58 protein-coding genes (2 of these 58 cut by a window edge) are annotated in these 55596 nt (G+C 69.5%); 42 read left to right on the forward strand and 16 right to left on the reverse strand.

Features of this window, described 5'->3' with window-relative positions; translation table 11 throughout:
• Positions 1–1303 carry the final stretch of a bifunctional RecB family nuclease/DEAD/DEAH box helicase gene (locus CBF90_RS09540; protein WP_088380511.1) on the forward strand. It extends 2216 nt beyond the left edge of the window, so only the last 1303 of its 3519 coding nucleotides appear in the window; its start codon lies off the left edge, out of view; the stop codon is at positions 1301–1303.
• 17 nt (positions 1304–1320) lie between these two features.
• On the opposite strand, the gene upp is transcribed toward CBF90_RS09540, so the two are convergent.
• Positions 1321–1956 (reverse strand): uracil phosphoribosyltransferase, encoded by a 636-nt coding sequence (gene upp / locus CBF90_RS09545; protein WP_023952235.1) that lies wholly within the window; start codon positions 1954–1956, stop codon positions 1321–1323.
• Between the two features lie 87 nt (positions 1957–2043).
• Here upp and CBF90_RS09550 point away from each other — a divergent pair, with 87 nt between their 5' ends.
• Entirely contained in the window at positions 2044–2475 is a 432-nt protein-coding gene (locus CBF90_RS09550; RefSeq protein WP_036305091.1) for a nucleoside deaminase, read from the forward strand.
• 33 nt (positions 2476–2508) lie between these two features.
• Here CBF90_RS09550 and CBF90_RS09555 read toward each other — a convergent pair whose 3' ends face one another.
• Complete coding sequence (locus CBF90_RS09555; RefSeq protein WP_023952233.1) at positions 2509–3627, reverse strand: alpha/beta fold hydrolase; 1119 nt, start codon at positions 3625–3627, stop codon at positions 2509–2511.
• A gap of 114 nt (positions 3628–3741) precedes the next feature.
• On the opposite strand from CBF90_RS09555, the gene proC reads away from it, so the two are divergent.
• Positions 3742–4584: a pyrroline-5-carboxylate reductase gene (gene proC / locus CBF90_RS09560; protein WP_064956101.1), complete on the forward strand. Its 843-nt coding sequence runs from the start codon at positions 3742–3744 to the stop codon at positions 4582–4584.
• A 103-nt stretch (positions 4585–4687) separates the two neighbouring features.
• On the opposite strand, the gene CBF90_RS09565 is transcribed toward proC, so the two are convergent.
• On the reverse strand, positions 4688–5359 hold the full coding sequence (locus CBF90_RS09565; RefSeq protein WP_023952231.1) for a TrkA family potassium uptake protein: 672 nt from the start codon (positions 5357–5359) through the stop codon (positions 4688–4690).
• Positions 5352–6794 (reverse strand): TrkH family potassium uptake protein, encoded by a 1443-nt coding sequence (locus CBF90_RS09570; protein ID WP_023952230.1) that lies wholly within the window; start codon positions 6792–6794, stop codon positions 5352–5354. The genes CBF90_RS09565 and CBF90_RS09570 overlap by 8 nt, the downstream gene beginning before the upstream one ends.
• A 100-nt stretch (positions 6795–6894) precedes the next feature.
• Here CBF90_RS09570 and CBF90_RS09575 point away from each other — a divergent pair, with 100 nt between their 5' ends.
• The 6 genes from CBF90_RS09575 to CBF90_RS09600 all read left to right on the forward strand — a co-directional run bounded on the left by CBF90_RS09575 (position 6895) and on the right by CBF90_RS09600 (position 8777).
• Positions 6895–7302 carry a helix-turn-helix transcriptional regulator gene (locus CBF90_RS09575; protein WP_023952229.1) on the forward strand — a complete coding sequence of 136 codons (408 nt, stop codon included), beginning with the start codon at positions 6895–6897 and terminating at the stop codon, positions 7300–7302.
• A gap of 99 nt (positions 7303–7401) precedes the next feature.
• Entirely contained in the window at positions 7402–7593 is a 192-nt protein-coding gene (locus CBF90_RS09580) for a helix-turn-helix domain-containing protein (protein WP_023952227.1), read from the forward strand.
• An 83-nt stretch (positions 7594–7676) separates the two neighbouring features.
• Positions 7677–7775 (forward strand): AURKAIP1/COX24 domain-containing protein, encoded by a 99-nt coding sequence (locus CBF90_RS09585; RefSeq protein ID WP_003792170.1) that lies wholly within the window; start codon positions 7677–7679, stop codon positions 7773–7775.
• Between the two features lie 114 nt (positions 7776–7889).
• On the forward strand, positions 7890–8183 hold the full coding sequence (locus CBF90_RS09590; RefSeq protein WP_023952225.1) for a rhodanese-like domain-containing protein: 294 nt from the start codon (positions 7890–7892) through the stop codon (positions 8181–8183).
• A 16-nt stretch (positions 8184–8199) separates the two neighbouring features.
• The gene (locus CBF90_RS09595; protein WP_023952223.1) at positions 8200–8478 is read left to right on the forward strand and encodes a glutaredoxin family protein; all 279 of its coding nucleotides are present in this window, start codon (positions 8200–8202) and stop codon (positions 8476–8478) included.
• Entirely contained in the window at positions 8475–8777 is a 303-nt protein-coding gene (locus tag CBF90_RS09600) for a Dabb family protein (protein WP_023952221.1), read from the forward strand. The genes CBF90_RS09595 and CBF90_RS09600 overlap by 4 nt, the downstream gene beginning before the upstream one ends.
• 33 nt (positions 8778–8810) lie before the next feature.
• Here the strand turns inward: CBF90_RS09600 and CBF90_RS09605 are convergent, their stop codons facing one another.
• Positions 8811–10004 carry a mechanosensitive ion channel family protein gene (locus CBF90_RS09605; protein WP_023952219.1) on the reverse strand — a complete coding sequence of 398 codons (1194 nt, stop codon included), beginning with the start codon at positions 10002–10004 and terminating at the stop codon, positions 8811–8813.
• 89 nt (positions 10005–10093) lie between these two features.
• Positions 10094–11434 (reverse strand): aspartate--tRNA(Asn) ligase, encoded by a 1341-nt coding sequence (gene aspS, locus CBF90_RS09610; protein ID WP_088380460.1) that lies wholly within the window; start codon positions 11432–11434, stop codon positions 10094–10096.
• A gap of 99 nt (positions 11435–11533) precedes the next feature.
• On the opposite strand from aspS, the gene CBF90_RS09615 reads away from it, so the two are divergent.
• The 6 genes from CBF90_RS09615 (at position 11534) to ccsB (ending at position 17196) form a co-directional block, all read left to right on the forward strand.
• On the forward strand, positions 11534–12256 hold the full coding sequence (locus CBF90_RS09615) for a DedA family protein (protein WP_023952214.1): 723 nt from the start codon (positions 11534–11536) through the stop codon (positions 12254–12256).
• 25 nt (positions 12257–12281) lie between these two features.
• Positions 12282–12923 carry a histidine phosphatase family protein gene (locus tag CBF90_RS09620; protein ID WP_023952212.1) on the forward strand — a complete coding sequence of 214 codons (642 nt, stop codon included), beginning with the start codon at positions 12282–12284 and terminating at the stop codon, positions 12921–12923.
• Entirely contained in the window at positions 12923–13537 is a 615-nt protein-coding gene (locus CBF90_RS09625) for a TlpA disulfide reductase family protein (RefSeq protein ID WP_023952210.1), read from the forward strand. The genes CBF90_RS09620 and CBF90_RS09625 overlap by 1 nt, the downstream gene beginning before the upstream one ends.
• Complete coding sequence (locus CBF90_RS09630; RefSeq protein WP_088380461.1) at positions 13534–14373, forward strand: cytochrome c biogenesis CcdA family protein; 840 nt, start codon at positions 13534–13536, stop codon at positions 14371–14373. The genes CBF90_RS09625 and CBF90_RS09630 overlap by 4 nt, the downstream gene beginning before the upstream one ends.
• A gap of 64 nt (positions 14374–14437) precedes the next feature.
• Complete coding sequence (locus CBF90_RS09635) at positions 14438–16129, forward strand: cytochrome c biogenesis protein ResB (protein WP_242435647.1); 1692 nt, start codon at positions 14438–14440, stop codon at positions 16127–16129.
• A gap of 5 nt (positions 16130–16134) precedes the next feature.
• A complete protein-coding gene (gene ccsB / locus CBF90_RS09640; protein ID WP_071918448.1) occupies positions 16135–17196 on the forward strand; it encodes a c-type cytochrome biogenesis protein CcsB in 1062 nt (353 codons plus the stop codon).
• A gap of 547 nt (positions 17197–17743) precedes the next feature.
• Here ccsB and CBF90_RS09645 read toward each other — a convergent pair.
• Together CBF90_RS09645 and CBF90_RS09650 are read right to left on the reverse strand one after the other, a co-directional pair.
• Positions 17744–19795, reverse strand: coding sequence for a YhgE/Pip family protein (locus tag CBF90_RS09645; protein ID WP_064956097.1), 2052 nt, complete (start codon positions 19793–19795; stop codon positions 17744–17746).
• Entirely contained in the window at positions 19792–22617 is a 2826-nt protein-coding gene (locus CBF90_RS09650; RefSeq protein ID WP_088380463.1) for an MMPL family transporter, read from the reverse strand. Before CBF90_RS09650 ends, CBF90_RS09645 begins: the two co-directional genes overlap by 4 nt.
• Before the next feature lie 124 nt (positions 22618–22741).
• Here CBF90_RS09650 and CBF90_RS09655 point away from each other — a divergent pair, with 124 nt between their 5' ends.
• Positions 22742–23359: a TetR/AcrR family transcriptional regulator gene (locus tag CBF90_RS09655; RefSeq protein WP_023952201.1), complete on the forward strand. Its 618-nt coding sequence runs from the start codon at positions 22742–22744 to the stop codon at positions 23357–23359.
• An 18-nt stretch (positions 23360–23377) separates the two neighbouring features.
• On the opposite strand, the gene CBF90_RS09660 is transcribed toward CBF90_RS09655, so the two are convergent.
• Entirely contained in the window at positions 23378–24379 is a 1002-nt protein-coding gene (locus CBF90_RS09660) for an o-succinylbenzoate synthase (RefSeq protein WP_242435648.1), read from the reverse strand.
• Positions 24380–24414: 35 nt separating this feature from the next.
• On the opposite strand from CBF90_RS09660, the gene CBF90_RS09665 reads away from it, so the two are divergent.
• From CBF90_RS09665 to CBF90_RS09675, 3 genes are read left to right on the forward strand one after another with little or no spacing between them, the layout of a single operon-like run.
• The gene (locus CBF90_RS09665) at positions 24415–25314 is read left to right on the forward strand and encodes a 1,4-dihydroxy-2-naphthoyl-CoA synthase (RefSeq protein ID WP_023952197.1); all 900 of its coding nucleotides are present in this window, start codon (positions 24415–24417) and stop codon (positions 25312–25314) included.
• A gap of 17 nt (positions 25315–25331) precedes the next feature.
• The gene (locus CBF90_RS09670; RefSeq protein ID WP_088380465.1) at positions 25332–26492 is read left to right on the forward strand and encodes an AMP-binding protein; all 1161 of its coding nucleotides are present in this window, start codon (positions 25332–25334) and stop codon (positions 26490–26492) included.
• Positions 26493–26503: 11 nt separating this feature from the next.
• Positions 26504–27472, forward strand: a complete 969-nt coding sequence (locus CBF90_RS09675) for a 1,4-dihydroxy-2-naphthoate polyprenyltransferase (protein ID WP_064956091.1) — start codon at positions 26504–26506, stop codon at positions 27470–27472.
• An 18-nt stretch (positions 27473–27490) separates the two neighbouring features.
• On the opposite strand, the gene CBF90_RS09680 is transcribed toward CBF90_RS09675, so the two are convergent.
• On the reverse strand, positions 27491–27751 hold the full coding sequence (locus CBF90_RS09680; protein WP_023952191.1) for a DUF4229 domain-containing protein: 261 nt from the start codon (positions 27749–27751) through the stop codon (positions 27491–27493).
• A 53-nt stretch (positions 27752–27804) separates the two neighbouring features.
• Here CBF90_RS09680 and CBF90_RS09685 point away from each other — a divergent pair, with 53 nt between their 5' ends.
• Together CBF90_RS09685 and menD are read left to right on the forward strand one after the other, a co-directional pair.
• The gene (locus tag CBF90_RS09685; RefSeq protein WP_088380466.1) at positions 27805–28209 is read left to right on the forward strand and encodes a PLD nuclease N-terminal domain-containing protein; all 405 of its coding nucleotides are present in this window, start codon (positions 27805–27807) and stop codon (positions 28207–28209) included.
• Between the two features lies 1 nt (position 28210).
• Positions 28211–30022: a 2-succinyl-5-enolpyruvyl-6-hydroxy-3-cyclohexene-1-carboxylic-acid synthase gene (gene menD, locus CBF90_RS09690; protein ID WP_088380467.1), complete on the forward strand. Its 1812-nt coding sequence runs from the start codon at positions 28211–28213 to the stop codon at positions 30020–30022.
• Between the two features lie 36 nt (positions 30023–30058).
• Here menD and CBF90_RS09695 read toward each other — a convergent pair whose 3' ends face one another.
• Positions 30059–31351, reverse strand: coding sequence for an isochorismate synthase MenF (locus CBF90_RS09695; protein WP_088380468.1), 1293 nt, complete (start codon positions 31349–31351; stop codon positions 30059–30061).
• Positions 31352–31376: 25 nt separating this feature from the next.
• Here CBF90_RS09695 and CBF90_RS09700 point away from each other — a divergent pair, with 25 nt between their 5' ends.
• From CBF90_RS09700 to CBF90_RS09745, 10 genes are all read left to right on the forward strand, one after another.
• Positions 31377–31919: a DUF402 domain-containing protein gene (locus tag CBF90_RS09700; RefSeq protein WP_306460403.1), complete on the forward strand. Its 543-nt coding sequence runs from the start codon at positions 31377–31379 to the stop codon at positions 31917–31919.
• 117 nt (positions 31920–32036) lie between these two features.
• A complete protein-coding gene (ubiE, locus tag CBF90_RS09705; RefSeq protein WP_023952181.1) occupies positions 32037–32774 on the forward strand; it encodes a bifunctional demethylmenaquinone methyltransferase/2-methoxy-6-polyprenyl-1,4-benzoquinol methylase UbiE in 738 nt (245 codons plus the stop codon).
• A 48-nt stretch (positions 32775–32822) separates the two neighbouring features.
• Positions 32823–33878, forward strand: a complete 1056-nt coding sequence (locus CBF90_RS09710; protein ID WP_036304658.1) for a polyprenyl synthetase family protein — start codon at positions 32823–32825, stop codon at positions 33876–33878.
• Positions 33879–33930: 52 nt separating this feature from the next.
• A complete protein-coding gene (locus tag CBF90_RS09715; RefSeq protein WP_088380470.1) occupies positions 33931–35316 on the forward strand; it encodes an FAD-dependent oxidoreductase in 1386 nt (461 codons plus the stop codon).
• A complete protein-coding gene (locus tag CBF90_RS09720) occupies positions 35313–35678 on the forward strand; it encodes a hypothetical protein (protein ID WP_023952175.1) in 366 nt (121 codons plus the stop codon). The genes CBF90_RS09715 and CBF90_RS09720 overlap by 4 nt, the downstream gene beginning before the upstream one ends.
• A gap of 141 nt (positions 35679–35819) precedes the next feature.
• On the forward strand, positions 35820–37082 hold the full coding sequence (locus tag CBF90_RS09725) for an extracellular solute-binding protein (protein WP_023952173.1): 1263 nt from the start codon (positions 35820–35822) through the stop codon (positions 37080–37082).
• On the forward strand, positions 37079–38014 hold the full coding sequence (locus CBF90_RS09730) for a carbohydrate ABC transporter permease (protein ID WP_036304657.1): 936 nt from the start codon (positions 37079–37081) through the stop codon (positions 38012–38014). Before CBF90_RS09725 ends, CBF90_RS09730 begins: the two co-directional genes overlap by 4 nt.
• Positions 38014–38862, forward strand: coding sequence for a carbohydrate ABC transporter permease (locus tag CBF90_RS09735; RefSeq protein WP_023952170.1), 849 nt, complete (start codon positions 38014–38016; stop codon positions 38860–38862). Before CBF90_RS09730 ends, CBF90_RS09735 begins: the two co-directional genes overlap by 1 nt.
• 43 nt (positions 38863–38905) lie before the next feature.
• Positions 38906–40207 carry an ABC transporter ATP-binding protein gene (locus CBF90_RS09740; RefSeq protein ID WP_088380471.1) on the forward strand — a complete coding sequence of 434 codons (1302 nt, stop codon included), beginning with the start codon at positions 38906–38908 and terminating at the stop codon, positions 40205–40207.
• A 40-nt stretch (positions 40208–40247) separates the two neighbouring features.
• Entirely contained in the window at positions 40248–41225 is a 978-nt protein-coding gene (locus CBF90_RS09745; protein WP_088380472.1) for an alpha/beta hydrolase, read from the forward strand.
• A gap of 4 nt (positions 41226–41229) precedes the next feature.
• Here CBF90_RS09745 and CBF90_RS09750 read toward each other — a convergent pair whose 3' ends face one another.
• Positions 41230–42546 (reverse strand): Nramp family divalent metal transporter, encoded by a 1317-nt coding sequence (locus CBF90_RS09750; RefSeq protein ID WP_083990600.1) that lies wholly within the window; start codon positions 42544–42546, stop codon positions 41230–41232.
• Positions 42547–42678: 132 nt separating this feature from the next.
• A complete protein-coding gene (locus tag CBF90_RS09755; protein WP_088380473.1) occupies positions 42679–43614 on the reverse strand; it encodes a dihydrodipicolinate synthase family protein in 936 nt (311 codons plus the stop codon).
• 193 nt (positions 43615–43807) lie between these two features.
• Between CBF90_RS09755 and CBF90_RS09760 the strand changes: the two genes are divergently transcribed.
• On the forward strand, positions 43808–44827 hold the full coding sequence (locus CBF90_RS09760) for a LacI family DNA-binding transcriptional regulator (RefSeq protein ID WP_023952165.1): 1020 nt from the start codon (positions 43808–43810) through the stop codon (positions 44825–44827).
• Positions 44828–45043: 216 nt separating this feature from the next.
• The gene (locus CBF90_RS09765; protein WP_088380474.1) at positions 45044–45970 is read left to right on the forward strand and encodes a hypothetical protein; all 927 of its coding nucleotides are present in this window, start codon (positions 45044–45046) and stop codon (positions 45968–45970) included.
• 4 nt (positions 45971–45974) lie between these two features.
• Here the strand turns inward: CBF90_RS09765 and CBF90_RS09770 are convergent, their stop codons facing one another.
• Complete coding sequence (locus CBF90_RS09770) at positions 45975–46418, reverse strand: hypothetical protein (protein ID WP_088380475.1); 444 nt, start codon at positions 46416–46418, stop codon at positions 45975–45977.
• Positions 46419–46697: 279 nt separating this feature from the next.
• Here CBF90_RS09770 and CBF90_RS09775 point away from each other — a divergent pair, with 279 nt between their 5' ends.
• The 4 genes from CBF90_RS09775 to CBF90_RS09785 all read left to right on the forward strand — a co-directional run bounded on the left by CBF90_RS09775 (position 46698) and on the right by CBF90_RS09785 (position 50058).
• Positions 46698–47405, forward strand: coding sequence for a DUF3800 domain-containing protein (locus tag CBF90_RS09775; RefSeq protein ID WP_088380476.1), 708 nt, complete (start codon positions 46698–46700; stop codon positions 47403–47405).
• A 96-nt stretch (positions 47406–47501) separates the two neighbouring features.
• Entirely contained in the window at positions 47502–48170 is a 669-nt protein-coding gene (locus CBF90_RS18200) for a hypothetical protein (protein WP_141097144.1), read from the forward strand.
• On the forward strand, positions 48167–48919 hold the full coding sequence (locus tag CBF90_RS18205; RefSeq protein WP_141097145.1) for a hypothetical protein: 753 nt from the start codon (positions 48167–48169) through the stop codon (positions 48917–48919). The genes CBF90_RS18200 and CBF90_RS18205 overlap by 4 nt, the downstream gene beginning before the upstream one ends.
• 131 nt (positions 48920–49050) lie before the next feature.
• The gene (locus CBF90_RS09785; RefSeq protein ID WP_088380478.1) at positions 49051–50058 is read left to right on the forward strand and encodes a hypothetical protein; all 1008 of its coding nucleotides are present in this window, start codon (positions 49051–49053) and stop codon (positions 50056–50058) included.
• Between the two features lie 28 nt (positions 50059–50086).
• Here CBF90_RS09785 and CBF90_RS09790 read toward each other — a convergent pair whose 3' ends face one another.
• Positions 50087–51466: a hypothetical protein gene (locus CBF90_RS09790; protein ID WP_088380479.1), complete on the reverse strand. Its 1380-nt coding sequence runs from the start codon at positions 51464–51466 to the stop codon at positions 50087–50089.
• Positions 51467–51905: 439 nt separating this feature from the next.
• Between CBF90_RS09790 and CBF90_RS09795 the strand changes: the two genes are divergently transcribed.
• Positions 51906–52817 carry a site-specific integrase gene (locus CBF90_RS09795; RefSeq protein ID WP_197690574.1) on the forward strand — a complete coding sequence of 304 codons (912 nt, stop codon included), beginning with the start codon at positions 51906–51908 and terminating at the stop codon, positions 52815–52817.
• A gap of 2 nt (positions 52818–52819) precedes the next feature.
• Here the strand turns inward: CBF90_RS09795 and CBF90_RS09800 are convergent, their stop codons facing one another.
• Complete coding sequence (locus CBF90_RS09800; protein ID WP_071918434.1) at positions 52820–53308, reverse strand: YajQ family cyclic di-GMP-binding protein; 489 nt, start codon at positions 53306–53308, stop codon at positions 52820–52822.
• 68 nt (positions 53309–53376) lie between these two features.
• On the opposite strand from CBF90_RS09800, the gene CBF90_RS09805 reads away from it, so the two are divergent.
• The 4 genes from CBF90_RS09805 to CBF90_RS09820 all read left to right on the forward strand — a co-directional run.
• Positions 53377–53871 (forward strand): GNAT family N-acetyltransferase, encoded by a 495-nt coding sequence (locus CBF90_RS09805; protein ID WP_172407814.1) that lies wholly within the window; start codon positions 53377–53379, stop codon positions 53869–53871.
• A 48-nt stretch (positions 53872–53919) separates the two neighbouring features.
• Positions 53920–54243: a hypothetical protein gene (locus CBF90_RS09810; RefSeq protein ID WP_088380482.1), complete on the forward strand. Its 324-nt coding sequence runs from the start codon at positions 53920–53922 to the stop codon at positions 54241–54243.
• A 123-nt stretch (positions 54244–54366) separates the two neighbouring features.
• Positions 54367–55506 carry a DUF2510 domain-containing protein gene (locus CBF90_RS18575; protein WP_242435649.1) on the forward strand — a complete coding sequence of 380 codons (1140 nt, stop codon included), beginning with the start codon at positions 54367–54369 and terminating at the stop codon, positions 55504–55506.
• On the forward strand, positions 55503–55596 hold the 5' portion of the coding sequence (locus CBF90_RS09820; protein WP_064956012.1) for a hypothetical protein. 1289 nt of this gene lie beyond the right edge of the window; the window shows 94 of its 1383 coding nt (coding positions 1–94); it begins with the start codon at positions 55503–55505; its stop codon lies off the right edge, out of view. Before CBF90_RS18575 ends, CBF90_RS09820 begins: the two co-directional genes overlap by 4 nt.

A 55596-nucleotide genomic window follows, 5' to 3' on the forward strand; every position in this document is an offset into this window, starting at 1 on the left:
GGCAGACGGGGTGATCCATACCGCGCCCGAGCTTCCCGCCGATCCCGCAACCGACCTGCTGCTGCGCCGCCCGCCGCGAACGTTCTCCGGCGGTTTACCGGGCGACGGGTCCGACCCCGTCGCGGACATCTCGCGCGCCATCCTCGACCTCGACCGCAGCTATCTCGCCGTCCAGGGCCCTCCCGGAACGGGCAAGACCTATGTGGGGTCGCACGTCGTGGCGCGTCTGGTCAGCGAGCGCGGATTCCGCGTCGGTGTCGTCGCGCAGTCGCACGCCGTCGTCGAGAACATGCTCGATCGCATCGCGGCGGCGGGCGTGCCCCGCGAGAAGATCGCCAAGGCGGTGAAGGGCGAGCCGAGCGGTGACGAGGCCTTCACCGTCATCCCGAAGAACGGCGTCGCCGAATTCACCGCGACACGTCCCGACGGCTACGTCATCGGCGGCACCGCGTGGGATCTCACTCACGCGGGCCGCATCCCGCGCGGCAGCCTCGACCTGCTCGTGATCGACGAGGCGGGCCAGTTCTCGCTCGCCTCGACGATCGCGGTGTCCGTCGCGGCATCACGGCTCCTCCTGCTGGGCGACCCGCAGCAGCTGCCGCAGGTCAGCCAGGGCGCACACCCCGAGCCGGTCGACACATCCGCTCTCGGCTGGATCATGGACGGCGCTCACGTCATTCCCGCCGACCGCGGGTTCTTCCTGGCCGAGACCCGGCGCATGCGGCCGGAGGTCGCCGAGCCGGTCTCGGTGCTGGCCTATGACGAACGTCTCGCCGCGCACGTCTCGACCGCGGACCGGGTGCTCGAGGGCGTAGCCCCGGGCGTCGTGCCCGTACCGGTCGCGCATCGGCGCAATGCGACCGCCTCGCCCGAGGAGGCGGAGGTCGTCGTGCGCCTGGTCGCTGATCTCCTCGACCGCACGTGGCTGCCCGATCCGGCGGCCGCGCCGCGTCCGCTCGACCAGCGCGACATCATCGTGGTCACCCCCTACAACGCCCAGCAGGTGCTCGTAGAAGAAGCGCTCGCCGCAGCGGGCTACACCGAGGTGCCGGTGGGAACGGTCGACCGCTTCCAGGGCCAGGAGGCCGCCGTGGCGATCGTGTCGCTCGCGGCATCCTCGGGACGCGATGCACCGCGAGGGCTGGAGTTCCTGCTGCTGCAGAATCGCCTCAACGTCGCCGTCTCACGGGCGCAGCACACGGCGTACATCGTCTACGGCACCGGCATCCTCGACGATCTGCCGCGCACGCCCGAGGGGGTCGCGCGGATGAGCGCGTTCGCTCGCCTCGTCGGTGCGGTCTAAAGCGCGCGGCTCGCGGCTCAGTCGACGGTGCCGTAGAGGCGGTCGCCCGCGTCGCCGAGCCCGGGCACGATGTAGCCGCGCTCGTCGAGACGCTCGTCGAGCGAGCCCAGGACGAGGGTCACGTCGCGGTCGCCGACCTGCTTCTCGATGGCGGCGAGCCCCTCGGGAGCGCCGAGGATGCAGATCGCGGTGACGTCCTGCGCACCGCGCTTGAAGATGAAGTCGATCGCGGCGCCGAGCGACCCGCCCGTGGCGAGCATCGGGTCGAGCACGAAGCACTGGCGGTCGCTGAGGTCGTCGGGCAGGCGCTCGGCGTACGTGGTGGGCTCGAACGTCACCTCGTTGCGCGCCATTCCGAGGAAGCCCACCTCGGCGGTGGGGAGGAGCTTGGTCATGCCCTCGAGCATGCCCAGCCCGGCGCGCAGGATCGGCACGACGAGGGGACGCGGCTTGGCGATCGCAAGGCCCGTCGTCCGGGTGACCGGGGTCTCGATCTCGACCTGCTCGGTGCGGACGTTCCGGGTGGCCTCGTACGCGAGCAGGGTGACGAGCTCTTCGGTGAGCTGGCGGAACACCGGCGAGGTGGTGTTCTTGTCGCGCAGGACCGAGAGCTTGTGGGTGATGAGGGGGTGGTCGGCGACGTGAACACGCATGTGATGATCCTACGCGGACGGTCCGCATCTCCTCGGCTCTACGCTGGTGCCGTGACCCTGACGGCATCCGCTGACGACATCCGCAGCATGACGCTGGCCCTCCAGCTCGCGGAAGCGGCTGCCGCAGCCGGCGACATCCCCGTGGGTGCGGTCGTGACCGATGCCGCGGGCGCGGTGATCGGCGAGGGGCGCAACCTCCGCGAGGCGACCGGCGACCCGACGGCTCACGCCGAGGTGGTCGCGCTGCGCGCCGCGGCGGCCGCGACCGGGTCGTGGAACCTGGCCGGCTGCACCCTCACCGTGACGCTCGAGCCCTGCGTCATGTGTGCGGGCGCGATGCTGCAGGCGCACGTCTCGCGACTCGTCTTCGGCGCGTGGGACGACAAAGCCGGAGCCGCCGGTTCGCAGTACGACCTCGTGCGCGACCGCCGGCTTCCCGTGCGCGCGGAGGTCGTCGCCGGGGTGCGGTCCGCGGACTCGTCGGCGCTGCTGCGCACGTTCTTCGCGCAGCAGCGGTGAGGTCGGCTGCGACTGCGACGGCGCCAGGGCCGGTCAGTCCCAGGAGCTGAGGATGATCGCCTCGGTCGGGGGAGCCGGTGAGATGGGCGTGCCGAGGTAGCCCATCGTCGACAGGATCGCGGTGCGGACCTTGCCCGGGCGTTCGAGGTGCACGGCGTGCCCGACGCCTTCGATGACGACCTCGGTCACCTGACCGCCCGCCTCGCGGTACCGCTCGAAGACGGCGCGCGTCTGCGCGACCATCTGCTGAGCCGGCGCGGCTTCCACACCCGGCCAACCCGGGATCGCGCCGATCTCACCGAGGTGACCGCTGTCGGCGAACGAGCCGTCCGCGACGATGACGTCCGCACCGCCGCGCACCCACAGGATCGGAGGCGCGTCGTAGCCCGCCGCGAGGTCGACGATCGCCGAGACGTCGAAGTGCCCCGGTGCGAGGGCGTTCTGCGTGCCGAGCCCACCTGCGGCGAAGCCCGGCCAGTTCTGGCTCGGGACGCTGTCGCCGGGGTAGTTCCCCTCGGCCGTCGACGTCGTGAGCATCGCCTCGACCCACGTGTCTTCGTTGTCGGACTCGTAGTCGGGCGAGACGAACGACGTGCGGAAGAACGAACGGGCGGTGCCCTCGTCGTCGCCGGCGTCGCGAGCGGTGAGACGGTCGACGAGTGTCGGGCTGATCGTGCCTGCACCGCACCCGGCGTCGTCGTCGGTCAGGCGCGTGCCGTCGAGCCGCGTGCCGCCGAAGCCGTAGGGCGAGACGGGTGAGAGCAGGCTGAGCGAGAGCACCCGGTGATCGAGGGCGTACTGCATCGCGACCGCGGCTCCCAGGCCCCAGCCCACGAGGTGCACGGCGTCGAGGCCCAGAGCCTCGAGCGTCGCCCGCACATCGTCGGAGAAGTCGCGGACGCCGCGCGTCGCGTCGACCGGGAGCCGTTCGGTGTCACCGAAGCCGCGGAGGTCGATGGCGATCGGGCGAACGTCGCTCGGCAGGTCTTCGATGATCTCCTGCCAGAACAGGCTCGACCCGGGAGCCGTGTGAAGCAGCACGAGCGTGCGGTCGGCCGGGGTCTCGGGGTCGTCTGCGGCGCGTTCGAGGATGTTCACCGCCAGGCGCGACGTCTCGATGGTGCGTGGCGTGATGCCGTCGAAGAGGGGCATGGCGGGATCCTTCGCTCTGCTCTGCGCGGCGAGCGCCTCCGCGCCCGCGGACGCTTCGACTCTACCTCGCGCCCGTTCCCTCCGCTGGGAAACGGCCGGACTTAAGATGGCCGCATGCCCGACGTCGTCGCCCTGCCCCCGATCGCCATCCTCGGAGCCGGTTCGATGGGGGGTGCGGTGCTCTCGGGCCTGGTGGCCTCCGGCGCCGCCGCCGGAGGAGTGACCGTCACCAACCGCACCGCCGAGAAGGCTGCCGCCCTCGCCGACCTGCCGGGAGTGACGAGCGTCGCGCTCGCAGACACACCCACGGGCAACACCGATGCCGCGGCCGCGGCCGATGTGGTCCTGATCGGCGTCAAGCCCGCGATGGTGCCCGACCTGCTGCGCGAGATCGCGCCGGTGCTGCGCCCGGGGGCGGTGGTGGTGAGCCTCGCCGCGGGCGTCACGATCGACACGTTCGCCGGCATCCTGGGGTCGGACGTCGCGGTCATCCGATCGATGCCCAACACCCCCGCCGTCGTCGGGAAGGCCGTCACGGGACTGGCCGCCGGCCCCGCGGCATCCGATGCGCACCGGGCGACCGTGCGCGCGCTCTTCGAGACGTGCGGCGTCGTCGTCGAGGTGCCGGAGGAGCAGATCGACGCCCTGTCGACGATCTCGGGCTCGGGCCCCGCCTACGTCTTCCTGCTGATCGAGGAACTCACGCGGGCTGCGGTGGGCAAGGGCTTCGCCGAGGCGGAGGCGCGGGTGATGGCCGAGCAAACGTTCATCGGTGCGGCCGCCCTGCTCGACGCCTCGGGGGAGGACCCGGCCGAGCTGCGGCGGCGCGTCACGAGCCCGAAGGGCACCACCGAGCGGGCGATCGCCGTGCTGCAGGAGGCCCGCCTCGACGACGTCTTCGCTCGCGCGACCGACGCCGCGCTCGCACGCGCCCGCGAGCTCGCCGCCGGGGCCTGACCCCGACCCCCGGCCCCCCGGAGCACCATCCGAGGTCCCACTTGGGCCGGGTATGCGTCCCGCATAACCGGCCGAATGGGGACCTCGACGCGGGGGTGCCGGGTCAGCGGTCGAGCGAGGCGAAGCGCTCGATGTCGGAGTTCGTGCCCGAGACGATGATGAGGTCGTGATTGGTGACGACCGTGTTCGCCTCGGCGTAGCGGAACGGCTTGCCGGGGCTCTTCACGCCGACGACCGTGACGCGGTACTTCGTCCGCACGCCGGACTCGTTGAGGCCGACGCCGCGGATGAACTTCGGCGGGTACATCTTCGCCAGCACGAAGTCGTCGTCGAAGCGGATGAAGTCGAGCATGCGCCCGCTCACGAGGTGCGCGACGCGCTCGCCGGCCTCGCGCTCGGGATACACGACGTGGTTGGCGCCGACGCGGGCGAGGATCTTGCCGTGCGACTGCGACACGGCCTTCGCCCAGATCTGCGGCACCTTCAGATCGACGAGGTTCGCGGTGATGAGCACGGACGCCTCGATCGACGAGCCGACCGCCACGACGGCGACCTGGAAGTCCTGCGCCCCGATCTGCTTGAGCGCGTCGAGGTTGCGGGCGTCGGTCTGCACGGCGTGCGTGACGCGCTCCGACCACTTCTGGACGAGCTCGAGGTTGTCGTCGATCGCGAGCACCTCGCGGTCGAGGCGGTCGAGCTCGCCCGCGCAGGCGGCGCCGAAACGGCCCAGCCCGATGACCAGGACGGGAGCGTCGCTTCGGATCTGCTCAACCAACGATCGGCCTTTCGACGGGCAGGGCGTACAACTGCGAACGGGATGCCGCGGCCACCGCTGCAGCGAGAGTCACTGTACCAACGCGTCCCATGAACATGACGAGGGCCATGACGTACACCGCCGGGTCGGGCAGTTCGGCCGTCAAGCCTGTCGACAGCCCGACGGTCGCGAAGCCGGAGATCACGTCGAACAGCACTTCGTCGACGGGAGCTTTCGTGATCTGGGCGATCGTGACGGTGCCGATCGCGACGATCGTGGCGCTCCACGCGACGACCGAGAGGGCGACGCGCTGGACGTCGCTGGGGATGCGGCGGCGGAACACCTGCACCGACGGGCGTCCCTTCGCCTCGGACCACACGGCGAGGGCGAGCACGGCGAGGGTCGTGACCTTGATGCCGCCGGCGGTCGAGGCCGAGCCGCCGCCGACGAACATGAGCATCGATCCGACGATGAGCGACGAGCCGTGCATCTCGCCGATGTCGATGATGGAGAAGCCCCCCGACCGGGTCATCGCCGAGATGAAGAAGGCCTGGAACGTGGTGTCCCACGCCTCCATCGACCCGAAGGTCGCCGGGTTGTCGTACTCGAGGAGCAGGAAGACTCCGGCGCCCGTGAAGAACAGGATGATCGTCGTGATGATTGTGAGCTTGGCGTGCAGTGACCACGCGCGCACGTGCCACTGGTGGCGCCAGAGCGTGAAGATCACGGGGAAGCCGATGGAGCCCAGGAACACCCCGGCCATGAGCACCGTGAGCATGACGTAGTCCTGCGCGAACGGCTGCAGACCCTCCGCGTTCGGCGAGAAGCCGGTGTTGGTGAAGGCCATCGCCGCGTAGTACGGCGCCTCCCACAGCGCGGTGAGCGGGTCGACGCCGCCGAAAAGCAGCGAGGGGTACAGCAGGATCGCCAGGCCCGCCTCGATGACGAGCGTCGACAGCGCGACGGTGCGCAGCAGCAAGCCGACCTCGCCGAGGCGGACGGCCTGACCTTCGTTGACGGGACCGCCGTGTGCGCGCATCGGATTGCTGTCGCCGGCGGCGATGAGCTTCGCGCGCAGGCCGAGGCGCTTGGAGATCACGAGTCCCAGGATCGACGCGAGGGTCAGCACGCCGAGCGCGCCGACGTTGACGCCGATGTAGATGAGGACGTGGCCGAACGGCGACCAGTGCGTGGCCATGTCGACGGTCGCGAGCCCCGCGACGCAGATCGTCGACACCGCGGTGAACAGCGCGTCGGCGAACGGCGTGGCCCGGCCCGATGCGGATGCCGCCGGCAGGGAGAACAGCGTCGTGAAGACGAGGATCAGCGTCGAGAAGATCAGAACCGCGAACCGTGACGGGGAGGCGGTCGCGAGATCACGACCGGCATCCCACGCGCTGCGCCCGAAGCCGCGGAGACGGCTGAGGATGACCGCGCCGACGGACCTGTCCGCCATGCGTGTTCCTCCCCACGATCGCAGCTGTTGCTCCCGGCGCCGCGGTAGGTCGGTGCCGATGTCATGGTACTCGGGCGTGCGCGCCGACTAACCTGATGGCATGGCGGACATCTTCGACGTGATCGCCGACGGTACCCGTCGGGACATCCTGAGGCTCTTGCTCGATCGGGACTCCGATCCGCGCTCGTCCGGGACGAGCGTCTCGCAGATCGTGAGCGAGCTCGGCGTGAGCCAGCCGACGATCTCGAAGCACCTGAAGGTGCTGCGCGGGGCCGAGCTCGTCACCGTGCGGGAGGAGGGGCAGCACCGCTACTACAGCCTGTCTCCCGAGCCGCTCGATGTCGTCGACGACTGGCTCGTCCCCTTCCTCTCGTCCGAGGCCTACGACGCCGAGCCCGTCGCCGCGCTGCCCGAGCAGGCGGTCGCTGCGGCCGAGCTGGTCGGCCGGGCTGCGGCATCCGCGAAGCACGCCGTCACGAGCGTGTTCGGCAAGCGGTCCGGACGCTGAGCCCAGAGCCCTCGCTTCGGCGGAGCAACAGGCGTCACTCCGGTTTACACGCGTCGCGCCCGACCCCTAGAGTGTTCGCATCCGGGGAAAGGGATGACGATGGCCGAGCTGCCCGATGTGCGCTTCCTCACTGTCGCGGAGGTGGCCGAGATCATGCGGGTGTCGAAGATGACGGTGTATCGCCTCGTGCATTCCGGCGAGCTGCCCGCCGTGCGCTTCGGCCGCAGCTATCGCGTCCCCGAGTCGGCGGTGCGCGACGTCGTGCAACGGCCGATCGCCGACGTCGGCTAGACTGATCCGAGGCATTTTTCGCGAGGTGCCTGTTCCCGGACGCAGACGAGATGCGTCCAGACCCTGACATAGTGAGGTTTTCCGTGGGTTCTGTCATCAAGAAGCGCCGCAAGCGCATGGCGAAGAAGAAGCACCGCAAGCTGCTTCGCAAGACTCGCCACCAGCGCCGCAACAAGAAGTAAGTCGCGGCGACGTCACTGAGCGCCCCGTTCGGCTCCGGCCGAGGGGCGCTTCGTGCTTTCCGGATGCGGCCGCCCCGCCGCGCCGCGGCCTAGGCTGAACGTGGAGGAACGAGCATGAAATCCATCACCATCGACGAGCTCCGCGCGGGCCGCGACATCCCCCTCATCGACGTGCGCGAGGATCACGAGTTCGCCGCGGGACGTGTTCCCGGCGCGATCAGCATCCCGATGTCGCAGCTCGGCGACCGCATCGGCGAGCTGCCCGACGGCGCCTTCGACGTCATCTGCCAGGCCGGCGGACGATCGGCGCAGGTCGTCGCCGCCCTCGAGGCGCGCGGCTACGATGCGACGAACGTCACCGGAGGCACCGGCGAATGGGCGTCGCGCGGTTTCGAGCTCGAGCGCTGAGAGCGCCGCGCCACCGATGTCCACGCTGACGCTCATCTCCAAGCCCGGCTGCCACCTCTGCGACGTCGCCCGCGAGATCGTCGACACGGTCGTGGCCGACCTGCCCGGCGACGCTGAGGTCGAGGTCGTCGAGAGGTCGATCTTCGACGACCCGGCGCTCTTCGAGCAGTGGTGGGAGAAGATCCCCGTCGTGTTGATCGACGACCGCCTCCACGCGCACTGGCGTGTTTCCGCCGACCGGCTGCGCGCCGCGCTGACCGACGAAACCCCGACCCCGACCGAGGAGTCCGCATGACCATCCGCCACGTCGTCGCCTGGAAGCTCGCCGCCGAAGACGCCGAGACCCGAGCCGAGCATGCCGCCGAGGTGGCACGCCGCATCCGGGGGCTCGTCGGTGTCGTCCCCTCGATCCGCTCCCTGAGCATCGGCCCGAACAGCGCTTACGCCGATGTGAACGGCGACGTCGCCCTCGTCGCCGACTTCGACGATGTCGCCGGTCTCGAGGAGTACCAGGTGCACCCGGCTCACCAGGAGGTCGCGGCGTTCGTCCGCGGCGTCGTCGCGAGCCGCATCTCGGTCGACTTCGAGGTCTGAGCCGAGCCTCGGCCGCGCGCGGCGGCGCACGCGTCAGTCGCGCCGATCGCGCTCGGCGAGGTCGTCCGTCACGACCACCGGGATCGCATTGGTGAACGTGCTCGCCCGGCGCTCGGCCTCGGCGCTGCCGGTGAACAGCCCGTCGTTGGTCGGTGTGGGGTCGTGCGTGATGTGGTGGTCGCTGCCGTGGCCCGGGGTCGCGGCATCCGACATCACGATCCGCTGCACCGGAACGGCCTGCGGCATCGTGCGCTGCACCCACGTGACCATCGCCTCGCGCACGAGGCAGCGCAGGTCGAAGAGGGTCGGGGCGTCCTTCGCGGTGACGAGGATGCGCACCCGCACGTAACCGGCGACGGCATCGGTCACCTGCAGCACCGAGGTCCGGCGATCCCAGAGGTCGGTCTTCTCGAGCACGTCGTGCAGGTGGGTGCGCATCGCGGCGGGAGAGACGTTCCAGTCGAGGTCCATCTCGACGGCGCCCAGCAGCTCTGAGCCGCGCCGGGTCCAGTTCTCGAACGGCGTTGTCGTGAAGTAGGTGCACGGCAGGACGAGACGACGGTCGTCCCAGAGGTCGAGGACGACGTAGCTGAGGGTGATCTCGCCGACGCGGCCCCACTCGCCGTCGGCCACCACGACGTCGTCGACCCGCAGAGCGTCGCTGAAGACGATCTGAAGGCCCGCGAAGACGTTCGCGAGCACGGACTGCGCGGCAAGGCCCGCGACCACCGACGCGATACCGGCTGAGGCCAGGACGCTCGCCCCGACCGCGCGCACGGAGTCGAACGTGAGCAGCACCGCCCCGATGCCGATCACGATGATGATCGCGACGGCGAGGCGGCGCACGATCAGCATCTGCGTACGGATGCGGCGGGCGACGCGATTGTCGGGCACGTCGATGCGGTAGCGGCCGAGCGCGACGTCGGTGACGACGAGCACGAGGGATGCGAGCAGCCAGGCGCTCGCGGCGATGATGGCGATCGTCAGGATCTGACCGAGCACCGACCGCCACAGCTCATCGGGGAACGCGGTCTGCACCGCCGCCCACAGCACGATGGCGACGAGCAGCGAACGGAACGGCGTGCGCGAGCGGCGGCCGAGCACCTCGGGCCAGCGCTGCCGTCGTGCGGCGATGCGCAGCGCGACGTGAGCGACCACCGCGATCACCGCCGCGACCGCGAGTCCCACCAGCACGGCGATGCCGAACTCCATCCAGCCGTCCCACATACGTCTTGCTCCCCTCGTCAGCGGAGAAGCCACGATACGGGCGTCGGCCGGCGGCGCCTGAAGGCTTGCCGGGTGTGCGGGGTGGTGTGTTACGGGGCCAGACGCGTGGGGCCGCGGAAGAGGTAGGTGACCTCGCGGATGGACGACTCGCCGAGCAGCAGCATCAGCACGCGCGCGAGGCCCATCCCGAATCCGCCGTGCGGCGGGGCGCCGTACCGGAAGAAGTCGAGGTAGAAGTCGAGGTGCTCGGGATCGAGCCCCTTCTCCTTGGCCTGCTCGATCAGGACGTCGACGCGGTGCTCGCGCTGCGCGCCGGTGGTGATCTCGACGCCGTTGAAGAGCAGGTCGTACGACTTCGTCAGCCCGGTCTCCTCGTCGCGCATGTGGTAGAAGGCGCGGATCTCGGGGTGATAGTCGGTGATGAAGACGAACTGGTGTCCGTACGTCTCGAGCACGTGCGCCGAGATCTGGCGCTCGCCCTCGGGGTCGAGGTCGCCGTCGGTGCGCGGGATGTCGTATCCGCGTGCCGCGACGATCTCGCGGGCCTCGGCGAGGGGGATCCGCGGGAACGGGGTCTGGGGAACCTGGACCTCGACGCCGAACAGCTCGGCGATCTCGTCGCCGTGCTTGTCCTTGACGGCCTGGAACGCGAACTGCAGGAGCTCCTCCTGCATCGCTGCGACGTCCTCGTGCGAGTCGATCCAGCTGATCTCGGCGTCGATCGAGGTGAACTCGGTCGCGTGCCGCGAGGTGAAGGACGGGTCGGCGCGGAAGACGTCGCCGATCTCGAAGATCTTCCCGAAGCCCGCGGACTGCGCCATCTGCTTGAAGAACTGCGGGCTCTGAGCGAGATACGCGGTCTTGTCCTCGAAGTAGGGCACCTCGAACAGCTCGGCGGCCGACTCGGATGCCGAGGCCATGAGCTTGGGGGAGTGGATCTCGATGTAGTCGCGCTCGATCCAGTACGTGCGCATGGCGTGCTCGAGCGTCGTCTGCACGCGGAAGATCAGGTTGTTGCGGCGCTGGCGCAGGTCGAGGAATCGCCAGTCCATGCGCTTGTCGAGACCGGAGTCGGCGGCGATGGGCGTCTCGGGGAGGGCCGCGGCCGCGATGTCGAGGGCGCCGATCTTGATCTCGACGCCGCCGAGCTTGACGCGCTCGTCGTGCTTGAGCTCGCCCGTGACCGTGAGGAAGGTGCCGGTCGAGAGGTTCGAGATCAGGTCGGTGAGGGCGAGGGCCGCGGCATCCTGCTCGCTGCCGTCCTCCGCCGGTCGGGTGGCGGGGTTGACCAGCTGCACGGCACCGGTCTCATCGCGGAGGATGACGAACTGCACCTTCTTCTGATCGCGGACGGTCTCGACCCATCCGGACACCGAAACGGGGCCGTCGGGGCGGGCCTGCAGCTGCTGGACGAGAACGCGTTCACTCACGAGGGGAGAGTCTACGCGTCCAGCAATCTCCGACGTCGCGGCCCTAGGCTGTCCGCGGGGCCCGGCCGGGCATCCGATCACCGAGCGCGAAGGCACCCGATGACCGTCATGACCCGCACCGCCTCCGCGCACGCGTCGGCTGCCACCGCCGATGAGGGCGGGTCGTGGCTGACCACGCTCGCCGACTGGACCGTGTCGCTGATGGACACGATCGGGCCGGCCGGCGCTGCGATCGCCGTCGGGATGGACAACCTCTTCCCGCCGATCCCCAGCGAGGTCGTGCTCCCGATGGCCGGGCTGGCGGCGTCGCGGGGGTCGTTCACGCTCGCGGAGGCGATCCTGTGGACCACCTTCGGATCGGTCGCCGGCGCCTTCATCCTGTATCTCCTCGGCCGCTGGCTGGGCGCGGATCGCCTGCGCCGGATCGCCGATCGGATGCCGCTGGTGACCGGCGACGACGTGGTCCGGTCGGTCCACTGGTTCGAGAAGCACGGATCGATCGCGGTGTTCTTCGGCCGGATGGTGCCGCTGTTCCGGAGCCTCATCTCGATTCCGGCCGGCGTCGCGCGGATGCACTGGTGGAAGTTCGGCCTGCTCACGACGGCGGGCAGTCTCATCTGGAACTCCATCTTCGTGATGGCGGGCTTCCTCCTCGGCGAGAACTGGCACATCGTCGAGCAGTACGCCGAGATCTTCCAGACGATCGTGATCATCGTCGTCGCGGTGCTCGTCGTCTGGTTCATCGTCTCCCGTGTGCGCGAGCTGCGGCGAGGCCGCTCCTCGGGGCCGGGCACGGCACCCGAGCGCTCAGGGTCCGCATAGGAGCCGCCGCCGTAGACTGGAGACCGTGCCCGCAGCCCGTCTCCATCTCGTGCGCCACGGTGAGGTCCACAACCCCCGGCGCGTGCTCTACGGACGGCTGCCGCACTTCGGACTGAGCGAGGACGGCCGGCGCATGGCGCGCTCCGCTGCCGAGTACGTGTCGTCGCTCGGCCGGCCCGTCACCGCCTTGATGTCGTCGCCACTGCAGCGCACACGCGAGTCGTCGGAGCCGTTCACCGAGCTCTTCGGTCTCGACCCCGTCATCGACGAGCGGGTCATCGAGCCGCACAACGTCTTCGAGGGCCGTCGCATGCGCAACGCCCTCGTCAACCCCTGGAACTGGTGGCACCTGCGCACCCCCGCCACGCCGAGCTGGGGAGAGCCCTACCTCGAGATCGTCGCGCGCATGGATGCCGCGATGCGCGATCTGTGGGACGCGACGGATTCGGGCGACGTCGTGATCGTCTCGCACCAGCTGCCGATCTGGATCACCCACCTCGCGATCGCGGGGGAGCCGCTGCGCCATGACCCCCGTCGGCGCCGGTGCGCCCTCTCGAGCGTCACGAGCTTCGAGCTCGACGACGGGGGAGAGCGCGCCGCGTGGCGCGAGGTCGCGTATGCCGAGCCCGCCTCCACCGCGGGTGCCGTCGATGTAGGAGCCGTCTGATGAAGCGCCGCCTCGTGGCCGCCGTCCTCGCCCTCGGGCTCGCGGCAGGGCTCGCCGCCTGCTCGAGCCCCAACGACGACCTCGCGGGGCAGTACCGCGACGGCGACAACAAGGGGTTCATCTCGGGCGACGGCACGACCACGGAGATCCCCGAGGCCGAGCGCGGCGCCCCGATCGAGTTCACCGGAACGGCCGTCGACGGCTCGACGATCTCGAGCGCCGACTACGCCGGCAAGCCGCTCGTCCTCAACTTCTGGTACGCCCAGTGCGGGCCGTGCCGAGCCGAGGCGCCGCTGCTGGAAGAGGTCTACACCGACACGCAGGAGGTCGGCGCGGAGTTCCTCGGCGTCAACATCTACGACGGACCCGAGCAGGCGTCGGCCTTCGAGCAGAACTACGGCATCAGCTACCCGTCTCTCCTCATGCAGGGCGACGGTGAGCTGAAGCTCGCGCTCGCGGCATCCGCATCGGTCCAGGCGGCGCCCACGACGCTCGTGCTCGACACCGAGGGGCGGGTCGCCGCCCGTATCGTCGGACAGCTGCGGGATGCCGGCATCCTGCGCACCCTCGTCGAGGACGCCGCGAAGGCGGGCGCCGGCGCGGGATCGTCGTGAACCCGGGCGAGATCGTCTTCGGCGGAGCCCTGTGGCTCGCGGTGCCGATCGCCGTGCTCGCGGGCCTGGTGTCGTTCCTCTCGCCGTGCGTGCTGCCCCTCGTTCCCGGCTACCTCGGCTTCCTCGGCAGCGCGGTCACCCCGCGCGAGCCCGCGGGGCGGGGCGCCGGCCGCGACGAAACTCGGAGAATCGCGCGAAGCTCGGAGGATGCCGAGGGATCGGTCCGCGTCTCGACGAATTCTCCGACGTCCGCGCCGGGCCGCGGACGGCTGCTGCTCGGCGTCGGACTGTTCATCGCGGGATTCACCGTGGTCTTCCTCGCCATGGGCGTCTTCGCGGGCACGGTCGGCCGCGTCTTCTTCGAGTACCAGGAGGTCATCACGCGCGTCCTCGGCGCCGTCGTGATCGTGCTCGGGCTCGTGTTCGTCGGCATGTTCGGCTTCGCGCAGCGCATCTACCGGCCGCAGCTGCGGCAGAACCTCGGCATCGCCGGGGCGCCCCTGCTCGGTATCGCGATGGGCATCGGCTGGGCGCCCTGCATCGGTCCGACCCTCGCCGCGATCCTCTCGATCGCCCTCAGCCAGGCCGACCCCACCCGCGCGGGGGTTCTCGCCGTCGCGTACTCGCTCGGACTCGGCATCCCCTTCGTCCTGCTGGCGCTGGGCGCGAGCTGGGCCACCCGCTCGGTGGCCTTCGTGCGCCGGCACATCCGCGTCGTGAACATCGCCGGGGGAGCGCTGCTGGTCGTCCTCGGCCTGCTGATGGTCACCGGCGTCTGGACCACGATCATGTCCGTCTTCCAAGGAGTGGTGGCCGGTGTCCCGACCTTCCTCTGACCAGGCCGATCCCTCGGCGCCGCTGCGACCGGGAGACCACTCCGACGCCCCGCAAGACAGCGGCGTGGATGGCGATCGCACGATCACGCAGCCCCAGCTCGGGATCGTCGGGTGGCTGCGGTGGGGCTGGCGGCAGCTGACGAGCATGCGCACGGCGCTCGTGCTGCTGCTCCTGCTCGCGATCGCCGCCATTCCGGGATCGATCGTGCCCCAGCGCAGCGCCGACCCCAACGGCGTGACGCAGTGGCGCACCGACAACCCCGACCTGTATCCGATCCTCGATGCGCTGCAGCTGTTCGACGTCTACACCTCGGTGTGGTTCTCGGCGATCTACATCCTGCTGTTCGTCTCGCTCGTCGGATGCGTCATCCCCCGCACCAAGCACCACTGGCAGGCACTGAAGTCGCGCCCGCCCCGCACACCCGTGCGCCTGTCCCGGCTGGCCGATCACCGCACGATCGGCGTCGCTCTGCGAGAGGACGAGGATGCCGCGGCCGCGGCGTCGGCGGCCGTCGACGAGGCTCAGCGACAGCTGCGCAAGTCGGGCTACCGCGTCGAGCGCTACGACTCGGGCCCCGTGGCATCCGTCTCCGCCGAGCGCGGCTACCTGCGCGAGACGGGCAACCTCGTCTTCCACGGGGCGCTCGTGGGCGTGCTGATCTCGGTGGGCATCGGCGGTGGGCTGACGTACACGGGCCAGACCGTCATCGTCGAGGGCGACACGTTCGTCAACTCGCTCGGCCTCGGCTACACCTCGTTCAACCCGGGCCGCTTCGTCGACACCGACCAGATGCCCCCGTACTCGCTGACCCTCGACAAGTTCGACGTGACGTACGGCCCGTTCACCGGGGGACCGGGGCACGGGATGGCCGGTGACTTCCTCGCCCACCTCACGGTGACCGAGCCCGGGCAGGAGCCGCGCGACGGCGACGTGCGGGTCAACCACCCCTACGGGATCGAGGGTGACCGCGTATACCTGATGGGCAACGGCTACGCCCCGACGATCACCGTCCGCGACGCCGCAGGCGAGGTCGTGTTCAGCGAGGACGTGCCGTTCCTGCCGCAGGACAACAACATGACCTCGATCGGGGTCGTCAAGATCGCCGACGGGATGCCGAAGCAGCTGGGGTTCGCCGGCTTCTTCTACCCGACCGCTGCGACGCTCGAGACGGGCGCCATCGCCTCCGCCTACGGCGACCTCACCAATCCGCTCGTGACCTTCCGCGTCTACGAGGGCGACCTCGGCATCGACGACGGCACGCCCCGCTCGGTGTACACGCTCGACCCGACCGGCATGGAGCAGATCGCCGGCGGCGACTCGGGGGTCGCGTCGCTCGAGCTCGAACCCGGTCAGACCGTCGACCTTCCCGGCGGTCGCGGCACCGTGACCTTCGAGGACCAGCGCGCGTCGGGCGCCGAGGCAGCGGTCAAGCGCTACGTCTCGCTGTCGATCCACCGCGACGTGGGGGCGCCGTTCGTGCTCGTCTTCGCGATTCTCGCGACCCTCGGTCTGCTCGCGGGTCTCTTCGTGCCGCGCCGGCGCCTGTGGGTCAAGGCGACCCCGGCCGACGGCGCGATCCGCCTCGAGTACGCCGGTCTCGCCCGCGGAGAGGACCCCGCGATCGCGCAGGCGGTCGCCGACATCTCCCGCGGCCACCTCGCCGCCCTCGGGCGCGACGAGGTCGAGGTCCCGCCCGAGGCGGAGCGTCCCCGCCGTCCCCGCCCCGCCCGCGCGCAAGCGCCCGACGTAAACTGAGGATCATGCCCGAAGACCTGTCGTTGGATGCCGTCTCGGTCCTGCTCGTCTGGACAGCCGTGGCTGTCTACGCGCTGGCCTTCATCGCCTACGCGGTCGATCTGGCTCGTCGTTCCGACCTCGCGCTGAAGACCAAGGACTCCGTCCCGGCGGCCGCCGCTCCGGTCCTGGTCGGTGCCGGCGGCTCGCAGACGATCGGCGAGATCCGCGCCGCGGAGGCACAGGCCGAGCTCGCGCTCAACGCCCGCCCCGCCGACCGGCCGCGCCTGCTGTGGGCGCGCATGGGCACGACCCTGACGTGGATCGCGTTCCTCTTCCACCTCGGCGCCACCGTGCTCCGCGGCATCGCGGCCGAGCGGGTGCCGTGGTCGAACATGTACGAGTTCGCCCTCACCGGGCTGCTCCTCGTGGTGATGGTCTACCTCGTCGTGCTCTTCCGGTACGACCTCCGGTTCCTCGGCACCTTCATCACCGGTCTCGCGGTCGTGCTGCTGGGCGGATCGGTCCTCAACTTCTACGTCGCGGTGGTGCCGCTCGCGGACCCGCTGAAGTCGATCTGGCTCGTCATCCACGTCTTCGTCGCCTCGCTCGCGTCGGCCTTCTTCGCGCTGGCGTTCGCCCTGTCGATCGTGCAGCTCATGCAGGCGCGACGCGAGGCACGCGCCCTGGCCCGCGCAGGCGCAGACGCAGACGCCGGGGATGCGGCATCCGCTCCTCGGCGCGACGGCGCGCGCTTCCTGCGGACGCTGCCGAGTGCCGACGCTCTCGAGTCGCTCGCCTACCGGTTCGCGATCATCGGCTTCATCTTCTGGACCTTCACCCTCATCGCCGGTTCGATCTGGGCCAACGATGCGTGGGGCCGGTACTGGGGCTTCGACACGAAGGAAGTGTGGACCTTCGTCATCTGGGTGCTCTATGCGGGCTACATCCACGCGCGCGCAACGCGCGGCTGGCGCGGCAACCGCAGCGCCTGGCTGTCGATCGTCGGCTTCTCGGCGGTGCTGTTCAACTTCATCATCGTCAACCAGTTCTTCAAGGGGCTGCACGCCTACAGCGGCCTGAGCTGAGCCTCGGGGCCGCCGCCCGGCCTGCGCCTTCGGTTGGCGGGTTCTGCCCGTACCTGTCGCGGGACGGGGCGTGAACTGCCACCTGTGCCATGCCGGTGGTGCGGGACCTCGCTTCGGTTGGCAGGATCCGCCCACTCGTGCGTCCTGAAGGGGCGCGAACTGCCGCCTGAACCTTGCGCTGGTGTGGTGGCCGCCCTCGACTGGCGGATCGGCCATTCCTGTGGGGTGAGGCCCGCCGCCCGAAGCTCACCGGGCCGCGGGCCCGGCCTCGCCTGGCAGCGCGCGCCCATTCCTCCGGCGCGAAGGGGCGTGGACTGCCAACTGAAGCTTTGTGGTCCGTGGCCTCGCTTCGGTTGGCGGCGCCCGCCCATTGCTGCGGCGCGAAGGGGCGTGAACTGCCACCTGTGGCTTGCTGTGGTGTGCGGCCCCGCTTCGGTTGGCGGCGCGCGCCCATTCCTGTGGCGCGAAGGGGCGTGGACTGCCAAGTGAATCCCCGCGCCCGCCCCGCCCCGCGCGGGGCGGGGCGGGCGCGGGGCGGGGCGCGGTGTCAGGCGGTGGCGGGGCTGAGCACGGCGCGCACCGACGTCGTGCGCGCGCGGGCGGTGACGATCACCGTGACCACGAGCGAGATCGCCGTCCACACGAGCAGTCCCGCGATCGCGGCGCCGGCGCCTCCGGCCGAGGTGAGCACCGCGAGGAGGCCCTGGTAGGCGGATGCCGTCGGCAGCAGCCCCGCGATCTGCGAGAGCACGCCCGGCACTGTCGAGACGACTCCCGTGGCAACCGCGAGCACGGCGACACCGGCCGCGACCCATCGGCCCGCGCCGCCGAGCAGCGCCACGAGAGCCTGGTTCACCGCGGCGAAGGCGACACCAGCGAGGGCGGAGAGCCCAGCGAACGCGGCCCACGTCCATGGATCGTACGATGCGGCGAGCTGCACGACGACGGCGACCAGCACGCCCTGCACGAGCCCCACCACGGCGGCGGGCGCGAAGGCGCGGAGCGTCAACACGAACGAGGGGCGCCGCGAGGTCAGCGCGCCGCGGGGTACGGCCTGCAGCGCGACGAACGATCCAATCGCGCCGAGCCACAGCGCCAGGCCCGTGAGGAGCGGAATGGCCGAGGCTCCGAACAGCTCGGCACCCAGGCCCTCGGCCTCGACCGGCGCCGCGACGACGCTCGCGAGGTCGGTCGCCTGCTGGTCGGTGTACGACGGCAGCGCGGCCGTCGCGGTGTCGAGGCCGTCGGCAAGGGTGCCCGTGCCGTCGGCGACCGTGCCGACACCGGTGGCGAGGTCGGTCGCACCGCCGGCCAGCTCGTCGGCGCCGGACGAGAGCTGCGCGGCACCATCGGCGGCGGAGGAGGCGCCCGTCGCGAGCGCTGAGGCGCCGGAGGCCAGCTGGCCGCCTCCCGCCGCGAGAGCGTCGGCGCCGTCGGCGAGCTCGGTCATGCCGTTCGCGAGCTGTGTCGCCGCGCCCGCGGCCTGCTGCAGGCCGGCGATCAGCTCGGGCGCCGAGGCGGCGAGTCCCGAGACCTGTCCGGCGATCTGGCCGGACTGGCCGATCACGCCGGTGACCTCGGGGAGTGCGCTCTGCGTCCGCTCGGAGACGGCGCGCAGGGCATCGCAGACCTGCGCGGATCCGCCGTTCGCCTCGCAGCTGGCCGAGACCGCGGCGAGCTCGTCGGCCGCCTGCGTGACCCCGCCGGCGATGCGGTCGGAGTTCTCGGCGAGGTACTGCGCCCCGGCGACCGCCTCGGCGGGGATCTGGGGAACGCTCAGCCCGTTCAGCGACTGCGACAGCTGGGTCGCGAACTCGTTGGTCCCGCCCGCAAGGGTGCGTGCCCCCTGCGCCCAGGTGGTCAGGCCCGTCTGGGTCGCCGCGGCGCCGTCGGAGAGCTGCGAGGCACCGGTCGCGAGCTGGCCGACCCCGTCCGCGAGGGTTCCCGCGCCGCTCGCCAACTGGCCCGCGCCGTCGGCGAGCTGCGTCGCACCGTCGGCCGCCTGCCGTCCGCCGTCGGCGAGCTGACGCGCGCCCGAGGCGGCGTCGCCGAGCTGATCCCCCAGCGTTGTGAAGCCGAGGAACACGTTCTCGAGGTAGACCGTCGAGAGCTGCGAGCCCATCAGCGACGTCGCCGCCTGCGTGATCTGGGCCGTGATGGCGTCGTCGACGACGAGGCTGTCGGGGGCGGTGTCGACCCGGATGGTCGCCTTCTCCGGCGTGCCGCCCGGGGCGGTCGAGGTGGCCGCCGCCGAGAAGCCGCTCGGGATCGTCACGACAGCGTCGTAGGTGCCGTCGGCGAGCCCGGCCCGGGCGTCCTCGTCGTTCGAGATGACCCAGTCGAGGTTGCTCGGGACCTCATCCGACCCGGCGACGAGACCCGCGGTCAACTGCCGGCCGAGGGGTGCGAGCTGACCGTTGATCTCGACGGCCTGATCGTCGTTGACGATGGCCGCCCGCATGTTGCCGAGCCGTTCGACGGGGTTGTAGAGCGCTGCCACCAGCACGCCGCCGATGAGGACGGGCAGCAGGATGACGCCCACGATCGTGAGCCAGGTGACGGGCTTGCGCGAGCGGGCGCGCTCGATGGGCAGAGTCATGACGAGATCACCTCGGTGTTCGGGTGCGACGGTTCGGACGCGGATGCCGCGGGTGCACCGTCGTGCAGGGGGAGGGTGTGGGGAGCGGGGCGGTGCGCTTCGGCGAGGATGTCGAGCACGCCGAGCTCGCGCCGCACGACGGCGACGACGGTGAGGGCGCCGGCGCCTGCGTGACGGTCGTCGAGGTCGGATGCCGCGTCGCGGAGTACCGCCGCGGCCTGGTCGCGGTCGGCGCCGGTCAGGGCGTCGAGTCCGTCGACGACGACGATCGCCGTGCCGCCGGCGGTAGCGCGACGCAGCTCGGCCACCGGGTCGGTCGTGTCGTCGAGCAGCGCGAGGCCGACGTGCGAGCGGACCCACGGCGCCCGCTCGGGCAGCAGGTGCCCGCCGACGCGGAGCAGCCCGCCGTCGACGCGCAGACGCCCGGAGACGGCGAGGGCGAAGGCGCGGCCGACACGGGGATCGGGGTGGGAGACGACGAGCGACTCGCCCGGCTCGACGCGGAAGGTCGCGTCGGAGAAGACCGCTGCGCGGCCGTCGTCGTCGGCGTGGACGGCGACATCCTCGCCGACCAGGGCGGCGGAGGTGTTGCGCTCCGGCCAGTCGCGCAGCGACAGCTCGCGTTCGACGGCCTCGCCCTCGATGTCGAAGTGGGGGAGGATGCGGTCGAGCCAGCGCGGCATCCACCAGGCCTTCTCGCCGAGCAGCGCCATGACGGCCGGAACGAGCGTCATGCGGATGAGGAACGCGTCGACGGCGATGCCGACGGCGAGCCCCAGTGCGATCGGCTTGATCGACGAGTCGCCCTCGGGGACGAACGCGGCGAAGACGGCGAACATGATGACCGCCGCGGCCGTGACGACGCGCGCCGATGAGGTGAAACCGGAGCGGACGGCCCCGACGGCGGTGAGGCGATCCGCGCGGCCACCCCGGTCTCGGCGGGCATGGACGTAGTCCTCGCGCATCCGCGAGACGAGGAAGACCTCGTAGTCCATGGCGAGGCCGAACAGGACGCCCATGAGGATGATCGGCATGAAGCTGATCACGGGCCCCTCCCGGGTGACGTGGAGCAGGTCGGCGAACCAGCCCCACTCGAAGACGGCGGCGACGACGCCGAAGGCGGCGAGCACCGAGAGCAGGTAGCCCAGCGCAGCCTTGATCGGCACCCAGATCGACCGGAACACGATCGTCAGCAGGATGAGGGAGAGCCCGACGACGAACACGCCGAAGGGCAGGAGCGCCTCGCCGAGCCGGTCGGAGATGTCGATGCCGACCGCGGTGAACCCGGTGACCTTGAGGTCGACGCCGTACTCGTCGAGCAATCGGTCGTGCTGTGCGCGCAGCTCGCGCACGAGGTCGGCGGTCTCGGGGGAGTCGGGTGCGGTCTCGGGCACGATCTGCACGAGCCCCGTGTCGGCGGTCTCGTTGGGGGTCGCGAGGGCCACCTCTTTCACGCCCGGGATGGTCGCGATGTCGTCGCCGATGTCCTGCATCAGGGTCAGCGGGTCGTTCGAGGTCACGATGGTGCCCGTCATGATGAGCGGGCCGTTCGCGCCGGGGCCGAAGTGCTCGGCGGTGAGGTCGTACGCCTGCCGGGCCTCGCTCGATGGCGGCTGCACGCCCGCGTTCGGGAGGGCGAGGGTCAGGCTCGCCGACGGGATCGCGACGACGCCGAGCCCCACGACGACCGCGATCGTCGTGACGAGGGGATGCCGCGTGACGCCGCGCACCCAGCGCTCCGAGAACGACCGGCGAGGTGCGACCGGCCGCTTCCGCGATCGCTTCGTCCGGCGGGGCCAGCCGGCGACACGCGCCCCGGCGAATCCGAGCAGGGCGGGGGTGAGGGTGACGGCCACGACGACCGCGATCGCGACGGCGACGGCAGCGGCGATGCCCATCGTCGTGAGGAACGGGATGCCGGCGAAGCTCAGGCCGATCAGCGCGATGAGCACCGTGATGCCGGCGAACGCGACGGATGATCCCGCGGTTCCGGTCGAACGGGCGGCGGATTCCTCGGGATCCATGCCTGCCCGCACCTGGTCCTGGTGGCGGGCGGCGATGAACAGCGAGTAGTCGATGCCGACGGCGAGGCCGAGCATGACCGACAGCAGCGGGGTCGTCGACGACACCGACGCGAACTGGGTGGCGACGAAGATCATCGACGTCGCCAGAGCCACGCCGATCAGGGCGCTGATCAGGGGGAACCACGACACCGCGAACGAGCGGAACGTGACGATGAGAACGAACAGTGCGACGAGCACGCCGATGACCTCGACGATCGACAACGCCGGGATCGAGGTCGAGAACAGGTCACCGCCGAGGGCGATCTGCGTGGCGTCGGGGAGGTCCGATCGCATCCGGTCGGCCACCGAGGTGAGCGCGTCCTTCGTCTCGGCGCTGACCGAGGTCGCCTCGCCGTCGAACTGCACGCGGACGATCGCGGCCCGATCGTCCTCCGAGACCAGGCCGGAAACGGTCTGGTCGAACGGATCGGTCACGGCCAGGACGTCGTCGCCGAGGTCTCCGAACGCCGTCACGGTGTCGGCGATCTCTCCGGAGAAGGGCTCATCGCGCACGCTCTCGCCGTCGGGGGCGACGACGACCAGCTGCGCGCTCGTGCCGCTCGCCTGGGGGAAGGTGCGGTTCAGCAGCTCCAGCCCCTCCTGCGCTTCGGTTCCGGGGATCGAGAAGGAGTTGTCGGTGCCCTTGTTCAGCAGTGCCGCACCGCCGCCGGCGATGACGAGGATCAGCAGCCATGCGGTGAGCACGCGCCAGGGGTGACGGAACGACCAGCGTCCGAGGGTGAACAGGAGTGTGGACACGGGCGCTCCAGGTCTGATCGATCGTCATGGTGTTCGATACAGCGCTGTATCCGATACACCAATGTATCCTAGGTTCATCACGCATCGGTCAGGCTGGACGATCGGTGTGAACACGAGGAGCACCATGGACGCCGAGGCACGCACGGCCACCCGCAGTCGCGAGAACACGCGCGCCCGGCTGCTCGATGCCGCCGCCGAGGTCTTCGCCGAGGTCGGTCTCGACGCGGCATCCGTCGAGGCCGTCTGCGACCGTGCCGGGTTCTCCCGCGGCGCCTTCTACTCGAACTTCGACTCCAAGGGAGAGCTCTTCCTGGCCCTGGTCGAGCGGTCCTCGAGCGAGAAGCTCGACCTGGTCGCCGACCGCGTCCGCACCCTCGATCGCACCGCGGCGCCCGATCCGTCCTTGCTCGTTCCGCAGATCGTCGACGTCTCGCTCGGGGGCATGGAGCCCCGGCTGGTGTCGGAGCTGCGCACGCAGGCGTTGCGCGACGAACGGATGGCCGAGGCCTACCTTCGCCTGCAGGACGGCATCGTCGAGCGGGTGCGGGTGATCGTCGACGACATCCGGAAGGTCTACGAGCTGCGCTTCCGGCTGCCGATCACGGAGGTCGCGCAGCTCATGGTCGATCTCTCCGATGCGACGTGCGAGCGGGCGGCGGTCGAAGGGCTCGGCGAAGCGGAGACGACGCGGCTGCTGCACGAACGCATCGGGCAGCTCGCGACCGCGCTCCTCGACGCCTGAGGTCTGCGCGATCTGCGGTCAGTACTGTCGCGCGAGCACCGCGTGGCAGCGCTCGAGACGCTCACGCCACCACCGCTGCCGCTCCGCGGACGGGGCGAGCTCGGCGACGGCATCCCGGTCGACCGAGACCCGTCCGGTCGGGAGCTCGCCCGAGATGGGACGGAGGGCGGGAGTCGCGACGTCGGCGGCGAACAGCGAGGCCGTCCCCAGGCCGCAGTCGAATTCGAGATCGGGCAGGGCCGCCGCGAGGGCGACGCCCATCGACAGGCCGACGCTCGTGTCGAGGGCGCTCGAGACCACCGCGGGTAGACCTGCCTCTGCCACCAGGGCGAGCGCGCGCCGGACGCCGCCGAGCGGCTGCGCCTTGATGACGAGCAGATCGGCGGCGCCGGCCCGTGCCACGGCGAGCGGGTCGTCGGCCTTGCGGACGCTCTCGTCGGCCGCGACCGGGATCCCCATGTAGCGCACGCGGCGGCGTAGCTCGGCGAGTTCCGCCACGCTCGCGCACGGCTGCTCGACGTACTCCAGATCGAACTCCGCCAGGGCGTGGAGCGCGTGCTCGGCCTCGTCGAGGTTCCACGCGCCGTTCGCGTCGATCCGCACGCGTCCCTCGGGGCCGAGCGCCTCGCGGACGGCCCGCACGCGAGCCACGTCGTCGGCGAGCACCTGGCCGCGCTCCGCGACCTTGACCTTGACGGTGCGGCATCCGTCGTACCGCGAGAGCACCTTGGCGACGCGCTCGGCCGCGACGGCCGGAACCGTGGCGTTGACCGCGACGCGCTCGCGGACCGGCGCAGGCGTCGCGGTCCAGCCGAACTCGAGCGCGGCGGCCAGCCAGGTCGCGGCCTCGCCGTCGTCGTACTCGGTGAACGGAGAGAACTCGGTCCAGCCCTCGGGCCCCTCGAGCAGCAGTGCCTCTCGCACGTCGACCCCGCGGAAACGCGTCGTCAGCGGCAGTGCCACGACGTGCGACCGGTCGAGCAGCTCGGCCAGGGAGGGGAGGGGGAAGTCGAGGTCCACGCGTTCATCCTCCCACCGCGGCATAGGCTGGCGGCATGGTCTCGGAACTGTTCGATCCCGCGGAATGGTCGCTCGCCCCCGGGGCCGACGCGTACACAGACATCACGGCTCACGTCTCGAACGACGGGCGCATCGCGCGCATCGCCTTCGACCGCCCCGAGGTGCGCAACGCCTTCCGCCCGCACACGGTCGACGAGCTGTACCGCGCGCTCGACATCGCCCGTCAGGACCCCCGCATCGGCGTCGTGCTGCTGACGGGCAACGGTCCGAGCGCGAAAGACGGCGGCTGGGCGTTCTGCTCGGGAGGCGACCAGCGCATCCGTGGCCGCGACGGCTACAAGTACAGCGACGACGAGAGCGCCGTGGCCGACCCCGCCCGCGCGGGCCGGCTGCACATCCTCGAGGTGCAGCGCCTCATCCGGTTCATGCCGAAGGTCGTCATCGCGGTCATCCCGGGGTGGGCCGCCGGCGGCGGGCACTCGCTCCACATCGTGTGCGACCTCTCCATCGCCTCGGCCGAGCACGGCCGGTTCAAGCAGACCGACGCGGATGTCGGGTCGTTCGACGCCGGCTACGGCTCGGCGTACATGGCGCGCCAGGTCGGTCAGAAGATCGCCCGCGAGGTCTTCTTCCTCGCCGAGGAGTACTCCGCCCAGCGCGCGTACGAGATGGGCGCGGTGAACCGCGTCGTCCCGCACGCCGAGCTCGAGCGCGAGGCGATCGCGATGGCCCGCACGATCCTCGGCAAGTCGCCCACCGCGATCCGCATGCTGAAGTTCGCGTTCAACGCGATCGACGACGGGATGGTCGGTCAGCAGGTGTTCGCGGGCGAGGCGACGCGCCTCGCCTACGGCACCGACGAGGCCGTCGAGGGACGCGATGCCTTCCTGCAGAAGCGCGACCCCGACTGGTCGCCCTACCCGTACCACTTCTGAGATGGATCGCCTCTGACATGGCGGTCGACCTCGTTCCGGTCGCATCCGAGCCCCGCGCGGTGCTCCGGGCCCTGCGGCAGACCCTCGACGGTGCGGGGCCGGCGCTCGCCCTCGGCGCGCCCGCCGGCCACACCGTGCCGGCGCAGGCCCCACCCGGAACCGTTGCGGTCGTCACGACCTCGGGATCGACGGGCGTGCCCAAGAGCGTGGTCCTGAGTCGGTCGGCGCTGATCGCCAGCGCCGTGTCGACCGCGGCGCGGATCGGAGAGGGGCGCTGGCTCCTCGCCCTGTCGCCCGGGTACGTGGCGGGGCTGCAGGTGATGGTCCGCAGCCTGCTCTCGGGTCATGAGCCGGCCGTCCTCGCGGGGTCGTTCTCGCCCGCCGCGTTCGCCGCGGTCACCGCGTCGATGCACTCGAGCATCGGCGGGGAGCGTGCGGGTATGTTCACCTCGCTGGTGCCGGCGCAGCTGTCCGACCTGCTCGACGCGGCTGAGACCGATGCCGCCGTCGCCGATGCTCTGCGGGCGTACGAGGCGATCCTCGTGGGCGGGCAGGCGCTTCCGGCGGCGCAGCACCAGCGCGCCTTGGAGAGGGGCGCGCGCATCGTGCGCACCTACGGCTCGACGGAGACGAGCGGCGGATGCGTCTACGACGGCGTCCCGCTCGATGGAGTGGGGGTGCGGATCGTCGCGGGCGAGGTGCAGCTGTCGGGCCCGATGCTCGCCGACGGGTACCTCGGCGAGCCGGACCGAACGGCGGCATCCTTCCTCGTCGACGACGGTGTGCGCTGGTACCGCACCGGCGACGCGGGGGAGTACGACGGTGCCGTGCTGCGGGTGACCGGTCGTATCGACAACGTCATCATCTCCGGCGGAGTCAACGTATCGCTCGACCGCGTCGAGGCCGTCGTCCGGGAACATGCCGGACTCGCGTCGGCCGTCGTCGTCGCGATCCCCGATGAGCGATGGGGCCAGGCCTCGGCCGTCGTCGTGCCGAGCGCGGCGCTCGCCGACATCGGTTCCGACGTGCCGGGGCTGCTCGGCGAGCTCCGGGATGCCGTCGGTGATCGGCTCGGCAAACCGGCGCGCCCCGCACGGGTCGTCACGGTCGATCGGATCCCGGTGCTCGCGAGCGGCAAACCCGACCGTGCGGCGGTGCGTCGCATGCTCGCGATCTAGGATGATCCCTCGTGGCTCGTTCGTCTCGCTCCCCGAAGTCGTCCCGTCCTGCACCGCGCGGCGGCAACCCCGCCAAGCGCGGCCTCGTGTCGGCACCGCCGCCTCGGACGGCCACGGCGCGCGACTGGATCGGCGCCGCGCGTCTGCGCACGCTGCCGCTGGCGATCACCCCGGTGCTCATCGGCACGGGCGCAGCGATGCTCGTCGATCGACAGCTGCACTGGGTCATCGCGCTGTGCTGCCTCGTGGTCGCCGTCGCGCTGCAGATCGGCGTCAACTACGCCAATGACTACAGTGACGGCATCCGCGGCACCGACGACGTGCGCGTCGGCCCCGCCCGGCTGACCGGGGGGAAGCTCGCGAAGCCTCGCACGGTGCTCGCCGTCGCCCTCGGGTTCTTCGGGCTCGCGGCCGTCGCCGGTATCGCGATCGTCGTGCGCACCGGTCACTGGTGGATGCTGCTGATCGGAGCGGCCTGCGTCGTCGCCGCCTGGTTCTACACGGGAGGCAAGCGCCCGTACGGCTATGCGGGTCTCGGCGAGCTGTTCGTCTTCGTCTTCTTCGGGCTCGTCGCGACAGTCGGCACGACCTTCGTCCAGGCCGGATTCGTTCCCCAGGAGAGTTGGTTCGGTGCGGTGGGTGCGGGGCTGCTCGCCTGCGCCGTGCTCCTGGCGAACAACCTCCGCGACATCGACCAGGACCGGATCGCGGGCAAGCGCACGCTCACGGTGCTCATCGGCCGAACGGCCACCCGCATCGTCTTCACGCTGTTCGTTCTGGCGCCGTTCGCGATCGCCGTTCTGCTCGCGCTGGTCTACCCGATCGCATGGCTGAGCCTGTTCGCGCTGCTGCCCGCTCTGTCGGCGATCCTCATCGTGTGGACGTATCGCCAGCCGCGTGAGCTGGTCGTCGCGCTGGCGCTGACGTCGTTGACGTCGGTCGCTTACGGTGCGTTCCTGTTCTGGGCCTTCGTCGGCTGAGATGGCAGCGAGCCGCCGTCAGGATGCGGCGTCTTCGGCCTCGGCGTCGGCCTGGGCGCCCGAGCGGCGGCGCGTGCGCCGTTCGGCGAGGCCGGTCGCGACGTCGTCGAGCGGCCGGCGCAGGAAGATCATCGACAGGCTCAAGCCGATGAGGGCGGCGAAGATCGCCGCGAGCCAGTAGAACTCGCGCATGATCGGGAAGAGCATCATGATGCCGAAGGGGATCAGGAAGGCGAGGAGCCGCAGCACCGAGTAGACGACGGCCGAGCGGGCGTTCATCCGGCCATTCTACGTCCGGGCCGAGCACCCCGCCGGACGCCTAGGATGGGAGGATGGCGCGGCTCCTGCTCATCGGTGTGCTGCTGGCACTCGCCTTCTGGGTGTACAGCATCGTCGACTGCGCGCTCCAGGACGCCACGCGGCACCGCGGCGTCAGCAAGCCGGTGTGGATCCTCATCGTCGTCCTGCTGCCCGTGCTGGGCGGCATCCTGTGGTTCGTCGTCGGACGTGCGCGCCGAGCCAGTGCTCCGGTGCGCCGTGCGCCGGATGACGATCCCGAGTTCATGGGCAGTCTCGGAACGGTCCGCGACCAGGACGAGCGCATCCGCCGTCTCGAGGAGGAGCTCGCCGCCCTCGACGCCGAGGCCGACGACCCCCGCGACATCCCGCCCACGCGCTCGTCGCAGAGCGACGACGACGCCGAAGGACCGGCCGGCTCACGCGGTCCGCGCGCCTGAGATGAGCGGGGCCGAACACGCTCCGACGCCGGCGGATCGGGCTCCCGCGACCGACGCCGCGGCGGCGCTTCTCGGCGCCCTGGTCGCCGGGGGAGTGCGCCACGTCGTCCTCAGCCCAGGGTCACGGTCGCAGGCGCTCGCGCTCGTGGCGGCCGAACTGGAGGAGCGCGGCCTGATCCGCCTGCACATCCGCATCGACGAGCGCGTCGCTGGATTCACCGCGCTCGGCATCGGGCGTGAGACGCGTATGCCGGCAGCCGTCGTCTGCACGTCGGGAACGGCGGTCGCGAACCTCATGCCCGCGGTTCTCGAGGCGCACCACTCGGGGGTGCCCCTGCTGCTGCTGACCGCCGACCGCCCGCCCGAGCTGCGCGGCATCGGCGCCAACCAGGCCACGCGTCAGCCCGGATTGTTCTCGGGCTTCGTCCGGCTCGAGGCCGACGCCCCGACCCCGGAGGACGTCGACGCCGACCCGACCGCGCCGCAGTCGGCCGACGTCGCCGCCCTCGCGGTCGAGGCTCTCGCCGCGACTCGCGGCGACCGGTCGCGCCCGGCGGGCCCCGTGCACCTCAACCTGCCGTACCGGAGCCCCCTGTCGGGCGCCCTCCCGCCGTGGCTCATCGACGTGGATGGCGAGCCCGCCCTCGCCCCCGATACCCGCCGCGCCGCCGCGGACGCGGCCGCCGAGTCGACGGTCTCGGGGGCGCACTATCAGGGCGGCGGCGGGATCGGCCAAGCCGAACCCCCCATGCCCCTCGAACCCGTGGAGCTCACCCGCGGTCCGAACACGCTCGTCGTCGCAGGCGCGGATGCCGGTCCGGCGGCGGAGGAACTCGCCCACGTGGGCGGCTGGCCGCTCGTCGCGGAGATCGTCAGCGGCGCGCGCTTCGGACGCAACCTCGTCCACGGCTACCGAGCGGTGCTCTCGCGTCCCGAGCTGGCCGACGCCGTCGAGCGGGTCGTCGTGTTCGGGCATCCGACGCTCAGCCGCGAGGTGGCCGGGCTGCTGTCGCGCCCGGAGGTCGAGGTGTGGGCCGTCCGTGGTCCGGGCGAAGACCTCAACCTCAACGGCACGACGACAGCGGTGTCCGCGGTGTCCGTTACCCCCGGGGCAGCCGACCGCGCCTGGCTCGGCGCCTGGATGCGCGCATCGCGTGACGAGGCGGTCGACCTGAGCCCCGCGGCGCCCGACGTCGACGGGCTCGCGTCGGCGGTGCCGCAGGAGCGCCTCGGCGCCATCTCGGCGGAGATGGCCGTGCTCAAGGCGCCGCTCGACCGCGAGTCGCTCGTCGACGCGGTCTGGCGGGCCAGCTGGCCGCACGATCGTCTCCTGTTCGCCTCGTCGAGGCTCGTTCGGGTGGCCGACACCGTGCTCGGGGGCAAGAAAGTGCCGGTGCACGCCAATCGCGGGCTCGCGGGCATCGACGGCATCGTCGCGACCGGGGTGGGCATCGCGGTCGCGAGCCAGGACGACGCGCGGGCCGGCGTGACCCGGGTGCTCACCGGCGACCTGTCTCTGCTGCACGACGTCGGCGCGCTGCTGCTCCCCGGCGCCGAGGACGAACCGCGGATCCAGGTCATCGTCGGCAACGACGGCGGCGGAACGATCTTCGATGGGCTCGAGGTCGCCGGAACCGCGCCGCCGGAGGCTGCTGACCGGGTGCTGTTCACCCCCCACGAGGCACGCCTCGAGCAGCTCGCGCTCGCCTACGGGTGGGAGTACCGGCGCATCACGACGCGCTCGGCGCTCGATCAGGCGCTGACCTCGCCCGTCGGCGGGCGCCAGCTGATCGAAGTCCCGCTGGTGCGCTGAGTACCGCTGAGCCGCGAGCGGCGCACGATCGCCCGCTCAGGCGAGCGCGTCGATGATCGGGCGGAACTTCACCCGCGTCTCGAGCATTTCCGATTCCGGGTCGCTCGCGCCCACGATGCCCGCCCCGGCGTAGGCGGTGAAGGGCATCGAGGCGCCGTCGTCGGTGCGTTCTCCGGGACGGAACTGCGCGCATCGCAGCGCGATGGCCCACTCCCCGTCGCCGTTCGCGTCGATCCAGCCGACGGGACCGGCGTAGCGTCCGCGGCTGAAGGGTTCGAGGCGGCGGATCTCGTCGAGCGCGTTGGGGGTCGGTGTGCCGGCGACGGCCGCCGTGGGGTGCAGCACCGCGACGAGGTCGAGGGCTGAGGCATCCCCGGCGAGCTCGCCCTCGACGTCGGTCGCCAGGTGCCAGACGTTGGGCAGCTTCAGCATGAACGGCTGTTCGCCGGCGACGAGCGACGAGGTCGACGGGCGAAGCGCCTCGAGGACGCTGCGCACCGCGTAGCCGTGCTCGTCGAGATCCTTCGTGCTGGTGGCCAGGTGCAGCGATGCCGCGGTGTCGGCGTCGGCGTCTGCTCCGCGCGCGATCGTCCCGGCGAGGACGCGCGCGGTGACGGTTCCGCCCGACACCGTCACGAGGGTCTCGGGACTCGCTCCGATGAGGCCGTCGACGGCGAATGCCCACGTGTCGGGGTACGCCGACGACAGCGCGCGGACGAGCCGCCGCAGGTCGGCGCCCGCGGGAACGGTGCCGGCGAGATCGCGAGCGAGGACGACCTTCTGAAGGTCGCCCTGGAGGATCGCGTCGACGCCCGCGCGCACGATCTCCTGGTAGCCGTCGGGAGGCAGCGCTCCGGGGCCGGTCGTCGCCGACCAGTGCGGGCCGAACCCGGTCGCGGCGGGGAGGGATGCGACGGGATCCGAGCCGTCGGCGGTGATCGCGGTCACCCACGCGCGCGATCCGCGGCGGCCCACGACGGCCCGAGGCACCGCGAAGTGCAGCGCCGGGGTCGTCGCGTCGGCGCGGTCGTCGGGGCGGGGATCGAACGGCAGGGCGCCGAAGGCGACGAGGCCCGATCCGGGCAATCCGACCGCGTCGTCGATCTCGGCGTTGGCGACCGTTCTGCGCCACCAGTCGGCCGCTTCGCGCGGACCGGGGTTCGCGTCGGCAGGACCGAAGGCCGCGGCGGTGCCGCGCGCCACGAGGATGTCGCCGCGTCGCGACCACACCGTGGGGTTCTGCGGGTCGGCGAACACCAGCAGCTCGTCGGGTGCCTCGATCTCGCGAGTGACCACGCGCAGCCGGGCGGCGGGCGCAGAATCGTTCACCCGACCAGCCTAGACTCGGCGCGTGATGCTCCGCCCCGTACCGGGAACCCCGGTGATCTTCCGCTGGCGCAAGTGGAACGGCGGCACCCACTGGGTGCACGCCTGCATCTATCTCGGCAGCGACGAGCACGGCGACTGGTTCGGCCAGCGGCCGGGCGACGGCAGCAACCGGCCCGGACGCGACTTCGTCGCGACGCACCCCTGCGTCATGCTCCTTCCGCCTGTCGGAGAGTGGGTGCTGACGATGAACGCGCCGCCTCATCCCACCCGCGTGTACATCGACATCGCCTGGGACGCCCGCTGGGACGAGGGCGGCGAGCCCACCGCGATCGACATGGACCTGGATGTCGTCGACTCCGCCACCCGCGGTATCTGGATCGACGACCGCGACGAGTGGGAGGAGCATCGCGTGGCCTACGGGTACCCGCGGGATATCGTCGCCGAGCTCGAGGCTCTCGCTGTCGACCTCGAGGCGGCGGTCACCGCGCACCGCCCGCCCTTCGACGCGCCCACGGCCGACCACTGGCTCGGCATCCTGGCATCCCTCCCCGCCCCCTCGGCCCCCTGACTCCCGTCCCACTCGCCGAGGTCCCACTTCGGCCGGGAAACCCCGGCCCAGACCCGGCCGAAGTGGGACGTCGCGGAGCGGGGCTGGGCGGTCACGGCCGCGCCTAGACTCGAGGGCGTGACCAGCGAGCCCAACCGCGCCGACCTCGGCAAGGACCCGTCGCGCGTCAGCGGCATGTTCGACCAGGTGGCCGGCGCATACGACCGCACCAACGACGTCCTCAGCCTCGGACAGGACCGCCTCTGGCGGATCGCGGCCACGCGCGCGATCGACCCGAAGCCGGGGGAGCGCATCCTCGATCTCGCCGCCGGAACGGGTGCGAGCTCCGTCTCGCTCGCGCGCAGCGGCGCCGAGGTGGTCGCCGCGGACTTCTCGCCGGGCATGATCGCCGAGGGCGTCCGTCGCTACGGACCGCAGGCGCCGGGCGGCGGCATCCCGAATCTGTCGTTCGTCGAAGCGGATGCCACGAACCTGCCGTTCGGGGATGCCGAGTTCGACGTCGTCACCATCTCGTTCGGGCTCCGCAACGTCAACGAGCCGAAGAAGGCGCTCGCCGAGATGCTGCGCGTCGCCAAGCCCGGCGGACGTCTGCTCATCAGCGAGTTCTCGCAGCCCCCGTCCCGCGCGTTCGCAGGGCTCTACCGCTTCTACAACGACCGGGTGCTGCCGCTGGTCGCGCGGGTGGTGAGCTCCAACGCCGAGGCCTACGACTACCTCAACGAGTCCATCCGCGACTGGCCCGACCAGCGCACCCTTTCCGGGTGGATCCGCGAAGCCGGCTGGGACGAGGTCGCCCACCGCGATCTGTCGTTCGGCATCGTCGCGCTGCATCGCGCTGTCAAGCCCGCCGGCTGAACCGGCTCGCGCGGATCGGCGCCGCCGCCCGGCCGGTAGGCTGGAGAGGTGACATCGAGCCCATCCGCGCCGCGGCTGGCGAAGCACCTCGGGATGACCGAGCGGATCTTCGCCGGACCCCGCACCCGCAAGCTGCTCGCGACCGTCGAAGCCGGGCTCGAGCGCGTAGAGACGCGCCTCGGCGATGAGCTCACCGTCAGCGACGCTCTCGTCGACGCCAAGACGCGCTACCTCTACGAAGCCGGCGGCAAGCGGCTGCGGCCCATGCTGGCGCTGCTGACCGCCCAGCTCGGCGACGGTGCGACCGAGGACGTCATCGCCGGAGCTGCGGCGCTCGAGCTGACCCACCTCGGTTCGCTCTATCACGACGATGTCATGGACGGCGCCGACAAGCGACGCGGCGTCCCCAGTGCGCACGAGGTGTGGGGCAACAACGTCGCGATCCTGACCGGTGACCTGCTCTTCTCGCGCGCGAGCCAGCTCATGGCCCGCATCGGCGAGCGGGCGATCCGCGTGCAGGCCGACACGTTCGAGCGCCTCGTGCTCGGTCAGATGCACGAGACGATCGGCGCCCAGCCCGGCGACGATCCGGTCGAGTTCTACATCCAGGTGCTGGCCGACAAGACCGGTTCGCTCATCGCCGCCGCAGCTCAGGTGGGCGTGCTCTTCTCGGGCGGACCGGAAGAGCTCGCCGAGCCGCTTCTCGCGTTCGGCGAGAAGGCCGGCGTGGCCTTCCAGCTGCTCGACGACGTCATCGACCTGTCAGCCGACCCCGAGGCGACGGGCAAGGTGCCGGGCACCGACCTGCGCGCCGGCGTGCCGACGATGCCGTACCTGCTGCTGACCCGCGCCGACGACGAAGCCTCGCGTGAGCTCGCCGCCACGATCGACCGCGGCGTGGCCGAGATCGCCGAAGGCGCCGACCCCGCGATCCTCGACGAGCCGCTCGCCCGGCTGCGCGATCACGCCGTCACGGCCGAGACGCGCCGGCTCGCCGAGAAGTGGGCCGATGACGCCGTCGCGGCCCTCGCGCCGCTTCCCTCCGGCGCCGTGCGCGACGCATTGACCCGGTTCGCCGAGGTCGTCGTCGACCGCGCCAGCTGACACAGACCCCGCTGCGCCCGCGCTCGGGTGCGACCAGGAACGAGGAACACCCATGACCAAGCTGAGGCTGGCCATCGTCGGAGCCGGTCCCGCCGGCATCTACGCCGCGGATCTGCTGCTGAAGGCCGAGCGCAAGTTCGACGTCTCGATCGACCTGTTCGATCACCTGCCCGCCCCCTATGGGCTCGTCCGGTACGGCGTCGCGCCCGATCACCCCCGCATCAAGGGCATCATCAACGCCCTCCGTGATGTCATCGACAGCGGCGACATCCGGCTGTTCGGCAACGTGCGCTTCGGCGAGGACCTCACCCTCGACGACCTCAAGCACCACTACAACGCGGTCATCTTCGCCACGGGGGCGGTGCGCGACGCGGCACTCGACATCCCCGGCATCGACGCCGACGGCTCGTACGGCGCGGCCGACTTCGTCAGCTGGTACGACGGTCACCCCGACTTCCCGCGCGAATGGCCGCTGGATGCCGCATCCGTCGGCGTCATCGGCAACGGCAACGTCGCGCTCGACGTGGCCCGCCTGCTCGCCAAGCACGCCGACGACCTTCTCGTGACGGAGATCCCCGACAACGTCTACGAGGGGCTGCGCTCATCGGCGGTGACCGATGTCCACATCTTCGGGCGTCGCGGACCGGCGCAGGTGAAGTTCACCCCGCTCGAGCTGCGCGAGCTCGGCGACCTGCGCGACGTCGACCTGGTCGTCTACGACGAGGACTTCGACTACGACGAGGCCTCGAAGGCGGCGATCGCGTCGAACAAGCAGGTGATGGTCATCGACCGCGTGCTGCAGTCCTGGCGCCAGCGCCCGGGTGCGAACGGCCTCGGGGGAGAGGCCTCGCGCCGCCTGCACCTGCACTTCTACGCCAAGCCCGTCGAGGTCAAGAAGGACGCCGACGGCCGTGTCGCCGCGCTCGTCTACGAGCGGACGCGTCCCGACGGCCAGGGCGGCGTCGAAGGCACCGGCGAGCTGCGCGAGGTCGCACTCCAGGGGCTCTACCGCGCGGTCGGCTACTTCGGGTCGCCGCTGCCGGACGTGCCGTTCGATGCGACGCACGGCGTCATCCCGAACCACGAGGGTCAGGTGCTGCACGAGGACTCGAACGAGCGGGTGCCGGGCGTGTACGCGACGGGGTGGATCAAGCGCGGACCCGTCGGTCTCATCGGTCACACCAAGTCCGACGCGATGGAGACCGTGCGCCACGTCATCAACGACCAGGGATCGTGGTGGCAGCCGGCCGACCCGTCCGAGCAGGGCGTCCTCGACCTGCTGACCGAGCGTGGCGTCGCCTGGACCGACCTCGACGGCTGGCACCGCCTCGACGAGCACGAGATCGCGCTCGGCGCCCCGGCCGAACGCGCGCGCGTGAAGGTCGTCGACCGCGACGAGATGGTCAGCATCTCGCGCGGCGAAGAGGCCGGGCGATGACCTTCCGGAGCAAGCAGACCCTCGACGCGTGGATCGAGGAGTTCCAGCGGTTCGGATACCCGCTCGCGGTGAAGGTCATTCCGCAGGACGGCAGCCTCGGCCGCGACACCGGACTCGTCGCGATCACCATGATGAACGCCCAGACCGTGACCTACATCGAGCCCGACGTTCCCGGCGGCAACACGTGGCGCATCACGTTCGAGGCGCGCGAGACCGAGCTGCGTCTGGGCGCGGGTGGGGCGCTCGCCCTGTCGACCGAGCTCGCGATGGTGTCGACCCTCTGCGCGTTCCTCGAGACGAAGTCGCACGCGTTCGCGGGTGACGACCCCGCCGAGATCGAGAGCCCGGTCGCCGCGGACTGACCGTTCGCCTCGCCCGCTCCGCGTACTACAGCGCATCGGGTTGGGCAACCCGTGGTCGCGGCGTTCCTCCGACGCCATGATGGGTGCACGCCCCGTGCCGCGAGCGCGCCGGGGCGCGACGATACGGAACGAGGAGGCCCGATGCGCACGACCCGGGTCCTGGCAGCCGCATCGGTGGTCGCACTCGCAGCGACGCTCGGCGCCTGCGCCCCCGATGACGGCGTGCCCACGCTCACCTGGTACATCAACCCCGACGACGGCGGGCAAGCGCGGATCGCCGCGGCCTGCACGGATGCCGCGGACGGCGCCTATCGCATCGAGACATCGCTGCTACCGCGTGACGCGGCCTCGCAGCGCGAACAGCTCGCCCGGCGTCTGGCGGCCGGCGACACCTCGCTCGACATCATGAGCCTCGACCCGCCGTTCATCCCCGAGCTCGCCGAGCCCGGCTTCCTCGACGAGGTCCCGGGCGATCTGCAGGACACCGAAGGCATCGTCCAGGGTGCGGTCGACTCGGCAAGCTGGGGTGGCGAGCTGGTGACCGTGCCGTTCTGGGCCAACACGCAGCTGCTCTGGTACCGGCAGTCGGTGGTCGACGCCGCCGGTCTCGACATGTCGCAGCCGGTCACCTGGGACGACATCATCGGCGTCGCCGAAGAGCAGGATCTTCGGCTGGGCGTCCAGGGCGCGCTGGCCGAGTCGCTGACGGTGTGGATCAACGCTCTCGTCGCGTCGGCCGGCGGCGAGATCCTGAAGAACCCCGAGGCGCCCGCCGACGAGCTCGAGCTCGGACTCGACAGCGAGGCGGGCCGGGCCGCCGCGGAGATCATCCACCGCATCGGTGCCGACGGGCTCGGCGGGCCGGGTCTGCCGACCGCCGACGAGAACGCCAACATGAACCTGTTCCAGGGCGAGCAGGGCTCGTTCATGGTCAACTGGCCGTTCGTGTGGCCGGCGATGACCGGTGCCGATCCCGCCATCGCCGATGACCTGGGCTGGGCCGTCTACCCGCGCGTCGACGCCGACGAGCCGGCCGCCCCTCCCGTGGGCGGCATCAACCTCGGCGTCGGTGCGTTCAGCAAGAACCCCGACCTCGCCTGGCAGGCCGTCGAGTGCATCGTCCAGCCTGAGAACCAGTCGGAGTACTTCGTCACCGACGGCAACCCGCCGTCCAACGCCGCCGCCTACGACGACCCTCGCGTGCAGGAGGAGTTCCCGATGGCCGACACCATCCGCGAGTCGCTCGACCTCGGTGTGCCGCGTCCGCAGACGCCGTACTACAACGAGATCTCCATCGGGCTGCAGCGCACGTGGCACCCGCCGGCAGCGGTGGACCCCGACACCACTCCGAGAACGTCGAGCGAGTTCATCCTCGCCGTCCTGCGCGGGGAGCGTCTGCTGTGAGCACGCGGGAGAGTGCGGCGGCGCGGCCCCGGCGCTCCGCTCGGGCGCGTGCGGAGGGGCGACTGGGCTGGATGCTGGCGGGCCCGGCGTTCGTCATCATGCTGCTGGTCACGATGTATCCCATCGGGCAGGCGCTGTTCGACTCGCTGTTCAGCCTGCGGCTCACCGCCCCCGACGAGCGGTCTTTCGTCCTCTTCGAGAACTACCGGGTGGTCCTCAGCGACCCCGCGTTCTGGCGGTCGATGGGGGTCACCCTCTTCATCACGGTCGTGACCGTGCTGTTCGAGCTGATTCTCGGCTTCCTCCTCGCGCTCGTGATGCACCGGGCGATCAAGAAGCTCCGCGGTCTGGCGCGGACCGCGATCCTCGTGCCTTACGGCATCATCACGGTCGTGGCGGCCTTCGCCTGGTTCTACGCGTTCGACATCAACTCGGGCGGGTACGTCAACAACTGGCTGAGCTGGATTCCGGGGTTCGACCCCGAGCTCAACTGGTTCGCCGAGCAGGGCACCTCCCTCGTGGTGATCATCTTCTCCGAGGTGTGGAAGACGACGCCGTTCATCTCGCTGCTGCTGCTGTCGGGCCTCGCCCAGGTGCCCGGCGATCTGGAGGAGGCCGCGAAGGTCGACGGGGCCACCGGATGGGAGGTCATGCGTCGCGTCATCCTGCCGAACATGAAGGCCGCGATCATGGTCGCGGTGCTCTTCCGCACGCTCGAGGCGTTCCGCATCTTCGACAACATCTACATCATGACCGGCGGCGCCAACGACACCGAGGCGCTGTCGCTGCTCGCGTACAACACCTCGATCGGGCGCCTCGAGATCGGGCTCGGCTCGGCGATCTCGGTGCTGCTGTTCCTCAGCGTCCTGATCATCGCCGCGATCTTCATCAAGGGCTTCAAGGTCGACCTGGCGACGGGACGGAACTCCTGATGCGCACGCTCACCTGGCCGCAGCGGATCGGATGGGCCGCGATCATGATCGCGGTGCTCGTGTGGTCGCTCTTCCCCGTCTTCTCGATCCTCATGACGTCGTTCAAGACGCCGTCAGGTCTGTTCTCGGGCACTCTGCTCCCGCAGGAATGGACGCTCGAGAACTACACCGAGATCCTCGCGCCCGGCGGGGGAGCGCAGGACCTCTTCCTGCCCGCCCTGCGCAACTCCGTGGGGATCTCGCTCATCGCGACCTTCGTCGCCGTCGTGCTCGCGACGCTGTGCGCCTACGCGATCGCCCGACTGGAGTTCCGCGGCAAGCGCATCATCCTCGTCACGGCACTCGCGGTCTCGGTGTTCCCGATCGTGTCGATCGTGACGCCGCTGTTCAACCTGTGGCGGGTCATCGGCCTCTACGACACCTGGCTCGGCCTCATCATCCCCTACCTCTCGCTCACGCTGCCGATCGCGATCTGGACCCTCGCGGCCTTCTTCCGTCAGATCCCCTGGGAGCTGGAGCAGGCGGCGCAGGTCGACGGTGCCACGCCGTTCGAGGCCTTCCGCAAGACCGTCGTGCCGCTCGCGGCACCGGGTGTCTTCACGACCGCGATCATCGCGTTCTTCATCGCCTGGAACGACTTCGTCTACGGCATCTCGCTCACCTCGACCAGCGCCGCGCGTCCCGTGCCCGCCGCCCTGTCGTTCTTCACCGGAGCGTCGCAGTTCGAGCAGCCCACCGGCGCGATCTCGGCAGCAGCCATCATCGTGACGATCCCGATCGTTGTGGTCGTCGTCATCTTCCAGCGCCGGATCGTCTCCGGCCTCACGCAGGGCGCGGTCAAGGGATGACCTCCAGCATCTCCGCCGCCGCGTCGACCTCGAAGGGAACGTCATGGCCTCCATCACGCTGAAGAACATCGTGAAGACGTACGACGACGGCTTCACGGCGGTCAAGGGTGTCGACCTCGACATCGCCGACGGCGAGTTCGTCATCCTCGTCGGGCCCTCCGGATGCGGCAAGTCGACGCTCCTGCGGATGATCGTGGGGCTCGAGGACATCACCAGCGGCGAGATGCTCATCGACGGCGAGGTCGTGAACGACAAGGCGCCCAAGGACCGCGATCTCGCGATGGTGTTCCAGAACTACGCGCTGTACCCGCACCTCACGGTCTACGAGAACATCGCCTTTCCGATGCGGTTGAAGTCGAGCAACGTGCCCGACGACGAGATCGACGAGCGGGTCCGGCGCGCGTCGAGCCTGCTCGAGCTCGATGAGCACCTCGACCGCAAGCCCGCCAACCTCTCCGGCGGTCAGCGTCAGCGGGTGGCGATGGGGCGCGCGATCGTCCGCAACGCCCGGGCGTTCCTCTTCGACGAGCCGCTGTCGAACCTCGACGCCAAGCTGCGCGGGCAGATGCGCACCGAGATCGCGCGCCTGCAGCGCTCGCTCGGCACGACGACGGTCTACGTCACCCACGATCAGACGGAGGCCATGACGCTCGGCGACCGGGTGGCGGTTCTGCGCCGCGGGGAGCTGCAGCAGGTGGCCAGCCCGCGCGGCCTGTACGAGCAGCCGGTCAACCTCTTCGTCGCCGGCTTCATCGGGTCGCCGCCGATGAACTTCCTGCACGGCACGGTCGAGGGTGACACCCTCAAGCTGCCGATGTTCGACGTTCCGCTCGATGACCGGCTGCGCCGCGCGATCGGAGAGCGCGAGCTCGTCATCGTCGGCGTGCGTCCCGATGCATTCGAGGATGCCGAGACCTCGGACCGTCCGCTCGAGGGTGGTGTGCGCGCCGAGGTCGACGTCGAGATGACCGAGTGGCTCGGCGAGGTGCTGTACGCCTACATCCCGTTCGACGTCGAGGAATCGGTACGCGAGAAGCTCGCCGAGCTCGACCGCGATCTCGACGGGGAGGGGCTGCGCACCGAGCTCGTCGTGGCGCTCGATTCGCTCAGCAACATCCGCGCGGGCGATCCGGCGACGCTGTGGTTCTCACCCGACTCGCTGCACGTGTTCGACCCCGAGACGGGCGAGAACCTCACGCGCGACGAGCAGCGTGCGGCGAAGCTCGAGGACGACGCCCGCGAGCAGCGCAAGCGCGCGCTCCAGCGCGCCCACGAGCGCGAGGCCCGTCGCACCGGCTCCGGTGCAGGCTCGGGCTCAGGTGCGCAGCAGAGTTCCGCCGCCTGACGCTCGGCATCCGTCGATGTCCACGACCTAGGGTGGGGACATGCGGGCGGATGACGTGACGTGGGGCCCCGACCTGCTGGGCCCCGGCTTCGAGCAGACGACGCTTCCGCTCGGCTCCGATGACGAGGGTGAGGTCGTCGCGACGCTCGTGCGGGCGATGCCGCATCCGGGCCTCCGCCTCTTCGGCGCGTGGCGTGACATCGACGTGCTGTACGTCCACGGCTGGTCGGACTACTTCTTCCAGACCGATCTCGCCCGCTTGTTCACCGACCGCGGCGCGCGGTTCCACGCGCTCGACCTGCGGAAGTACGGGCGCAGCATCCGTCCCGGTCAGGCGCGCGGCTACGTCACCTCGCTCGACGTGTACGACGACGACATCGAGGCCGCGCTCACTGTGATGGACACCGCGCGTCAGGGCCGGCGGCTCGTGCTCCTCGGGCACAGCACCGGCGGACTGACGCTCACCCTGTGGGCAGCGCGTCACCCGGGACGCGCTGCGGCCGTGGCGCTGAACAGCCCCTGGCTCGAGCTGCAGCTCGGCCCCCTCGGGCGGCAGGCGGTCGCGCCGCTCGTCGAGGTCCGGGCCCGTTTCGACCCGCGTGGCGCCCATCCCGTGGTCGATCTCGGGTTCTACACGCGGGCTCAGCGCGAGGTCGGCAGCCTTCCCGACGCTCCCGACGGCTGGCGACCCGAGCAGGGTTTCCCGACGCATCCGGCATGGCTCGCCGCCGTCATCGCGGGGCACGCGCGTGTCGCGGCCGGGGTCGACGTCGGCGCCCCGGCTCTCGTGCTGCTCTCGGCGCGGTCGACCTCGCCGCTGCGGTGGAACGACACGATGACCTCGACCGACTCCGTGCTCGTCGTCGACGACATCGCGCGCGCGGCCACCCGCATCGCCGCCACCGTCACGATCGCCCGCATCGACGGCGCCCTGCACGATGTCTTCCTTTCGGCTGCGCCCGCACGCGCCGAGGCCGCTGACCGACTGGTGTCGTTCGTCAGCGGCCTCGACCGGTGAGTGCTCAGCCCGCGACGATGCTGATGAGCAATCGGATCGAGAGGGCGAGCACCGAGACGAAGCCGACGACACCCAGCACGTTCTGCCACCAGCGGTTTCGAAGTGGGCCCATCAGTGCGCGATTGTTGGCCATCACGATGATGAGAGCGGCCAGGAGGGGAGCGAACAGCACCGTGAGGGCCTGAGCGAGCACGATCAGCTCGATCGGCGACGACCCGGCGAACGCGACGGTGATCGCGATGCCGAAGGCGAGGATGAACGCGCTGCCCAGTCGAGCGGTGATGGTTTCAGCCGATGCCCCGCGTCCGAGGGCGTCGGAGAGCAGGGTGCCGCCGGCGATGCAGTTGGGGATCATCGACGAGAACGCCGAACCGAAGAAGCCGAGCGCGAAGATCCAGGTGCCTACCGGTCCTGCAACCGGCTCGAAGATGCGCGCGAGACCGACGAAGGCTCCGGGAGCCGGGGTGCCCGTGTCGAACAGCACGGACGCGGACACGACGATGACGAGGGCGGTCATGATGCCCGGGGCGACGATGCCGGGAATCGTGTCGACGATCGTGATGTCGCGGTACTCCGATTCGGACCTTGCCCGGGCCTTGGTCCCGTACGACGCGAAGAAAGCGGCGTTGATGGAGAAGTTGGTCCCCACGAGCCCGATGATGAGCAACCAGGCTCCGTCGGGGACGACGGGGATCAGCCCGAGGCCGGCAGCGGCCCAGTCGGGGTTCGACACGAACGCCGACACGATGAAGCAGAACGCCATGATCGCGACGATGACGATCAAGGCCTTTTCGACGATGCCGTAGATGCCCTTCATGAGCAGGATGGTCGCGACGGCGACCGTGCAGATCACCGTCCACATGACGGGCGAGCTGCCCGGGATCAGCATCGCGAGCCCCACTCCCGATCCGACGGCGTTTCCCACCGAGAAGCAGAGGGCGATGAGGAAGACGCCGATGCCGGCTGCGACGCCGGTCCACCGGCCGAGGCTGTCCTTGATGGAGGAGATGAGCGAGACGGGCGTTCGGATGCCGAGCCGCACGCTCATGTCGGTCAAGAAGACCATCAGCAGCGTCGACACGATGATCACCCAGATCAGGGCGTAGCCGTATCCTGCTCCCGCGTTCATCGCGGTGGTGAGGTTTCCCGGACCGAACTGCCAGGCTCCCGCCACGAATGCGGGGCCGATCAGGGCGAGGCGACGCCAGAACGTTCGTCGCACGGGGTTCTTGCCGACGATGCTCCGCACCGTCTCGGTCGAGATCCGGCCGTGGCCGGTCGCGGGAGTGGCGGGGGGACGTGAGGTGATGCGGTCGCTCATGGAGACTCCTTCGGAGGGCGGCGGGATGCCGCGCAGTCGTCATTGACTTCGAGCCGGCGCTGCGACGCGTCGGGGAGCGGAACGGGGTGGAGGAAGGGCGGCCGGATGCGGGGTCCGGCCGCCCGTGGTGGTTTACGCGGGAACGGTGACGCTGCCGAGTTCGGCCGAGGCGAAGGCCGCGGCGATCTCGGCGTCTGCGCCGGCGGGGAGGGGCAGCAGCGGCTCCCGGACCGTCGCGTGGTCCAGGATGCCACGGTTGACCAGGCCCCACTTCAGGGCGACGGTGCCCTCCATGTGCGAGCCGCGGTGGTAGACGGCCTTCGTCACCGGGAGCAGGCGCTCGTGAATGGCGTGAGCAGCGGCGTAGTCGCGCGCCTTGCCCGCGGCGATCAGGTCGACCAGCAGCTCGGGCGCGATGTTCCCGTAGCCGACGAGCAGGCCGTCGACGTTGAACATCGTCGGCAGGAGGTACTCGTCGTGGCACGACAGGATCTGCAGGTCGGGGTACGCCGCGCGCAGTGCCGGGATCTCGGTGTACCACCGACGCATGTTCCGGACGCCGTTCTTGGTGTGGTTCACGCCCTCCTGGCCTGCGATCTCGAGCTGGGTGTCGAGGTCGTACGAGGCCTTGGTGTTGTCGGGGTACTGGAAGAGGATCTCCTCGAGCCCCGACTCCTCCCAGATGGCGCGATACCGCGTCTGCGGCGCACCGGGCTGGAAGCCGAAGCGCAGCCAGCCGTGCGAGGGGTAGACCAGAGCGCCGCGCGCTCCGGCGGCCGCGGCATCCTTCGCCTCGAGCGCGGCGGTGGCGTTGCCCTCCTTCGTGATGCCGGCGATGATCGGCAGCCGGTCTTCCACGGAGTCGCGGAAGGCCCGGATGACGTCGAGCTGCTCCTTCTCGGTGAGGAATGTTCCCTCGCCGGCGTGGCCGAGCACGACCAGGCTCTTCACCCCCTCGATCGAGCCGAGCCACGAGCCGAGCCGCGAGATGGCTGCGTAGTCGACGTCGCCGTCGACGGTGAACGGGGTGACGGGGGCGGGGTTGAGTCCGCGGAGGTCGAGGACCATGTCGTCTCCTTGGGTGAGGTCTCGTCTTCGAGATCGGGAGGTGCCGGTTGGCTGATCCCGAAACCAATAACGTTTGCGGGAACGTTTGCAGTTTGGACCTGCTCGCCATCGATGTCAAGCGGTTCGGGAACGTTCTCGGGAAGGTTCTCGCCGCCGTGCGTGTCACGGGTAGGCTCGGCGAGGGAGGCAGGACATGGCCGAGGGCGACCGGAACATCAGACACGTCGTGACGCTCAAAGACGTGGCGACGGCCTCGGGTGTCAGCATCTCGACCGTGAGCCGCATCCTGGACGATCGCACTCCGCCCTCCCGGTCGGCGACGGCCGAACGCGTTCGCGCAATCGCCGAAGAGCTCGGCTATCGCCGCAACGTGTTCGCCTCGGGGCTCCGACGTGGCGCCACAGGCACCATCGGCGTGCTCGTGCCCAGACTCACCGACGCGGTCATGGCGCTCATGTTCGAGGCGGTCGAGCGGGCCGCGCGGCAGCGGGGCTACTTCGCCGTCGTCGCGACGTGCGGCGACGACGGTGACGAGGAGCGCCGCGCGACCGAGACCCTGCTCGACCGGAACGTCGACGGGCTCGTCCTCGCGACCGCGCGCATCGACGACTCGCTTCCGGCGTCGCTGCGCGAGCGCGGCATCCCTCACGTGCTCGCGCTGCGGACCGACGGGGTCAGCCCCGCCTCGCTCGGCGACGACGAGACCGGCGGCTATCTCGCGATGCGGCACCTGCTCGACCTCGGACATCGCGACATCGCCGTCGTCACGGGCCCCTGGTTCACCTCGAGCGGACGCGACCGGCGCAGCGGCGCGAACCGCGCTCTCGCTGAAGCCGGCGTCGACCTGCCCGAGGAGCGGGTGATGGCGGTCGGCTACGGCCTCGACCACGGGATGGAGGCCGCCGAGACGCTCCTGGGCGGTACCTCTCGTCCCACGGCGATCTTCGCGGCCAATGACAATCTCGCGATCGGAGTGCTCAGCGTCGCGCGATCCCTGGGGCTCGAGACGGGGAAGGACCTCTCGATCGTCGGGTACAACGACATCCCGCTCGTGTCACGCCTGCCCGTGCCGCTGACCTCGGTGCGGACGCCATTCGACCAGATCGCCTCGTCGGCTCTCGACATCCTGCTGGCGACCGATCCCGCGACGCCGCAGATCGTGCGCGCGCTACCGACCCTCATCCCGCGAGCGTCGACGGCCCCGCGCCGCTGAGCTGCGGTGCTGGTGGGGTCTGTCGGCGCCGAGCCTTACCGGTAGTTGACGAACTGCATCCTGCTGGTTGCTGCTGATTGGCGCAAATAGGATCTGCCTCCTGACCTGCACGTTACCGGTTGTGCTTCGTTGTAGTCGCTTGGGCCCGATTGGATCTCTGGCGGACTGTGGGCGGACAGCTTGGCTTACGTGGTGGTTCACGGACACCCTGGACTCATGAGCGACTGGGACGAGATCGAACGTCGAGCATGCGAGGTCGGGCAGCTGATCCCCGAGCAGTACCCGTCGCATCTCGATGTCGGCGAGGAGTGGTTGTGGTGGCACGTTGAGAAGCAGTGCTGGCGTCGAGTAGAGCTTCTCGAAGTCGCCGAAGGCAGGCCCCAACGTGTCAAGGTGCAGCACCTGGATCCGGATATGGGCGCACGAGCGGCTTGGTCGCCTATCAAGCGCTGCCGGGTGCCGTGGAACTCGAGAGACGCCTACATCGACTCGCTCGATCGTCTCTCCCGAGCTGTGGGGCACCCGTTCGATGAGGATGAGCGTGACGCGGCTACGGACATAGTCCTGGAAGGTGTGCCATCTGACGTTGCGTTCATCGGATACAAGCCGGGGGGAACACTCGAGGTCGACGACCCCATCCGGCTTTCTTCGCTCAGTGGCGTCAGCGTGACGGAGCTGTTGGGGCATCCCGATACCTACCGGGACGCAGACGGCTGGTTGATCCCCTGGCCCGTGGCGAAGCGTGTCGCGGTGTCGCTCGCGCAGCGTGATCCTCTCCGCTTCGTACGAGCGGTTGCGAGGGAGGAGCTAGAAACCGGGCCTCGCATTGACGCGAGCATCGAAGAGCTGATCAGGGACGGAAGAGCTGATCTGGCGTGGATCACTGACGAGGAGAAGGAAGAGGTGGCCCGCAAGTCGCTAGCGCGAAGCGAAGGTAAGCGTGCTGTCATCCTCGAATGGGTTGGGGGAGCGCGCCCATCTCTTGGCCAGGAGTATCGACGGCTGAGCGGTCAGTATCGCGAGTTAGCGAGGATGGCCGCGGAGGCTGTTCCCGAGTTGAGGTCGAGGCGCACAAAGAGTGCTGCGACGCTCGCAGATCGCATCGACGCGGCGGTCAGAGTCGCAGGGCGCATGCTGTCCTAGCGGTCTAACGCGTCGGTGCGACCCGATTCTCTGCCTGTCGGCGGGTGACGGCCGCTGCCCTCGGGGGTTGCTCGTACATGTTGATGCGCCGATCGAACCCCGCACTGGCGTCCTGGACAGGCATGTCTGTCTTCGCCTCTTGCCGTAGCGCCGATTGCATGAGTTCGAGAACGGTGCAGTTCAGGAACGCGGCTGCTGCCGTGAGTTCGTCGGTGCGGAAGGGGTAGTCTCCGGCGAGTTTCGATGCCACGTTCTGTCTGCTGCGTTTCAGGACGGTGGCGAGCTCGGTCCGTTTCTTGCCAGACCGTTCGAGCTCCGCACGGATTGCTGCCGCCAGCGAGCGAGTGGACGGGCTACCCGTGGTGGGTGTGGCCTGTAGCTCGAGGCGCGCGAGGGAGTCCCGTATCTGTCGGAGGAGCGTCAGGAGGTCGTCGTCACGTTTTGCCATGCTTCCTGATCGTACAGCGGCGGTAATTACCTTCTGATCGGGATTTTATCCCCCGTGGATGCCCGGCAGGCTGTCGCTCTCGGTGGGACGTTCGATCCACGGGATGTCGAGCTCCCACCCGCACCCGCCGCACCAATAGCTGCCGTCTACTGTGCGCATGACAGTGCTGCAGACCTTACAGCGTGGCTCTGACCCCATGTGTTCCCGCCGCCACGCTGACAGATATTGGCACCTCGCGAAGGTGATGGGGTCGCGAGTAGTGTCTGAACGGTGCGAGCCATGTTCCTGGATGAGTCCGCCCGAGACAACGACTACTACTTCTTCGGTGCCCTGATAGTTGACGACTCAGCTGTCGAGTCGATCGAAAAGGGACTGGACGGAATCGCCAGTCTGCTCGCTGCAAACGTCTCGGGCTTCGATCCGGCGACTGAATTCCATGCTGCGGAGATGTTCCATGGAGAGAAGGACTGGGATTCGGTGCCAGTGGTTTGGAGAGTGAAGGCCAGCGAGCTTGTAGCCAAGGTGATCGCACGAACCAGCGCTGAGTTCGTCTTTCGCGGAATCGATCTCAACGCACTCCGGAGACGCTACAGGCGGCCCTTTCCCCCGCATCTCCTGACGCTCGCGCAAGTGATCGAGGAATTAGATACACGTTGCGACCGGGTTTACGATGAACCGGGGCTAGTGCTCGCAGATGAACACCACTCAGCAGCAAACAGTCGGAGAAATCTTCGCGACTTCAAAATCGCTTCTGTACCCGGCTATACGAGCCGGAAGATCGTCAGGCTCGCCGACACCATCTACTTCGGCCCCTCCCACGCCAGCAGGCTGTTGCAGGCAAGCGACGTTGCGACCTACTTCCTGAACCGGCATCGAACGATCGTCGAGAAAGATCCACGCGCGAAGGCGGCCGTTGATCGAATCGCCTCTAGGATCCGCTCGATCACCGTGAGCGAGTACATCTGGGCGCCGAGCCCATGGCGATAAAACACAACACCCCGCCTGGGGCGGGGTGTTGGCTAGGTGCGGGAGGCCGAAGGCATCCTGCACATCCCATTATACAGCCATCAACACTGCACAGCTATGAGCACACTGATCGTCTCGACCACCCTGGATGCCAACGACGTTGCCGTCATTAGGGTGTTCGACCCACGGGATCCGGACCTCGAACCCACACCCGCCGCACCGGTAGCCGTCGTCGATAGTTCGCAGCACAGTGCGGCAGACTTCGCATCTCGGCTCGGAGCACATGCGGAAGTCGTCATCCTGCTTAGATGTTCTGTCGAATTGCCGCCCCGTGCGCAGACCTCGCCGGCATCGGTTGCCGCTGTCCGTGACGCTCACGCTTACAGCGAAGGGCGTGAACACCGTGGGGTATGGTTGCAGTCTCTCGGCCGGAGGAAGGGGAACCCGGCCATGAGGTCACCGTTAGAACCTGACGTACAGCTCGACGTGCTGCTGTCCGCGATCTGTGCCCGCAACCAGTACACGCGCGATGCTGAGCCAGTGATTGCCGAGCTCGTGCAATCATCCGTCGGCCGGGAGGATGTTCTAGCTCGAGTCGCAGGCACCTGGTCTGGCTTCTTCGAGAGCGCTGAAACCCGCAACCTGGTATCCGCTTTGCGCCGGATCCCGGGAGCAGATCTGTGGGTCGCGGAGGGGCGTCGTCGGCGGGGCATCCTCGCGCACGGCGCACCGATTCGACGGCCGACTTCAACCTTCAACGAAAGCGGGCCTAAGCTCATGACGTGAACCCCGAGGTAGCTGCCCTCATCGATCGCCCGCCTACGGAAGCAGTGGTCGAGGTGTGGTGGCGGGCCGGGGGACTTCCGAGTCCGGACGAGTGGCAGGCACTCGCGTCGGTGCTGACTTTCCTGGTTGCGCTGGTCGCGGCGATCGTAGCGCTGAGTCAACTTAAGCAAGGGCGGCGTCAGCTGCGGCTTTCAGCTGAGGCGAATACCCGCGCTGCGGAAGCCAATGTGCGGGCGGCGGAGGCGGCCGAGTCGGAAGCGCGGCCATATGTGTCGGTCCGATTCGATCTGCGGGTCATTCCGGGTGCGCGGCCGAGGGATCCGCGCCACACGGGGATGCTCTTCGTTGTTGTGGAGTGCACTGGCCGAACGCCCGCGCGGGACATCGCGCTCTCTGTTTCGCCCGCTTTTCGAACCAGCGGAGAGGGGCGACCCGCTACGCCCGAAGAGGATCCAGCCATGACCGCCCTCGCGGAGGTCTTCTCTGGCAGCCCTGTCATCGGGATGCTGCACCCAGGCCAACAGCTTGAGTACATTCTCGATCGGACCGCGGCGGTAGTCGGAAGTGAAGAGCTGCCCCAGCGCTACGACGTGACAGCTACCTACTCCGACGCTTCTGGCAATCGTCACTACACGGAGCCTCACATCCTCGATCTACGTCCATGGCGATTCTCGATCGCGGAACCCGCGGCGGTCGACGTCATCGCTCGCCAGATGCGCCGCGTGAACGAGAACCTCGAGCGCGGTTGACACCGCGGAGGAGGGACCTTCGGGCTTCGGAGGAAGGCGCTCGCGCGACTCGTCCCTGTGCGCCGGTCGTGCTTTATCGTTGAAGCGGAACAAGACAGCTACATCACAATAGTGTCGATACTCTGAGTCGCATGCAGGATGCGAAAGAGGTGCTCGCGCAGCTCCGCGAAGAGATTTGGGGTTTGCGACGCTCTGTCTCGCGGCTCGACGGTGAGATCCCGGAGGCCGACGTTCTACTCCGGGTCATGGACTCTGTCGACGACGTGATCAACGTGATCGCGGCGAGCGACGCCGAGGTCTCCCCGGAAGCGATAGAAAGCTTCGTCGCGACGGTCGACGCTTCGCTCACACGCCCAGCGTTCAACGGCGGGAAGATGTTGGACGCGGCTCGGCAGGGCCAGGTTCTTCGTCAAGGCTTGCGCTCAGCGATTTCCGCTCTTGTCTACAGCCTGGATCTCACGCGTGGTAGGGACCTGGCGAATGACCTCCTTCAGAGGCGCACACGCATCGACGTCGCTGAAGAGGTGGAAGCGCTGATTGATCGTGAGCGCGCTCGTAATGAGGACGTTCACATCGAAACCGCGGGGATACTCAGGGAGGTGCGCGCTCTCAGCGCCGCTACTCAAACCCAAGCCGAGGAGGCGCGAAGCGCTAACACGGAGGCGCAGCGCGCGGCTGGGAAGATCGGAGCCGGGAGTCTGGCAGCCGCTTTCAGCCAGTATGCACAGGAACACCTCCGGACGGCGAACCGCTTCAGAAACGCAACCATCGCGCTTCTCTCCATATCGGCTATCGCCGCACTAGTTCTCGTCCTCGGTGTTGAGCCCGACTGGACTGTTCGGGAGGGGCGAGAACAGTGGGAACAAGCGGCGTATCGCCTGGCTCTGATCGCGGCTCTTGTTGGTCTTGCTGGTTATCTCGGGCGTCAAGCCGGCAATCACCGTCGCCTTGGCGAATGGGGCCACTCGATCTCAATCCAACTCCGAAATTTCGGGTCATTCATTGAAAGACTTGACAACGAGACTCGCCACGAAGCGTACTTGAGCTTCGCGCGCCGGGTTCTGGGCGCATCACCCGACGCGTCACGGGTGGACCCGACGGCAGCCCAACCTCTTGTTGATTTGATCGCCAAGAGATGAGGAGCCGCGTAGGGTCCACCCGTCCAGTTCACGGAGTAGTTGCGTTGGTGATGAGTCCCATGCCGGCCAGCGCGCTAAGCAGACTCTCGAGGGCCATATTTCCATTTCGAGAGCCCGTGATCGTCGGCTTCGCGAGCGGATCGGTTCCGTTGAATCCGACGCCGCTGGTACTGAACTTGAAAGCGTCCACCGGCCCCGATTCCGCTCCGATGGTTGCCGCCGCCGGGTAGGCACGTAGCGAGCCCCAGAAGTAGTTCTGGCCGTAGAGCTCGTGACGGCGGAAGTTCGTTCCGTTCGCCGCGTAGAGCCCAACGCGGGCGTTCTCTACGGTCGTTAGACGTCCGTTGCTGGCGGCGTTCTCAACCTGGATGACCGTGCCGCTGCTGGCCTTGAGCCGCGCGGGCGTGATTCCGACGCGCTCGTTCCCAGCACTGTCCAGCACCTCGAGAATCTGCTGGGAGTTGACGGCTGCGCGGCCCACGATCTGGAAGTTGACTCCCGATCCTGTGCGCACAGCGGCCTTGTCAAGCGTCACGGTGGTCGCGTCGACAACCGAGGCTATGGCGGTGTTGGCGGCGAACACGAAGCCCTCACCACGCGACGTTAGTTGCGAGATAGATCGGCCGACGTCACTAGCCTGGAAGTTCGCCGTCGCCGATGTGAAGGCTGTGGAGCCGGCGACGGCGACGCCGTCCCCGAATCCTTCACCTGTCGATTGTCGAAGACGAGCGGGCTGTGCACCGACGTTGAGGACGACGTCCAGCGCGGCGGCGTCGTGGGACCAGTTCCGGAGCCGAGCCAGGTCCCCGGTCGACGATGGGTTGTTGACCGCTTCGAGGCCGCGTCCGCCGGCTTTCGAAGAGATCAGGTAGCCGTGGCCGTTGCCTTTGTCCAGGCCGACGCCGATCATTGCTGTCGAGCCGGTCGTGTTGGGACCAGCCTGCAGGTGATACAGGTAGCCGAAGCTGTCGTCGTGAACGGCATCGACGAGACCCGCGGATCCGTCGCCGAGCGGCTTGGCGGTGATCTTGCTACCGAGGCTCGATTGAACCCTGGGGAATTCGCGGAACGACTTCTGGCCTGCTACAACCTGCGTTCCGTTCACTGACAGGTAGTGAGCTCCGATCTGAGCAGCGAAGGCTGATGCCGGGTCCGCCGCAACTGTTGCCATAACGGCGTCGTTCGCGCCGGTCGCACCATCGACCGCAGCTGCGGCCTTCTCGATGCGTGCCAGCGTTCCTGGGTCGACGTCCTGCCACTTCAGCAGCGACCACTGATTTCGCCCGTCGCCAATCTTCATCCGGTTGACAGTCGTGTCGAAGCCGGGTTCTCCGGCCGCGAGGATGGCGGACGATTCCGCCCATTGTGCTGTGGTTCCCTGACGGAACCGGAACTGTGCAAGAGCCATCTTGTTTCCTTCTACTAGTGATGATCAGAGGGAGGTACTGCCGCTAGACCAGCGGACGTTGTTTGATGCCGCGTCAGCGTCAACGGCTTTCTGGGCGATCACACGAGCACGAGTCAAAATCGACCCGTCAGCGTCCACCAACGTGATCCGATCAGGGAAACGCACAGGCGTCGGGGCAGACTCAACACCAAGACGACGGCCCGCCTCCTGCCAAATCCCAATGTTCCGGTCACGCTGATCCGGCTCGATTAAGAAGCGCCCGAATGGGCGGTGGCGGGCTCGGTACACCGACGCCCAGGGCAAGGAGCACGCGCGTCACTTCGAGCTCAAGCGTGATGCTGAGCGCTGGATTGACGAGGTGACGGCGGCGGTCGTGACGGGTCAGTATGCCGACCCTCGCGCGGGCAAGGTGACGTGGCGGGCCTGGGTTGAGGCGTGGATGAGCCGCCAGGTTTGGGCCGATGGCACGCACGAGGCGGCGCGGACGTCGGTCATGTCGGTGCCGTGGCTAGATAGCGCGATCGGCACGGTGCGCCCGTCGCATGTGCAGGCGTGGATCTCGGGGGAGAGCAAGCGCGGGCTGGCGGCGTCGACCGTCCGTACGCGGGTCAACTATGTGCAGATGGCATTCCGCGCGGCCACGCTTGATCGGGTCATTCCAACGAACCCTGCTGAGGGGGCGAAGTCGCCCCGCACGCGTCGCTCTGAGGCGGCGATGAAACTGCTGACCGTCGATCAGGTAGCCGCCGCGCTCGATGCGGCTGGCGACTTCAGGCCTTTCGTTGCAGTCTGCGCGTTCGCCGGCTTACGCCTCGGTGAAGCGGCGGGCCTGCGGGTGAAGGACGTGAACTTCCTTCGTCGCACGATCGGCGTCCGCCAGCAGGTGCAGGGTTCTACGCACAAGACGGCGAAGATCGTCGCTCCGAAGGCCGGTTCGGAGCGTGACGTTTTCGCGCCTGACGGGCTTATGAGCGCGCTCTCATCAGTCAACCGCTCGTCGTCGCCGGATGCCCTGCTCCTCCGCACGCCACTGGGGCAGATGTGGCATCGAAACAACGCGGGTGAGGAGTGGCGGCGGATCCGCAAGGCTGCGGGTCTGCCGGAGGATGTGACGTTGCACGCGCTACGGCACACCTACGCCTCGAGCCTCATTGCTGCCGGGTGCGATGTCGTCACGGTGCAGCGGGCGCTAGGCCACTCTCAGCCGTCGATCACCCTGAATGTTTACAGCCACTTGTGGCCGTCAGCGGAGGACAAGACGCGAGCCGCGGCGGCGGACTTCATGGCCTCGGTTCTCGCTCCGGCGGACAATCTACGGACAGCTGACGGAAAAGCCCAGGTCAGAGGATAGTCTTACCGGTAGTTGACGAACTGGAGGTCGACGTCGAGGTCGGCGGCCTTCAGCATCCGCTGCACTTCCTGCAGGTCGTCGCGCGACTTCGACTGCACGCGCAGCTCATCGCCCTGGATCTGCGACTTGACCGACTTCGGGCCCTCGTCGCGGATCATCTTGCTGATCTTCTTGGCATCCTCCGACGAGATGCCCTCCTTCAGCGTCGAGACGATGCGGTACTCGCGGCCGGAAGCGGTGGGCTCGCCCGAGTCGAGGCTCTTGAGCGAGATGCCCCGCTTGATGAGCTTCGTCTGAAAGACGTCGAGCACGGCCTTGGCGCGCTCTTCGGAGTTCGCCTTGATGAGGATCGACTCGCCCGACCACTCGATGGAGGCGTCGGTGCCCTTGAAGTCGTAGCGCTGCTCGACCTCCTTGCGGGCCTGGTTCAGCGCGTTGTCGGCCTCCTGGCGATCGATCTTGCTGACGATGTCGAACGAGGAATCTGCCATGCCGCTCAGCCTACCGAGCCGCCGTGCGCCCTGCCACGACGGCGAGGATCCCTGCCAGGGTGGGGTACATGAGCTTCGTGATCCGGGAGCCCGCCGCCGAGGAGGCAGCGCTGCTCGCCGAACTCCATGTCGCCACCTGGCAAGAGGCGTACACGCACCTCCTGCCGGCTGGGTTCTTCGACGCAGAACACGTCACCTCGCGACATCGGATGTGGAATCAGATCCTCAACGACCCCGCGCCCACCGTCACGGTGCGCGTCGCGGAGCATGGCGGTCAGCTCGCGGGATTCGCTCTCGCGGGCCCGAGCTCTGCCGACGGTGGCGAGAAGCCCGGGCGTCACACCCACCTCTACGCGATCTATGTCTCCGCTGCTCATCACGGCACAGGGGTGGGCCAGGCGCTCCTGGACTCGGCGCTCGGGACAGCACCCGCGACTCTGTGGGTCGCCAAGCAGAATCCACGAGCGATCGCCTTCTACCTTCGGAACGGCTTCGCCTTCGACGGTATGGAGAAGGTCGACCCGATGGCTCCCGCTATCACGGAAGCCCGCATGGTCCGCTGACCTCGGTCGCGCCCGTAGCCTCGCGCCGGGGGACGCTAGGCTCGCGCCATGACGAGTGAGCCCGCCGACCGGCCCCGGCGTCGCGGCCGCGGGTGGGGAATCGCCGCGACGATCCTCGCGGGCATCGGCATCCTTCCGGTCAGTGTCGTGTTCATCCTCGGGTACACCGTGGATCCGCTCTGGGGATGGATGCTGTTCATCGCCCTGCCGATCTCGATCGCGGCAGGCGCCCTCGGCGGCGTGCTCGGCATCATCGGGCTGATCGCGGCGCGCGGTGACGGCGGGGGATACGGGTGGCCCGTGGTCGCGCTGGTCCTCGGCTGGGGGCAGGTGCTGCTGGGGACCGGATTCCTGAACGGCTGGTTCATCTGACGCCGAGGGCGTCTGTCGCGACTAGCAGATCCGGCGCGGAAAAGCAGGTGTACGAGCCACTTCGCGCATGCCAATAGCATCGTCTCGAACCGGCGGTGCTCGCGGCCGGGGCAAGGGGGACGTGTGAACGACGTGCCGGACTCTGTTCCGACCGCGCCGGCCGGCTGGCATCCCGACCCATCGGGACAGCAGCAGCTGAGGTATTGGGACGGCCAGCGATGGACCGATCACGTCTCGCCCTACCCCGTGGCGGAGCAGACGGCGCCGGATGCCGCACCGGCGGCGGCCCCCGCTGCCGCGCCCGCGCCCAAGAACCCCGGGCAGAAGGTGATGACGCGCGCGACCTGGATCCTGCTGGCGGCCACTCTTCTCATCGTCGGCGGCGCAGCCGGGTTCGTCGGCTGGACCGTCGTCTCGGCCAACGCGGCCGCGACCTCGGAGGCGCCGGATGTCGTCGACGGCTTCCTCGCCGCCGCCACAGCCGACGAGCCCGGCTGGACGCAGTACGCCTCGCCCGGCTACATCGCGATCTCGGGGTCGGCGACGCCCCTGTTCGGCGACGCGCGCGCCGCGGAGGTGCTCGACCTCTCCATCGAGTACGACCGGCGCGGCATCCTCTATGGAACCAACGGCACCGCCGGCTACGAGTCGCCCAGCGGCGCGGACACCGCCAAAGCAGTGGTCGACATGACCTACACCTTCACCGTCGACGGCACGCCGCAGACGGCGACCTCGACCCGCGAGATCTGGCTGACCCGGCCCTACTACTACGGTGACGACGTTCCGTCGGCGTTCAAACCGGGAGAGACGCCGACCGCGATCGGGCCTTGGCGGGTGACCGGCGCGGCATCGGCGGCGGCGTACGAGGGAGAGGTCGTCGCGACGACGAGCTTCGAGCCCGCCCGACTCGATCAGGCGTGCTACACCTCCGACGTCGTGCTGTCGCAGATGTCCGAGATCGCGCGCACCGAGGGTGTGCTGGCCGCGGTCTGCCTGAGCGGCGGCACCTCGACCTCCTTCGACGACGGCATCGACATCGACGCCCTCGCCGCCGGGTTCCCCGTCGTCGGCCAGGCTGCGCCGCTGACCGATCTGATGGGGTGGCACAACGATCCCAACACTCCGGCACCCCTCGAGCAGTACCTGATCTCTTCGGGCGGCACCGACTACGTCTTCGTCCTCGCCTCGACGGGCGTCGGCGGCGAGCTGACGACCGACTCCGAACGCCGCATCATCCTCATCTCGAAGGCGGAGACCCGATGACCGACACCACCCCCGCGCCGGCCACCGAGGCGCCGGAGCGGAAGCCGCGCAACCGTGCGGCGCGCACGATGCAGATCGTCATCGCCTCCC

The sequence above is a fragment of the Microbacterium sp. AISO3 genome (assembly GCF_002204305.1).
Taxonomy (GTDB): Bacteria; Actinomycetota; Actinomycetes; order Actinomycetales; family Microbacteriaceae; genus Microbacterium; species Microbacterium arborescens.

Excerpts from the sequence above, each read along its gene's own strand:
- upp (WP_023952235.1), bottom strand. The coding sequence starts at position 1,956 with ATGCGTGTTCACGTCGCCGACCACCCCCTCATCACCCACAAGCTCTCG.
- CBF90_RS09550 (WP_036305091.1), top strand. The coding sequence starts at position 2,044 with ATGACGCTGGCCCTCCAGCTCGCGGAAGCGGCTGCCGCAGCCGGCGAC.
- CBF90_RS09555 (WP_023952233.1), bottom strand. The coding sequence starts at position 3,627 with ATGCCCCTCTTCGACGGCATCACGCCACGCACCATCGAGACGTCGCGC.
- proC (WP_064956101.1), top strand. The coding sequence starts at position 3,742 with ATGCCCGACGTCGTCGCCCTGCCCCCGATCGCCATCCTCGGAGCCGGT.
- CBF90_RS09570 (WP_023952230.1), bottom strand. The coding sequence starts at position 6,794 with ATGGCGGACAGGTCCGTCGGCGCGGTCATCCTCAGCCGTCTCCGCGGC.
- CBF90_RS09575 (WP_023952229.1), top strand. The coding sequence starts at position 6,895 with ATGGCGGACATCTTCGACGTGATCGCCGACGGTACCCGTCGGGACATC.
- CBF90_RS09580 (WP_023952227.1), top strand. The coding sequence starts at position 7,402 with ATGGCCGAGCTGCCCGATGTGCGCTTCCTCACTGTCGCGGAGGTGGCC.
- CBF90_RS09590 (WP_023952225.1), top strand. The coding sequence starts at position 7,890 with ATGAAATCCATCACCATCGACGAGCTCCGCGCGGGCCGCGACATCCCC.
- CBF90_RS09595 (WP_023952223.1), top strand. The coding sequence starts at position 8,200 with ATGTCCACGCTGACGCTCATCTCCAAGCCCGGCTGCCACCTCTGCGAC.
- CBF90_RS09600 (WP_023952221.1), top strand. The coding sequence starts at position 8,475 with ATGACCATCCGCCACGTCGTCGCCTGGAAGCTCGCCGCCGAAGACGCC.
- CBF90_RS09605 (WP_023952219.1), bottom strand. The coding sequence starts at position 10,004 with ATGTGGGACGGCTGGATGGAGTTCGGCATCGCCGTGCTGGTGGGACTC.
- CBF90_RS09615 (WP_023952214.1), top strand. The coding sequence starts at position 11,534 with ATGACCGTCATGACCCGCACCGCCTCCGCGCACGCGTCGGCTGCCACC.
- CBF90_RS09625 (WP_023952210.1), top strand. The coding sequence starts at position 12,923 with ATGAAGCGCCGCCTCGTGGCCGCCGTCCTCGCCCTCGGGCTCGCGGCA.
- ccsB (WP_071918448.1), top strand. The coding sequence starts at position 16,135 with ATGCCCGAAGACCTGTCGTTGGATGCCGTCTCGGTCCTGCTCGTCTGG.
- CBF90_RS09645 (WP_064956097.1), bottom strand. The coding sequence starts at position 19,795 with ATGACTCTGCCCATCGAGCGCGCCCGCTCGCGCAAGCCCGTCACCTGG.
- CBF90_RS09655 (WP_023952201.1), top strand. The coding sequence starts at position 22,742 with ATGGACGCCGAGGCACGCACGGCCACCCGCAGTCGCGAGAACACGCGC.
- CBF90_RS09665 (WP_023952197.1), top strand. The coding sequence starts at position 24,415 with ATGGTCTCGGAACTGTTCGATCCCGCGGAATGGTCGCTCGCCCCCGGG.
- CBF90_RS09670 (WP_088380465.1), top strand. The coding sequence starts at position 25,332 with ATGGCGGTCGACCTCGTTCCGGTCGCATCCGAGCCCCGCGCGGTGCTC.
- CBF90_RS09680 (WP_023952191.1), bottom strand. The coding sequence starts at position 27,751 with ATGAACGCCCGCTCGGCCGTCGTCTACTCGGTGCTGCGGCTCCTCGCC.
- CBF90_RS09685 (WP_088380466.1), top strand. The coding sequence starts at position 27,805 with ATGGCGCGGCTCCTGCTCATCGGTGTGCTGCTGGCACTCGCCTTCTGG.
- menD (WP_088380467.1), top strand. The coding sequence starts at position 28,211 with ATGAGCGGGGCCGAACACGCTCCGACGCCGGCGGATCGGGCTCCCGCG.
- CBF90_RS09700 (WP_306460403.1), top strand. The coding sequence starts at position 31,377 with ATGCTCCGCCCCGTACCGGGAACCCCGGTGATCTTCCGCTGGCGCAAG.
- CBF90_RS09715 (WP_088380470.1), top strand. The coding sequence starts at position 33,931 with ATGACCAAGCTGAGGCTGGCCATCGTCGGAGCCGGTCCCGCCGGCATC.
- CBF90_RS09720 (WP_023952175.1), top strand. The coding sequence starts at position 35,313 with ATGACCTTCCGGAGCAAGCAGACCCTCGACGCGTGGATCGAGGAGTTC.
- CBF90_RS09725 (WP_023952173.1), top strand. The coding sequence starts at position 35,820 with ATGCGCACGACCCGGGTCCTGGCAGCCGCATCGGTGGTCGCACTCGCA.
- CBF90_RS09735 (WP_023952170.1), top strand. The coding sequence starts at position 38,014 with ATGCGCACGCTCACCTGGCCGCAGCGGATCGGATGGGCCGCGATCATG.
- CBF90_RS09740 (WP_088380471.1), top strand. The coding sequence starts at position 38,906 with ATGGCCTCCATCACGCTGAAGAACATCGTGAAGACGTACGACGACGGC.
- CBF90_RS09745 (WP_088380472.1), top strand. The coding sequence starts at position 40,248 with ATGCGGGCGGATGACGTGACGTGGGGCCCCGACCTGCTGGGCCCCGGC.
- CBF90_RS09750 (WP_083990600.1), bottom strand. The coding sequence starts at position 42,546 with ATGAGCGACCGCATCACCTCACGTCCCCCCGCCACTCCCGCGACCGGC.
- CBF90_RS09755 (WP_088380473.1), bottom strand. The coding sequence starts at position 43,614 with ATGGTCCTCGACCTCCGCGGACTCAACCCCGCCCCCGTCACCCCGTTC.
- CBF90_RS09760 (WP_023952165.1), top strand. The coding sequence starts at position 43,808 with ATGGCCGAGGGCGACCGGAACATCAGACACGTCGTGACGCTCAAAGAC.
- CBF90_RS09765 (WP_088380474.1), top strand. The coding sequence starts at position 45,044 with ATGAGCGACTGGGACGAGATCGAACGTCGAGCATGCGAGGTCGGGCAG.
- CBF90_RS09770 (WP_088380475.1), bottom strand. The coding sequence starts at position 46,418 with ATGGCAAAACGTGACGACGACCTCCTGACGCTCCTCCGACAGATACGG.
- CBF90_RS09775 (WP_088380476.1), top strand. The coding sequence starts at position 46,698 with ATGTTCCTGGATGAGTCCGCCCGAGACAACGACTACTACTTCTTCGGT.
- CBF90_RS18200 (WP_141097144.1), top strand. The coding sequence starts at position 47,502 with ATGAGCACACTGATCGTCTCGACCACCCTGGATGCCAACGACGTTGCC.
- CBF90_RS09785 (WP_088380478.1), top strand. The coding sequence starts at position 49,051 with ATGCAGGATGCGAAAGAGGTGCTCGCGCAGCTCCGCGAAGAGATTTGG.
- CBF90_RS09790 (WP_088380479.1), bottom strand. The coding sequence starts at position 51,466 with ATGGCTCTTGCACAGTTCCGGTTCCGTCAGGGAACCACAGCACAATGG.
- CBF90_RS09795 (WP_197690574.1), top strand. The coding sequence starts at position 51,906 with ATGAGCCGCCAGGTTTGGGCCGATGGCACGCACGAGGCGGCGCGGACG.
- CBF90_RS09800 (WP_071918434.1), bottom strand. The coding sequence starts at position 53,308 with ATGGCAGATTCCTCGTTCGACATCGTCAGCAAGATCGATCGCCAGGAG.
- CBF90_RS09805 (WP_172407814.1), top strand. The coding sequence starts at position 53,377 with ATGAGCTTCGTGATCCGGGAGCCCGCCGCCGAGGAGGCAGCGCTGCTC.
- CBF90_RS09810 (WP_088380482.1), top strand. The coding sequence starts at position 53,920 with ATGACGAGTGAGCCCGCCGACCGGCCCCGGCGTCGCGGCCGCGGGTGG.